We start from the raw sequence: 57,671 nt of genomic DNA on the forward strand, positions 1-57,671 counted from the left end.
GCGACCTCCGGCGGGACGTCACTGGTAACCTGCCTCGCCGCGCTTGATTTCACCGACCTCTACGCCACCTCGCGCGAATACGGCTCGGGTGGCGCCTACCAAACGGCCAGCGTGAATGTTCGCCGGCGACAGCCTGATACGCTCGGGGGGGGCCACGATAGCCACGGCCAATAACCCCACCGCCTCCAACAGGCCCGAACTCAATTGGCTGGGTGCAGCCTGGTCAGCCACGATTGCAGATCGCCATTTCGGCTAATGGCGCTCACTAATTCCGCCACAGTGGAAAATTAGGTGCCGTATCCGATCCCGGTGCTGCCGCTTGCCTATCTGGTTCCCGCAAAGCTATCCGCTTTGCGAAATGGCCCGGCTAGGGATTTCCCAGGGGAGCGAGTGCGCCCCGGCACACCGGCGCCCTCCCCTGCGTCTTGCGATTGTGGAGCCTGTGCGTTAGCCGTCCCGTCGAGATCTTCCTCATCCCATCCTCGGCGCCGGCCGGTCGGCACGATCTCGTCACTGGCACGATATCAATCAGGGTTAATACCCGATTATGTTCCGTGGCTGGAACAGCATTGCCAAATCCGCAGCCTTGTTCGCTAAAACACCGAAAGTTACACTCCGATTACTCCCCAAAGGATGGTTCGCGTTGAGTCAGACCAAAAACAAATCGCGAAATAAGGTGACCCGTGTGCTTCTTTAGATAGTTTTCGACCGAAGCCCGTGCCAGGTGTACAGGATAAAAATAGACGTGGAAACGCTAATATGAAAATGATACGCGCCGCCCGAGTCCGGTTATTGCTGGTACCGATCCTGGCGGTCTGGGCCATGAACTCAAATGCCGAGTTCGATCTCCACCTCTTTGGACTGGTCGACGCCGGCGTCGACGTCGGCCGTTCCGGAAAGGGAACAACCGCCCGGCAGATCTCCGGCGGCGATGCCGGGAGCCGGTGGGGCATGGACGGTACCGAGGACCTCGGGCAGGGCCTCAGTGCCACGTTCCGGCTCGTCGGCGGTTTCGGCGCCGATGACGGCACCCTCGGCCAGGGGGGCGCTTGTTCGGACGCGAAGCGGCGGTCGGTCTGGCCAAAAAAGAGGTGGGCACCCTTCTTCTAGGTCGTCAGCCAACACCGGTTTCCCTGACCAACGCGAACGTCGATGCCTTCTACTGGATGGGCGGAGGAGGCTTCATCGCGCTGACGCGCAGTGGCGCGACCACTCAACAGGTCCTTCCGCAAGTCGTAACGGCTCGCGTCGATAACGCCATCAAGTACTACTCGCCCGAGGAATGGAAAACCGTAGCTTTTACCGCACTGTTCGCCCCCGGAGAGAGGTCCGCCGAGTTGGGTGATGTGTACGGACTATCAGCCAGGTACCTTGACGGACCTTTCGACCTGAACGCCGCATGGGGCAAGCAGAACAGCGGAACGGGGGCAAGCGGCGCCATCAACTCGTTCACTATCGGCGGCAGCTACAACGCCGGCTTCGCGAAATTCTACGCGGGCTTTACCGATGAAAAGAACGCATGCTCAACATGTACCGGCACCTTGGCGCGCGCTGGGGGAGTAACGGGAACGTCCGCGAGCGACTTCCGGCTGGCCAATCTCGGGGTTCGGATTCCAATCGGAAAGTTCAGCGCAATTGCCCAGATCGTCAGAGTCAATGATCACTCCAGCTACAAGGTGGACCCCGGCAACCGGAACGCGACCTGGATTGCCATCGGCGGGGAGTACAGCTTTTCCCGCCGAACACTGATGTATGGCTCCCTCGGCACGATCGACAACCGAAATGGATCGCAATACGCACTGGGAAGCGGAGGCGTTCAGCGGCCGGCAAATTCGGTTGGCCCTGGTAATCCCAGGTCCACGACCGCCACGCTCGGAATCAAGCACGTTTTCTGAGAGCTTTTTTCAGCTTCTTCTCTGTTGTCATTCTTTCGAAACGCAATGCCGACAACCAATTGACTAATTCATCCATACCCTTTGCAAAGGTGACAAATGCCCCCGTATTGCATACTGATTCTGCGCAATGGTGCGCGTTCGAAGCGGATACCCTCCGAGGCTACGAGCTAATGCCCAGCATCATCGGCGCGGAGTACACCGATGCGTACAGCGTCGACCTGGTGCGCGTCGCGCCTGGCGGCTACTCTGCCTCGCATATCGACAAGGCGCGCCATGCGTTCTTCATCCTTGAGGGCGAAGCATGCATCACGATCGGAGACGAAGTACATCATGTGAGACCTGGTTCGGTCGTCAAGATCTTGCCGGGTGTGCCTCACGAGGTCAGGAACGAGAGCGCATCGACACTTGTACTCCTGGCAATCTATGACCCTCCGCGCAGCCGCAAATAGGGATACGAAGCCGGGAAAAGACGCGCTGGCCCGGCCAATGAACCTATACCGGGAGCGCGCTTTACCGATGCCTCCCAACAACGGAAGGTAAACAGGAGCCATGAAATGTGGATGGAATCGAATGCTCTTTTGCGAAGGCGGCTGCAGGCCGCCTTTATTGCCATTTGGTGTATTGGCGCACTGCCGGTGCGGGCAGCGGATTGGCCTGAACATCCAATCAAACTGATCGCACCCTCGACTCCCGGTGCTACACCGGACATCTTTGCCCGAATACTTGCCGAAGGCCTTCGGACACGTCTAGGTCAGGCTGTCGTTGTGGATAACAAGCCCGGTGCGGGCGGCTCAATCGCGGTGAATGCCGTCGCCAAGGCAGACCCTGGTGGCTACATCATCGGCATCTCGCCTCCTGGCCCCCTGGTCCTGAATCGTCTCCTGAACGCCAAACTATCCTATGATCCCGCCAAGGATCTGTCTCTTATTTCCGTTGCGGTCAAACAGCCAAACGTGCTGGTCGTGAGGAGTTCCTTGGCCGCGGAAAACGTAGGCGAGCTGATCCACCTACTGCGTGGCGAGCCCGGAAAATACAACTACGCCATGGTTGGAGTTGGCTCGATCAATCACCTGTGCATGGAGTCGGTCGCTTCACAAAGCGGGACGGAAATAGCGCCGATCAGCTATAGCGGGACACCCCAGGCCGTGATGGCCCTTGTTGCCGGAGAGGTTGACATGGCGTGTTTGCCAGCGCAAGCACTGTTGCCACAGCTGAAATCAGGGAAGATCAGGGCGCTTGCAGTGGCGACCGGCGAAAGATCCGGGTTTCTTCCAACTGTCCCATCTCTGAAGGAGGCTGGCATTCCTGGCATCGATGCAAGCTCGTGGATGGGAATCATTGCGCCAGCAAACATGCCCGCCGCGATCGTTACCCGCCTGCGCGAAGAGATCTCGCGTGTGCTTCAGGAGCCGGGGGTCAGGTCGAAACTGGCCACGCAGTATATGGAAGTGGTAGCGTCCACGCCGGGGCAGTTCGCATCCACTGTGCGTGACGACCTGGCACGGTGGAGACCGGTGGTCGAGAGTCGAAAAATCCAATTGAACTAGGTCGCCTTCCCGATCCGGTTCGCTCGCCCTGGCGAGGCGTCTTCCATCCTGACCGGCCGGCCGCTCCTTCCGGTGCGGCGTCAACGGTCCCCGTTCACGCCGCTCCAACTACGCAGTTATCATCTAGCTCGCCCGGGATTTCCTGAGCGTTTCCGATGGCGACTCGCCAAATCTTTCCTTGTAGGAAATGGAAAACCTGCCGAGATGCGTGAATCCGCAATCGAGAGCGACATCGGCAATACGGACGCCTGTCGGCGTGGAACGCAAAACCTGCTGGGCACGCTCGAGGCGGACCGCGTGAAGGTATTGCATCGGGCTGGTCCCCTTGAATTGCTGAAAGCCGTCACGCAGCGTTCTGGCGGCTACGCCCACTGCCCGGGATATATCCTCGAGTTGAAGCCTCTCCGCGCGATGTTCGGTAATGAACTCCTCCGCCCGCTTGACGAAGCCGGGTGAAGGTGCCCCGTGCCTGACCAAGCTCACCGTCCCCTCATGCCCGACCGCCAGCAACTCGAGCAGCAGCAGTTCGAGTTGCCTTGCAACGCCGGGATTCTCGCTGGCGCAGAACAGGAGCTCCGGCGAGCCTGTCACCAGTTGAAGCTGCTGCAACCACCCGCTCAATGGTGGGCTCGCAAGCGCTATGCCGTGGGGAAGCGATGGCGACGTCCATCCTGTCTGAGCGGCCAGGGCGGCGGGGTCGATACGCAGGACAAACTGCTCGCAATCCGGCGACAGCGAAGCGCCGAACCCCTGCCCTGGCGGACAGAGAATGCCGTTCTCGCGATCCACCCGAATCGTTCGCCCCAGCGTGTCGACCTGCGCTTCTCCGGATACACAGAACATCAGCAGGTAATAGCCATCGATTGCCTCGACCTCGACCCGCATGGCGTCGCCAAACGCGATCGACCCGAGTCCCAGCCCACCGATCTTGATGAAATCCATACGGGAGCACCCAGCGGTACGGCCGTTAGGTATGAGCGCGTGTGGCTGCATGACTGCTGAAATACGTTCACGGGTTTCGTCTAGGTCGAACGATTCGAAAAGACGGTAAGCGCGCAAAGCACCCGGCCGGAAAAATGGTGTCATGATTCACCCCGCGATTCCATAACATTTAAGCCTAAAGCATCTTTCGAATATACACGATATTGCCATAGGACACACGCTCGACAATATCCCGATGAGAGCCAAAATATCGGCCGGAAATGCACTATAACGGCGCAAATATTTTCGATCATGCACTGCAATGGTTAATCGATTTCATTGCATGAGACCCGGCGCGACGAATATGACTGCGAAGCCTCTCTTGCTGAACCCGCAGCACGGACATGAAGGGAAATACACGCCGCATCCGGATAGGGAAGCCGCCGCCCGGCACTTAACGGATAGACCCTGCACTTCGCTTCTCAAATAATTCACGGATGCGCCGGAAATGAAGACGCATGGGCCGCGGAGGTGCCACTGCGCCGCAAGGCTTGCGACGCTCGCCAGCCCCCAGCGAAATCAGAGGCTGACAAGCTGGCTGACCGTTACTCCCGGCCGATGGCGACGTGACTGACGGCTCGCCTTACCCAACAAATTGATGACAAAGGAGATCCAAATGAACAAAGAGTCGATTGATGCACTGTTGAAAAAGATCAACGACACGTCGACAGGCGCAGGCAACCCGCGCGCAAAGCAAGTGGTCAATCGTATTGTGCGCGCCCTTTTTTACACGATCGAAGACCTGGACGTGACCCCAGACGAATTCTGGAGCGCGCTCAACTATTTGACGCAGGCTGGCCAGAGCGGCGAGTATGGCCTGATCGCCGCGGGCCTTGGATTCGAACACTTCCTCGACCTGCGCATGGATGAAGCAGAGGCCAAAGCCGGACTGACGGGCGGCACACCCCGCACGGTCGAAGGTCCGCTGTATGTTGCCGGCGCACCGCGCAGCGAAGGTCACGCGAAGCTGGACGATGGCACTACGCCGGGTGAGCCGTTGATCATGGGCGGGCGCGTGTACGATGACGGCGGCCAGCCGATCGTCGGCGCCGTTGTCGAGGTCTGGCACGCCAACCATCTCGGCAACTACTCCTACTTCGACAAGTCGCAGGCTCCGTTCAACCTGCGCCGCACCATCGTCACCGATAGCGAAGGTAAGTACAGCTTCCAGAGCGTGGTTCCCGTTGGCTACAGCGTGCCTCCGGAAGGCCAGACCAAGCAACTGCTCGACCTGCTCGGGCGCCACGGGAATCGTCCGGCCCATATCCATTTCTTCATCTCGGCACCCGGCCATCGCAAGCTGACCACGCAGATCAATATCGCCGGCGATCCCTACCTGTGGGATGACTTCGCGTTTGCCACCCGCGATGGCCTAGTGCCTTCGATGCGCAAGGCCGAAGCGGATAAGGCTGGCCAGTTCGGACTGGATGGCCCTTTCCAGAAGATCGATTTTGATTTCACGCTGCTGCGCGACAGTACCAGCTTGAGGACGTCGGAGGTCGATCGGATTCGCGCCGAAGGCTGATTGGCTTCCGACAAGGCGCGGATTCTGACAGGACATTATGCTCAGGCTCCGCGCTTGCGGCCGCACCAGCTTCTCGGGTTGGTGCGGCCGGGCTGTTCGGCCGGCCTCCACTGTGCGCAGCAGCCGCGAGTATCCCGCGGAATCCGCACTGCGTTTGAGACATTCGGGAGAGATGACGCAGCAGGGTCGGATGCACTGCGTGGCAATGGCGCCGTGCAGGGCATGCCTGCCGGCGCCATGCAGGCGATGACAATCAGCGCCGAATCAGCGAGCGCAGCGATACTGAAGGATCCGCGATCCGCTGTGGATCCAGGCCATCCGTATTCAGCAACCTGGTCAGCGCGGCCATGTCGCGGCCATTGTTGATGGTTGCCGCGGCGCGGATGCGTCCCGACGTATCGAGCCCCAAGACGGTGAATGCATCGTCCAGCGGGCGACCCCGCTCCACGAGCGTGAGGGACGGATCGAAGAAGCCCAGCGTCTGGATGTTGCAATCGTACTGATCCGACCAGAGCCACGGCACTTCGCCATACCGCTCGCTGCCGCCAAGCATGTTCGCGGCCGCGACCGCCGGCTGCTTCTCGGCCACCTGCCACGATTCGACGCGGGCCACCCGGTCGAGTGCCGTAATGTAGTGGCGCGTGACCTCGCCCGCGGCAAAGATGTCCGGATCCGACGTCCGGCAAAGCTCGTCCACCACGATGCCGTCGTTGACCTCTAGCCCGGCGGCCTCTGCCAGTTCGGTGTTGGGGATCACCCCGATTCCCGCGATCACAAGGTCCGCAACGAGCGCCTCGCCATTGGTATCGATCCGAACCCCGTCCTCATGGCTGGCAACGCCCTTCACTTCCGTGCCCAGACGCAGTGCTACGCCGCGCCGCACGTGCATGTCGCCCACATAGGCACTGATTGACGCAGGCATCGTGCGCTTGAGCACCCGTTCGGCCGGCTCCAGCATGGTGACCTTGCAGCCAAGCGTAATGGCCGTCGCCGCTACCTCAAGCCCGATGAATCCGGCCCCGACCATGGCAACGCGCGTACCGGGTAGCAGGCGTTGCCGCAGTGCCCGGGCGTCGTCCAGCGTCCGCAGGTAGTAGACGCCGGTGCCGGCCAGCGTGCGCACGCGCGAGCCGGTGGCAAGCAGCAGGCGATCATATGGCACCTTGCTGCCGTCCGATAGATCCACCGCCTTTTCCGCGCGATGGATGCTGATCGCGCGGACACCAAGACGCAACGCGATCCGTTCGCCAGCATAAAACGCCTCGTCGCGGATGAAAGCATGAACCTCGCGCTCGCCATCCAGCAGCGCAGCCTTTGAGAGCGATGGCCGGTCGTAGGGTAAATGCAGCTCTTCGCCCACGACGCAGATGCTCGCGTCCGGCGCCGCTGCACGCAAGCATTCGGCGGCGCGCCGGCCGGCCTGGCCGGCTCCGACAACCACAAACCGTGTCATATCCAGTCTCCCATTCGCACCGTGCCGGCTATTGGCCGTCGGCCGCGGCAATTTGCACGCGGCCGCCGACCAGCCGGATCGGGTAGGTGCGTACTGGGTCAGTGATGGGCGCCGAGCATGGCTGCCCCGAACTCAAGTCGACGAGGCCCTGGTGCAACGGGCATTCCACCCGGCAATTCTCGACAAAGCCTTCTGACAGGCGCGCATGACCGTGCGAGCAGAGGTCGTGCAGCGCGAACCAGCCCTCGTCCACGCGGAAGACCGCCACCGGCTGCGCCTTGACCACCACCTGCGAGGGTTCGTCGAGGGAGAAATCGTCCTCGGCACCGACGTCGTGCCATTCCAGTTCACTCATATTCAGATGGCCTCCGGTTCAGATCGGGGTGGCGAGCAGGGTCTGCACGCGCGAAGTGTCATAGATGACGCGTTTGCTGGCGTAGCGCCACTGCCCGTCCCGCCGCACGACCCGGTCCAGGTAGCGTCCCGCCTGGTAGACGAAAGACTCCCCGTCGGTGCGGGTCTGCACGACGATATAGCTGCTCTGCGTCTCCACCACGTCCGCTGACTGGTTCAGGATCACCAGGCCCGACACCATATGGCGGTAGCTATGCTCTTCAAAGATGTTCGCGTTGCGCAGGGAAACCACGCGATCCCGCAGCATCCGTTGGTTGCTGCAGTAGATGATGCCGACCGGCAGGCCGGCATCCGCGTTCTCGCGCGGCACGATCTCGTACAGGCAGTCTTCCGTGAAGAAGGCGGGCCAGTCCTCGAGCCGGTTGTTGTCCAGCGCATTGATGTATTGGTTCTGCAACATGTACAGGTCGAACCACAGTTTCATTTCCATCACTTCACCGCCTTTCAATAGCCCATCAACTTCTGGTAGCCGACCCAGAACTTGCGGATCAGGCTTTCGGTAATCACGGTGTCCTGCTGGTCGGGGTTGCCGCGCGACATCTCGATCACCGAGGTCGCATCCGAGTCGCGCACCGTCCCGCGCTGCACCAGCTCCGTGGCCTCGGTGTCTTCCATCGAGATATACCCGGCCGGGCCGACCAGGTTGGCCTGCTTGACGCGCAGCTCGCGCATCTCCGGGGTGTCGTCGGCATAGCCGAAGAAATGGAAGATCAGCTCGAAGCTGTCCGGGCCCTTGGGCAGCAGCTGGCGCGCTACCAGCGTGTTGTGGATCTGCTGGATCACCAACTGCGGGAAGATCGGCTGGATATGGTTGGTCGTGTCTTCCTCGTACTCCGGCACCAGCGCCAGGATCGAATCGTCCTCCAGGCTGAAGCCCTCGTCGAACGAACGGATATTCTGCTGCTTGTATGCCGCCGACGTGTCCTCGCCGTTCTTGGTCACCGTGATGATGCTGTGCAACCCGTGGGAGGCGTCCGGGATCGAGCGCGCCTTCATGCCTACGCGAAAGATATTGAACGTGGTATGGAAGAGGTGGAGCATGCTCGCGTGGTAGGGGTCCTTCACGTTCTCCATGTAGAGCTTCCAGTTCGACCGGGAGTACTGGCGCGTGCAGCCAAGGTATTCGATGGGCTTGTGGAATATGCGGTCGATCCAGGGCCGCATTTCGGCGCCGATGTACTCGGGCAACGGTGTCACGCTGTCGCTGAAGGTTGCGAATACAACGCCGCGGTAGCTATCGACGCGCAGCTGCTTCAGGCTATGTGCCTTGGGATCGAAATCCGCCGGCATGCCCGTCATGCCCTTCTGGCCACGGCGGAAGGGGGCACCCAGCAGATTACCCGAGGCATCGAAGCTCCACTGGTGGTACACACAAGTGTGCGATGCCGCGTTGCCACGCGCCTTGCGGCAAACGCTCGCGCCACGGTGAGCGCAACGGTTCACCCACGCAGCCAGCGTACCCTCCGGGGTGCGCGTAACCACGACCGGCGTATCGCCGACAAAGGTACTCTTGAAGTCGCCTGGGTTCGGGATCTCGGCTTCGAGAGCCACGAAGTTCCAGGTGGGACCGCGGTAGATGCGCTCCTGCTCCCGCTCGTAGACCGCTTGCGAGCTGAAGACCTTGTATGGGATTCGCGAACCGTCATCGTGGGGGAACACGACCGTGTCGTTGTCCATCCTATTGATCGGACGCAGTATCTCCTCGGTGGCATGCATGGCGCCTATCTCCTTTCAGTAGCGACAGTGGGCATTGATTGCGGTCCCATTCTGGCGGCGCCCGCATACCGGGTCTATCCAATGTCAGTGCGAATTGCCTGCGCGCTGTCCAGTTTCGGCGCCTTTGACAGGATGGATGAAGCTACCAAGTATTAGAGAAGCCAGGTCGAAGAATCAGAGGGCACGGACGAGCCGGTGACTCACAAACTCAAGCGGTACTTGCAGTGCCTGCATCTAGGAGGCGGCGCGCCGACGTGCCGGATGCCCGTCTGGCGAGCACAGGATGGCGACGTTCTTCGGCCACGTTGCTCGCCTTGGAGCCCTCTTCGAGCGGGCCGAAGTGTCCGTCGTAGTGCTTGTTTTACGGTGTTTCGGCAGCGAGGGAGCGCGGCTACGCAGCGCTCGAACAGGCAGCGCCGGCCGGTGCGGCGGCGCTGCCTTTGCGGGATGTCATGCGGAATCCCGCCGGCTGCGCCGGCCACCCTGGCGCATTCGGCCGAACACCGGATAGGGTCAATCGGGATCCGCCTGATCAACGGGTATGACGACCCCGTCCTTCTTCGCGCGTACGCGTGGCGGGTCGTAGATGGTCAGCAACACCAGCTCCGACTCGCCCCTGTTGCGGATCGCATGCACCACGCCCCGCGGAATACGCACCACCGCCCCCGGAAGCACATGGTGACAGGAGTCGGCGATGTCGATATTTCCCTCGCCACTGACGATGTAGAACGCGTGGTTATCGGGATCGATGTGCAGCGGCGAATAGCCACCGACCGCGACCCGCACGATATCCAGGTTGTAGGCGTCTGTGTACTCGTTGCCGAGAATGTTGAAAATAAACTCGAATCCCTTCGATCCCTCGATCTGATGTGGGGTCCACGGCGTATCGAAGGTCTGCGTGACATGCTTCATTGTTGAACTCCTTGCCTGAAAGTCTATGCGCGGCGGCGCGATCCAAGGTTCGCCTTGCGGCTTATTCTTTACTGCGGCGCTCGTCGGTGCCCTGGCGCTCCTTGACGAATGCCATGCAGATTGCGCCGCACAATGGTCCTGCTGCGAGTACCGCGAACGCGGAGAAGAACGAACTCGTCGCCTGGAACACGAAGCCGACGAATGCAGGGGCCAGCGCGGCCCCCAATTGCCACGCTGCATTGGCAACGCCGGCGGCTGAGCCGGCCTTGGCAAGTCCTGCCTGCTCCGCGACCATCGTCACTAGCAACGGGCTATAGATAAAGGCGCCCACACCGATGAAGGGAGCGGCGATTCGAAATGCCGTCAAGTCATGGAGTTGCCCGAATACAAGCAGCATTGCGCTGAAGAATAGCAAGGAGACAACGGTCAGCGCCTTGCGCCTTGCGCCAAGCCGGTCCGATAGCCAGCCGACCGTCGGCTTGGCAAACAGCCCGGCGACGCCCGCCATCGCCACGATGAAGCCCGCCTGCACCGCGGGGATGGCGTAGCCTTTGACCATCAGCGGGATCGCCCATGACGAGAACCCGAGAGGGCCCCAGAATGCGCCGCAACCGGCCAGCGCCAGCAGCAGGAAATTGCGTGTCATCAGCGCACCAATGCGCGTACGCAAACCGCCGGCCTCGCCGGCCCGGCCAATCGTTTCGCCGAGCGCCGCGACGCCGCCAGCACTTGGCCTGTCGCGCACGGCGATGGCACAGATCAGCGCGAACACCAACGCGAGCACGCCCAGCCCGCGGTAGCCGTTGCGCCAGCCGTATGCCTCGACAAATGCCGGCAGGACCGCATTGGTCACGATAACCGCCACCGACGACGCACTCATGAAGAATCCGAAGGCACGACCTCGCTCGCGCTTCTCGAACCACACGGTGATGAGTTTCACGCCGGCTGCGTAGTCGGCGCCGGCAGTCAGGCCCATGAGCGCCTGCAGTACGAGGCCGACAGCCAGTGATGGCGTGTAGGAGAAGCCAAACGTCGCGACCGAGAGCCCGAGAAGCGACGTCGACAACGCGATGCGGCCGCCGACGCGATCCGTCGCAAAGCCGCAGACCATGTTGGACAGCACGTAGCCGAAATAGAACGCCGTGACAAACATGCCGAGAGCCACGAGCGGCAGCGACAAGGACTGGCCCAGCGGAATGGCGAGAGAGCCCCAGGCGAGACGGCAGGCGGTGGACAGGACGAGCGCCGCCCAGGCGATCAGCAGGACCAGCCAGCGGAGCCTTCCCGAAGGGGTGCCTCAGCGAGTGGATGATAGGGGGTGAGCAAATTGGTAGTCATCGCATGTCTCCGTGCGCGAGATGTCTTGTGTACTGGGCGCGTCGCACGTCGGCGTGATCGCGCACTGATCGTCATCATGATGCAACGAAATTGCCATGCTCGAAGGATGGTTTTGCGAAATCGGTGTTCCCAGGCTGGAACAGAGTTCGCCCGCCCGCAAGGATTGGAGAGCGGGCGCCCTCTTCCCGCTTCATGGATGAGTACAAGCCTCCTCCGACTCGCCCTTCTGTTCCGGAACTAGTGGTGCAATCTCGCTCCGTTTCAGGAACATGGTTTTTCCGCCGGCTCTGTTCTGCCTGCCGGTATTCCACGCGATGATGCAGCAGGCTGACGTACGGCACAAACGGGCCACCCCTACAAGATCAAGATTCGGAGGCAGAAATGCAAACCACGGTTCCTACGCTGGCGGAAGCACCGGGCAGTGTCGCCGCCCCCTTCCGCTGGGTCATCCTCTTCTTTTCCTGGGCGGCCCTGCTGACCGGGACCATCTGCAGGCTTTCGTTCGGCACGCTCGCGCTATCGGTCGGCCAATCACTGGCACTGCCGATCGCCGCGCTGGGTGTGTTTGTCACCGCCTTCTATGTTGGCTATGTCCTCTCGAATGCGATTGGCGGCATCATCACGGACCGCGTCGGCGGAAGAACAACGATGTCGATTTCCCTTTTCGCCCTGGCCATCGCCACCTTCTGCTTCGGCTTCACGTCATCGCTGCGCGTCGGACTGATTCTGCAGGTCATCATGGGCCTGACCGCCGGCGCAGACTACGCCGCGGGCATCAAGCTGGTGTCTTCGTGGTTCGACAGGCGCGAGAGGGGCCGCGCCGTAGGGCTGCTGATGACGTCGGGTTCAATTGCGGTCATCGCTACCAGCGCGCTACTGCCGACCATGGTGGCGGGATATGGATGGCGCTATACGTATCACGGCCTCGGCATCTGCGTCGTGGCTGTAGCCCTGCTCTGCGCGCTCGTGGTACGCGAGGGCCCGCGCGGCGGCAAATCGGCATTGTCCTCGCATCAGCCTGCGAGGCCCCGCATGTCCGCGCTCTTTACCCGGAATTTCGTGCTGCTCGCGCTGGCTGGCTGCTGCGGATTCTGGGGCACGCTCGGCCTCATGTCATGGGCCATTTCCCTGATGGTCAAAGGCCATGGCATCCCCTCGGTGCAGGCCGGCTTTGTCCTCTCGATCGTCGGCGCCGCAGGACTTCTCAGCAATCCTGCCATCGGCTGGCTTTCGGACCGTCTGGGGGGACGACGCAAGGCACTTACTGTCGTATCGCTTGGCGCCTTTTTCCTCATGTTGCTGGCCTTTGGCCAGTTGTCGAGCCTCAATGCCTTCATGATCGGCGCGCCGCTGCTAGGCGTCAGCGCGTTCATCTTCGCCCCGCTCCTGGTCACGCAGATCACCGAACAAAGCGGGCCGGAGATGGCCGGGTCCGCCGCCGGCATTGCAAACGCGTTCTGGCAGTCGGGCTCCGCGCTGGCTCCCGTCGCCGTCGGCGCGGCGTTCCAGCAGAGCAACTCCTTCGCGGCAGCTTTTTGCACGCTGGCCATCGGACCGCTGCTTGGGCTGATCTGCATGCTGTTCGTCAAGGAAGATGCCCACCGTTGAGGGGAAAATGTGGAAGACACCGCACGTCCGACAGGCACAAGGGTCGCGAGGAGGTAAACGATATGAGCACGGAGAAACTGGATGGGCCGCGGGTCGGGTCATTCGATGCGCTGGAGGCGCAGGCCATGCGCGGGTCGATCGACCGTGAACAGTTCGTGGCTGTAGCCACGAAGCTTGGGGAGATCACCGCCGCCGCAGCCGCGGGGATGGCCGACAAGGCGATCGCGGTGGGCGAGAATCAGCGCTGGCAACAGGAGTCACTGCGTGATCGCTACGACTACATCGTCTGTGGCTCGGGTTCATCGGGATCGGTGGTCGCCCGCCGGCTGGCCGAAGATCCGGATGTGACGGTGCTGCTTCTGGAAGCGGGCGGAAGCGATGATCTGTCGAGCATCATATTCGCGAGTTCGTACCCGGTCGTGCGCTTCAATGAACTCTTCTGGCAATACGATGTAAAGCCGGCGGCGGACATCAACGGCCGCAGCCTGGTCCAGTTGATGGGCAAGGTGCTTGGCGGTGGCAGCAGCGTCAATACCATGGTCTGGGCCCGCGGCCATCAAGCGGATTTCGATGCGTGGGCGCAGGCCTCCGGCGATCAGGCATGGAACTATGCCAACGCACTCAGGCTCTACCGCAAGGCGGAGGACTGGCAAGGCATGCCGGATGCCGGGCGACGCGGCAGCGGAGGGCCCGTGTGGGTCCAGACGGCGCAGAATCCGTGTCCCCTCGCCACGGCGATGCTAGAGGGAGCGGCGTTGGCCGGCATCCCGACGTTCGATGATCACAATGGCTCGATGATGGAAGGCAGCGGCGGTGCTGCGCTCGCCAACCTGATTGTCAAGGACGGGCGGCGTCGAAACATGCCGACGAGCTATCTCTATCCGGTGATGGACCAGGCCAATCTGACCGTTCTCACGGCAGCCACGGTCCAGCGCGTGAAGATCGTGGCAAAGCAAGCGGTCGGCGTCGAGTTCGAATGGCGGGGGAGCACGATCAGCGTGAACGCATCCCGCGAAATCGTGCTTTCGATGGGCGCATTCAATACGCCGCGCACGCTCATGCTATCCGGCATCGGCGACGAAGCGGAGCTGAAGCGGCTCGGCATCGAGGTGGAGGTCCATTTGCCTGGGGTCGGGCAGAACTTCCAGGATCACACCCTGGTCGGTACTTGCCTGTGGGAAGCGCCCCAGGCGTTCAAGCCTAACAACAACAAGGCCGAAGCCACCTTCTTCTGGAAAAGCGACAGCAGGGCAACCGCGCCCGATATCCAGCCTTTCCTGATTGAAGTGCCGCACCTGACCGAGAAGCACGCTTCCTATGCCGTGCCGAACGCGTGGTCCCTTTCTCCATCGATTATCCGGCCGAAAAGCCGGGGCCGCCTGAAGCTGCGTTCCGCAAGCCCGAGCGGAACGATCGACCTCGACTGGAATCCGCTCGGCGATCCGGACGAAATGCGGATCCTCAGGTTCGCAACCGAACTCTGCCGCGAGATCGGCAATTCATCGGCAATGCGCCCGTTCGCGAAGCGGGAGATCCTGCCCGGCTCGATCTACCGGACCGATCTTGCGGATTTCATCCGCAATGGCGTGACTTCATACGGCCATGCATCCTGCACAGCGAAGATGGGCCGCGATGCCATGTCCGTCGTCGACGGCGACCTGAGGGTCTATGGCATCTCGAACCTGCGCATTGCGGATGGTTCCGTGATGCCGGACATCACAACCGGCAACACCATGGCGCCGTGTGTACTCATCGGCGAACTGGCGGCGGAGAAAATCAGATCCGCCTGACATGGCCGACGGCACTTCCGAATCGAAACCCCTGATGGCAACTACTGGAGAATCCCGATGCTGCAATTGAAGAACCCGCGCGCCCTCTTTATCGACGGAGAGTGGCGCGCAACGGCCGACTCCGAAGGCGTGATGAATCCGGCCACGGAAGAGCTCATCGCGCGCGCGCCTGTCGGCACGCCCGCCGATGCGTCGGCAGCGATCGCCGCGGCGCGCCGGGCCTTCGACCACGGCCCATGGCCGAAGATGAGCGTGCACGAGCGCAAGATCAAGCTGCAGCAGTTCCTGAATGCCGTGCACGGACGCCGCGAGGAAATTTGCAGCCTGATCGTTGCCGAAGCCGGCGCGACCGTCGTCCTCGCGCAAAACCTGCAATTCGGCATCCCGATGAAGCACGCGCAGTTCATCGTCGATCACTGCGACAGCGATGCCGTCACGGCCGTCGCGCCGGAAATCAGCGCGACGCCGAGCGGCGCAAGGCATCTTGGCACCGCTGCCGTGGTGCGCGAGCCAATAGGCGTTGTGGTTGCGATCACGCCATATAACGTGCCGTTCTTCCTCAACATCGGCAAGATCATCCCTGCATTGGCCGTAGGCTGCACGGTGGTGTTGAAGCCCTCCCCTATACGCCGATCGAGGCGTTGGTGCTCGGCGAGATTGCCGCCGAGGTTGGCCTGCCGAAGGGCGTTCTCAATATCGTCACGGGCGGGAAGGACGTCGGAGAGGTGCTGACCACCGATGCGCGCGTTGACATGGTGAGCTTTACCGGTTCGGATCTCGTTGGCGAAGCGATCCAGCGGCAAACGGCCGGCACGCTCAAGCGCATAGTGCTCGAACTCGGCGGAAAGTCGGCAATGATCGTGCGCGCCGATGCGGACCTGGATGCGGCCGCGCGCGAAGGACTGCGCGGCTTCACCGCGCATAGCGGGCAGGGCTGTCAGCTGCTTACCCGGCACCTTGTCCACAACTCGGTCAGGAAGGCATACGTGGAGAAGGTTGCGGCGATGGCACGAGCCCTGACCATTGGCAACCCGGCCGATCCCGCGGTGCATATGGGGCCTCTGATTCGGGCGGCTCAGCGCTCGCGCACCGAGGAATACGTCGCTATTGCGACGGCGGAAGGCGCGCGGCTCGTTACCGGCGGCAAGCGGCCCGAACATCTCGGAAAGGGCTTCTTTCACGAACCGACTCTGTTTGACGATGTCCGCTCCGACTTCCGCATCGCCCAGGAAGAGGTATTCGGTCCTGTCGGCTCGGTGCTCGGTTTCGATACCGACGAGGAGGCGATCCGCATCGCCAATGACAGCCGCTTCGGACTGAGCGGGAGCGTTTACTCCGCAGACACCGGCCGCGCCTACGAACTCGCGCTGCAAATCCGCACGGGCGGCGTATCAATCAACGGAGGCGCGGGGACAATGTTGAGCGCGGCACCGTTTGGCGGCATTCGCCGCTCAGGCTACGGTCGCGAATTCGGTGTGGAAGGCATGCGAGAGTTCACCTACACCAAGACCATCTCGTTCAAGGCGGCCTGACCGCCCCACATTGTCCGAGTGCGGCCGAGCGACGGCCGCTCACTGGCCTGGCAGCCACTAACGTGGCTCCCCTGCGCCCTGCAAGCGCGCTCAGCGAGAGCCTTCATATCGGAAACGTTCACTAAGGAAATCAATGAAGGAACGCACCTTCGGCGAGACCGTGCGATGGCGCGGAAACACGGCATGGATGTCGCGGTCGCCACGGCTCCACGGTGGCAGCACGTGCACTAGTCGGCCCGACGCGAGGTCTTCCTGGCAAAGGTAATCGGGTAACCAGCCGATACCGAGACCACCGAGCAGGACTGTGCGAATCGTGCTCGTATCGTTTGCCGAGAAGCGCGTGTGCACGTGAATGGTTTCGACGTCCCCGCCATTGTGCAGGCGCCATTCGAGGTTGCCCGAGTAGATGTCGAGCAACGAGTGCTGCGCGAGATCTGCCGGCGTCTTGGGCGTTCCGTGGGTGTCGAGATAGGCCGGCGTCGCAAGCAGCTTCAGCGATACCGTGCCGAGACGCTTGGCCACCAGTCCGCTATCCTCGAGGGCGCCCGTACGGATGACCACGTCGAATTCGTCGGCCATCGGATCGATCTTGTGGCTCGTCAGCGACAAGGCGACCTGCACTTCCGGATACAACCGCAGATAGTCGGCGACCAGCGGCGCAATCATCCACTGGCCTGGCGTAACCGGCGCGCTCACACGCAGCAATCCGCGCGGCGTATGACGAATCTGGCCGACCTTCTGCTCGGCCTCTTCCACGTCCATGAGGATCTTGCGCGCGTCCTCGGCGAACAGCAGACCCGTGTCGGTCAGTGCAAGCTTGCGATTCGAACGGTACAGCAAGGCCACGCCGAGGTGCATCTCAAGCCGCGTCAGACTGCGACTCGCGGTCGACTTCGGCATGCCCAGCACCTCGGCGGCCGCGCTGACGCTCATCAATTCGCAAATCTTCGCAAAAACGCGAATGTCTACCAACTCGATCATAGATAGGCTTGGAACATGCAGTTGGTCTCCTGGCGCATGCATAGGCGGAGACACGTCCAGGGACGGAAGGAAGCAAACCATTTGAGCAACGGCCTCACGGCGGCTGAACAGCGTACAAGTGTGCCGCAACAGTCGTCAATGAGGGTTTCCGAGCAGGGTCCGTTAGCGCGTGGATTGCCCCCGTTCCGGCACCGGAACACGCAGTTGCGCCGCCCCGGCTTGTCACGCCTTCTCCGGCTTGCGACGATTGGGTATTCCGCCCTGCCGCAGGCGAACAAGGAGACCATAAAGTGACTGATACCGTAGCCATCGATCCTGAAGAATTCCGCAAAGGCCTACGCGCCTTCACGACTGGCGTGACGGTCATATCAATGGCTGACGGCCATGGCGGCATGCACGCCATGACGGCAAGCTCGTTCGCCGCCGTCTCGGTCCAGCCCCAATTGGTCGCAGTGAGCGTCGCCAAGACGGCAAAGTCGCATACGCTGTTGTGCGACGACTGTCTTTACACGATCAACATCCTCAGCGAAGACCAGGCCTTTCATGGCCATTACTTCGCCAATCGCATGAGCGAGCGCTGGACGCCCCCTTACATGTGGCACCTCGGCGCGCCGGTACTCACCGGAACGATGGGCTGGTTTGTGTGCCGCCGCTGGGCGGCCTACGATGGCGGTGACCACACGATTCTCGTCGGCGAAGTGGTCAAGCTTCATCGCACCGACGACCGGCCGCTTGTGTGCAGTCGCGGTCAGTTCCATGCGCTTGGAGAGCCTGTTGACGCTGTCCATCCGGGCAGTCGACAGACGCCGCTCGATGCTTGAATCTTTCCTTTTACTCGACGATTCCCATGACCACCACAATTACCTTGACCGACGATGGCCCGCTGCAAGTCACGGGGGATTTCGACCTGGTAGACGACGCCGGCATGGCGTTTCGTCGCCGCAAATCGTGCTTGCTTTGCCGCTGTGGTCGCACGCTGCGACCACCATTTTGCGACTCGTCGCATACGGCCGCAGAATTCGTCAGTTGCCCGCGCGCGCCCTTGCCAACGCCGATCGAAGATGCTTGATATCACTTAAGAGATAAGTCATGTCCACTGCAAAAATCCGTGTGATGAATTCCGGCCCCCTCCACGTGACCGGAGAATTTGATCTCGTTGATGCCGATGGCAATCACTATCCTCATCAGGGCATCTTTTCGCTGTGCCGCTGCGGCAAGTCGGCCTGCAAGCCATACTGCGACGGCGCGCATCGCGCCGAGCGCTGGGAATGCACCGTAAAGTCCGATGCACCATTGCGGCCAGTGGCAAGCTGAGCCGGTTGCACAGCTTCCGTAGCCATCTCGACGAACGTTGCCTACGCGCCGCGCATCGTGGCGCGGCCTCCAGGTCGACCTGTATCTTCTGATCGATTTCGCCATCATTGCAATTGGTACTTTTCGCGTACCGGATGGTCAGTCCCCATGCGATCGAGAATGTCCAGCGGACACAGGAAGGTGACGCGGACGGTGCCGGGCAGCCGGCTGAGCCATTGATGCTGACGCGGTTGAGCACCTCATCGTAGGGCAGCCCAGTAACGGCTGCGGCGCGGTGCCGGCCGCGAGATCGTCGGCGCCCGCGGCAGGGTTGCATTGTCGAAGACCGTTGCGCTATTCCATTTCACGGTCACGCCCCTTCCCTTCCACGCGGGCGCCCAGTGTTGGCGTACCGCTCACCGTCGCGGTGGATAGCACCGTCACCCGCAGGCCCGACACCTCAAAGTCTCGTTGATGCTGGAGATCGGCCCCTACCCCAAGTGCAACATCACCCGCGCGAAGAACGAATTCGCCCCGATGGCCTCGTCATGCACCGCAGCGATCGCTGCCGCGAGTTCCTCCTTCGCCCGCGAGGATAGCAAGCCGCAGAGGCGGATACAGTGTATGTAGGCATGATGGTCTCCTTGCGGATCCATGGAAGAGACTTGCCCTGTGGTGCCACGCCGGGCCCAATCCCCCTGATGCGGTACGCCAGGCCGGCGTACAAACAGATCACAAACCAGAGCGCGCCGAAGACAATCAGGAAGTCATCCATGATCCCTCCGTTTTCTCTGCCATATCGGCCGCCTCGCGGGCCAGCCGTCGCGCTCGCGAGAAAGAGTTGTCAGACGATTTCAATTGAGCTCCTTCATCTCGGGTTGAGTTTGGACTGACCCCAGTAGCACTCGACGGCCCCATTTGGAATCGGTGGCCCCCCGCGCATTGACCTACTTCAGCGTGTTCGCTGCATCGCCTGCTTAAGGGCCGACGAATCTTCGGCGCTGATGCTGCTCGCTTCACCGCCTTGGGCGATGCTGGCCAACTGGGCTATGGCGCCATCGTAAAGCCGAAAATCAGTACATTCAAATAATTGTCATGGATACACTCTGCGATCTCGGATGCGGCGGCGCGAACCAATGATTTCAGCGTGCTGTCCGACCCAACAGTGCATCGCGAATGCCTGGATTGGGTGTGCGGAAGCGGTAGTACGCCAACGCGCGGACACTGTCCGCTCCCGGCAGCCACGCGCGGAATCTGGCAAATGTGCTCCGCAGAAGAATTGCCAGCAAACCCCGCCAGTCGGACTGCGCCCGTCGCGCCCGTCGGTCAGTAGGTCTGATCGGCAACAACTCGGGCCACTGTTTCCAGGGAACGTCTGAGCGTGGCCAAGCTGACGGAGCCGAGTGCCAACCGTATGGCGTGAGGCACATGTGTAGATGTCGAGAACGGATGGGCCGTCGACACTGAAATCCGTTCGCGCATCAACGCCATCGCGATCGCGTCCGCGCGAACCTCCTGTGCCAGAGGAAGCCAGACGAAGTACGACGCGGGATGGCTGATCCGTTTCAGCCCGCCCAAGACTTCAGTGGCAAGACCCTGGCGCAGCGTGGCATCCCGCCGTTTGTCGGCTTCAAGCCTGGCCACGGTGCCGTCCTCGATCCAGCCGCAGGCGATAGCCGTCATGGTCGCCGGGGTGTTCCAGGTCGTCGCCCGGATGGCCCTTTCGAGCTTGGGTATCCATTCGCGCGGTGCACAGACGAAGCCGAAGCGCAGACCCGTTGCGACACTCTTCGACAAGCTCGACACATAGACCGTCGTCTCCGGAGCAAGCGATGCCAACGGAGGTGGAGCGCCTTGCGCCAGGAATGCATAGGCGGCGTCTTCGATCAGTATCAGTCCATGTTGTCGAGCGATGGCGACAAGCTCCCGACGCCGCCTTGCACTCATCACCCAGCCGAGCGGGTTATGTAGCGTCGGCATGGTGTACACGGCCCGTACCCGCCGTCGCCTGCACAGGGCCGCCAATGCGTCCAGGTCAGGGCCGTGCCCGGCGGCGGGAATTGGCGCGAGTTCCAGCCGATTGGCCTCGGCAGCGAGCTTGAATCCCGGGTAAGTCAGGGTGTCCACTGCAACCACGTCGCCGGGCTCGAGCAAGGCCATGGCGGTTATCGTCAGCCCATGCTGTGCACCGCTCACGAGCAACGCGGTTTCGGCCGATCCGGCCAGACCCCGGCTGGCCAGGTGGCGCGCCACCGTCGCCCGCTCGTGCTCGCGCCCGCCGTGGGGCTGGTATCGAAGCAAGGCCTCCAGGTCACCTGCGGCCGCGAGCTGGCGCAGCGCTTCCCTGAGAAGGTCTGCCTGACCCGGCAAAGAGGGATAGTTGAAGCTCAGGTCCACCGTGTCAGCGCTCCAAGCCTCCAGATCAATGCCTTGACCGCGAGGGAGCGCCTCCTTGACGAACGTGCCGCGGCCGGTTTCGCCGCTCACCAATCCCATGACTTGCAGCTCCGCGTAGACACGCGTGGCCGTGACCAGCGCCAGTCCTTCGCGTGCCGCGAGATCGCGGTGCGTTGGCAGTCGCAGCCCGGGACGCAGGCGCCCCGCACGGATGTCGGCCGCGAGACGGTCGACCAGTTGTTTGTAGCGGGGTTGAGGCATGTCTGAACGTATCCATGACAATTATTTGAATGTATTGATTATCGGCTCTACGATGGTGCGATACAACGTCTCCACGCGCACGAGGACCCCATGCACATCGCTATCCTGACCTTCGAAGGCTTTAACGAACTCGACTCACTGATCGCGCTCAATATCCTCAACCGGGTCAAAAAGCCCGGCTGGCGGGTTTCGATCGCCAGTCCGGCGGCCAAAGTGCGTTCGATGAACGGCGTGGTGCTGGAGGCGCAAGCGTCCCTAAAGGATGCATGCGATGCCGACGCGGTGCTGGTGGGCAGTGGGATTCAGACCCGGGACGTCGTCGCCGATGTCGCGTTGATGTCGCAACTGAGGTTCGACCCGACGCGCCAGTTGCTGGGCGCGCAGTGCTCCGGCACGCTCATACTCGCCAAGTTGGGCCTGCTGGACGACGTGCCGGCCTGCACGGACCTGACCACCAAGCCGTGGGTCGAGGAGGCGGGAGTGGCTGTGCTCAATCAACCGCTCGTAGCCAAGGGAAACATCGCGACCGCCGGCGGGTGCCTGTCATCACAGTATCTGGCGGCCTGGTTCATCGCACGACTGGAAGGTATCGAATCTGCACGCAGCGCGATCCACTATGTCGCTCCGGTGGGGGAGAAGGAGACCTACGTGACGCGTGCGATGGCGAACATTTCGCCGTTCCTCCAGGGCGAATAGAGTCTCTACTTGGGACCGGAGCTACTCACTCATTGACATTGGACCGACGAGATATTGACGAGCTTCAGAGCCGCTCTTTTTTGCTTGGGACAGTTGAGACGGCTCTAGATCGAGTGGCCGCTCCTGCACCGGTCGACGGACCACAATAGGCCGGCAACGTAGGCCGGCAACGGCGCCCGCCATTCCATTTCCTACGCCGCTTGCCGGCCAGTGAATAGGGTAGGAAACGGCGAGCGCCGTCCCCTCCCTCCGCACCCGGTGTGCGGTTTTCCCGCGACGGGCTCTCCAGTCAGTTGTTTCCACATCGGGATGGGCGCGCCAATCGATGCGCCTCGGACATCGTGAACAGCCCATGATTAACGAAGAAGGCACTTCGAGGTTCGCCAGCTCGAAGACCGAAGCGGCCGCCATGTCGAGGATCTGGAAGCCGGGGAAGACAACAAGTCCGATTCCGTTCATGTTGTCCTGAAAAGAGGGAAGTTTGTCATTCAGGCCGTAGGCTAGGACCCTATCCTAGAGCTGTCAATCAACTCCCATGAAGGCTTTCCAGATGAACTCTATCGACTACGCAAGAGGTATCGAATGAACAACATTGCACTGGCCTGCACCGCTGTCCTGGGTCTGCTCCTGTTCGCGCTTGGATTCGCCACCTCGATCCTGCGGTCTCGGATCGGCGTGCTGAGCGGCTACACCCCTGAGCCCGATCAGCTGCTAACCAAGCTGGTTCGCGCTCACGGCAACACCGCCGAGTACGCGCCGTTCTTCGCGATGCTTTTTCTGTACCTTGGCGCTCAACATCCGCCTGACTGGCAGCTCTGGTGCATGGCAGGTGCAACGGCCTGCCGCCTGCTCCTGGTAGTTGCACTGCTTGCCTGGCCCACTATGTCGAAGCCCAATCCGGCCCGCGCCGTCGCAGCTTTGGGAACGTACGCCTTCGGCGCGGCCCTTTGTGTGGCCGTCCTCAAAGTCTGAGTTATCTTCGCGGCCTACTCGGGTGCACACAGTTGTTCACGCATCGCGGGTTGGGCGCTTCCATGTGCTAACCGAGGCACCGCCATCCATGCTGAAAATCATATGAAGACATTGAAGATGTTTATCAAGACTGCGGTCCTTGCTGCCGCGGTAAGCAGCGTTGCGTTCGCCGCGGGCACGGCACCTCCGCCTGCTTCGGACGCCAGCAAAACCACGGTCGTGCTCGTGCACGGCGCCTTTGCCGACGGGTCGGCCTGGGACAAGGTCGTTCCGCTGCTCCAGGCCAAGGGCCTCAACGTCGTCTCGGTCCAGAACCCGCTGACCTCGCTGGCCGACGATGTGGCAGCCACCCGCCGCGCGCTCGACATGCAGACCGGACCGGTTGTGCTCGTGGGGCACTCGTGGGGTGGTGTGGTGATCTCCGAGATCGGCCAGCATGAGCGCGTCAAGGCCCTGGTCTATGTCGCTGCGTTCGCACCTTCGGAAGGCCAGTCGGTGGCGGACCTGGTCAAGGACTACCCGACACCCGATGGGTCCAACTTTCTCGTCACCGACAAGGAGGGGTTCCTGACCCTAAGCGCCGAGGGAGTGGCGAAGCACTTCGCCCAGGACGTGCCGGCGGCCCAGACCAGAATCATGGCCGTGACCCAGGGTCCCATCAGGGGGAAGAGCTTCGAGGAGAAGGTCACTGTCGCCGCATGGAAGACCAGGCCGTCCTGGTACGTCCTCACGGAGCAGGATCACATGATCCAGCCTGCCCTGCAGAAAGCGATGGCGCAGAAGATTTCCGCCCACGTCGTGACACTGCCGACGAGCCACGTGCCGCAGTTGTCGAGGCCGAGGCAGGTTGCGGATGCCATCTTCGCGGCCGCGGAGCAGCAGTCGAAGTGACCTGCGCTCCCGCGCCGGTCATCTGGCTTGATTTCCGTCTTCTTTCTCCAAGGGATACCTCCATGAACCTCGACAAACCGATCGCCTCGCCATTGTCTCGCCGTCGCTTTATTGCCTCGGCAACCGCGCTCATCGTCAGCCCCTCCGCGTTCGCCCTGCCTGACTTCACCAGGATGATGTCGTCCTCCGGAACAGACGCAATTGTCGTCGCCGCGGCATCGGTGCCGCGCCAGGCCAGCGACGATGAGCGGGTTCGCCCGTTCACCGTCCGCGTGCCCGAAGCTCAGCTTGTGGACCTGCGCCGCCGGATCGCCGCGACAAAGTGGCCGTCGCGGGAACTGGTGACGGATGCATCGCAGGGCGTGCAGCTGGCCACGATGCGCGAGCTCGCGCGCACATGGCAGACGGACTACAGCTGGCGCAAGCTCGAGGCGAAGCTGAACGCCCTGCCCCAATTCATGACGACGATCGACGGGGTGGACATCCATTTCATCCACGTTCGTTCGAAGCATCGCAACGCGCTGCCGGTCATCGTCACGCACGGGTGGCCCGGCTCCATCGTCGAGCAGTTGAAGATCATCGAACCGCTGACCAACCCTACGGCGCATGGGGGAAGCGCGTCGGACGCCTTCGACGTCGTGATTCCGTCATTGCCGGGCCACGGGTTTTCAGGCAAGCCCACCTCGCTCGGCTGGGACCCCATTCGCGTCGCACGTGCCTGGGTCGTGCTGATGAAGCGCCTGGGATACACGCGATTCGTAGCGCAAGGCGGCGATTGGGGCAATGCGGTCACGGAACAGATGGCCCTCCTGGCGCCTCCGGAATTGGCCGGCATACATACCAACATGCCTGCCACCATCCCCGACGACATTGCGAAGGCGCTCCAGTCCGGCGGCCCGCCGCCGTCCGGCCTCTCGGCGGACGAGGGATATGCGTACGAGCAGCTCGACTTCTTCTATAAGCATGGCCTGGCCTACGCCCAGGAGATGAGTCACCGTCCGCAGACCCTGTACGGGATCGAGGATTCACCCATCGGCCTCGCTGCCTGGATGCTCGACCATGACGCGCGCAGTTACGCGCTCATCTCACGCGTCTTTGCCGGTCAGACCGAGGGGCTGACGCAAAACGACATACTCGACAACGTCACGCTCTACTGGCTGACGAACACGGCAGTCTCCTCGGCCCGCCTCTATTGGGAAAGCAAGCTGGCCTTCTTCGCCCCGAAAGGGGTCGCCATCCCCGTCGCCGTGAGCGCATTTCCCGACGAGATCTACACGGCCCCGCGAAGCTGGACAGAGCGGGCGTATCCCAAGCTCGTGCATTACGGCAGGCTCGAAAAGGGGGCCACTTCGCCGCCTGGGAACAGCCGGAGGTCTTCGCGACGGAGCTACGCGCGGGGTTCAAATCATTGCGGAGTTGAAGGAACGCGACATGCGTCCAACTTCCGTTGATTCGCCTTATGGGCGGCCCCATTCCAGTCGGCCTCGCGCCCTATACGAAGTACTCAAAGTGCTCTCGCCCTACCGGCGGGAGCACATCAATAGGCTCGGGGACTACCTGCTGGATCTGCGGCGGCGGGTTCCGATCGGGGTTTGCCATTCGACATCGATGCAACTCGGCGCTATGCCGATCTGGCCGTGACGGCAAAGACCCGCGGCCGAGGATTCCAGGCCGGGATGGATTGCTTGTCTGCCTGTCTGCCGCAAGTAAAGCTCGCATTGCACTGCACAAAAAATTTGCAGGATTTCAGAATACACGCCATAAAAAGGACATTCTTTGCCATAATAACGACCGTTTCTGACCAGTTCCGACAAGGGTCCGGTTAATCGTATGTCGGTCGTAAGGCACTTTTTGTGAATGGCTCATGGAAGAACAAATCACCGTCTACGCTTTCCCGGTATTCCTGCTATTGATGCTGGCGGAGCTGGGCTACGGCCTGTTCGTCGGTCGCAATACCTATCGCCTGAATGACGCCCTCAGCAGCCTGAGTCAGGGCTTGCTAAGCCAGCTGGTGGCCAGTGTCAGCCAGCTCTTCCAGATCGGCCTGTACATCTTGACGTGGCGCAGGGTGGCACTGTTTCCCCATGCCAGCCTGTGGGGCAGTGTCTGGGGCTGGCTGCTGGCGATCGTGATGTTCGATTTCTGCGACTACTGGCTACATCGGGTCGGGCATGAAAGTGCGGTGTTCTGGGCCGCCCATGCCGTGCATCACCAGAGCCAGGATTTCAATCTGTCCACCGCGCTGCGGCAGGAGAGTACCGTTGCCTTCCTGGGATGGCCGTTTTACTTGCCGATGGCGCTGGCTGGGGTTGCCCCGCAGCAGTTTGCGCTGGCCGGCCTCATTGTGCTGCTATACCAGTTCTGGATCCACACCGAGCACATCGGCAAGCTGGGCTGGTTTGACCGGGTGTTTTCCTCGCCGTCCAACCATCGTGTGCATCATGCGGTCAACGACCAGTACCTGGACAAGAACTACGGCGGGATGCTGATCATCTGGGACCGGCTGTTCGGCACTTTTGCCGAGGAGGAGGAGAAGCCGGTGTACGGTACCCGCAACCCGCTCAACAGCTGGAGTCCGCTATGGGCGGTGGCTTCCGGCTATGTGCCGCTGTGGCAGATGGCGCGCCGTGCGCCACGCTGGCAGGACAAGCTCAAGGTGTGGTTCAAGTCGCCGGGCTGGCTGCCGCCCGGCGTGAGCGATGATAGTGCGCCCTTTGACTTGCAGCGTGCACGCAAGCGCTTCGATCCACCGCTGGTGGCCGGTGCCGTGCCAGTGGCCCTGCTGCAGTTCGCTCTGCTGATGGTGGCAAGTGCCGGCTATCTGTGGCAGATCGATGAGCTGGGGAGCGGTCTGCGGTGGGGGCTGGCCCTGTTGCTGATCGCCGGTCTGACAGGTCTGGGCGGCCTGCTGCAGGGGAAGATGCGGCCACGCAGCCTGCTGGGGCTGGATGTGCTGCTGTTGCTGCTGGCCGGATTGCTGTTGCGCTGACTGGCACCCAGTCGCCAAGTGGCAAAACGGCTGGGCAGGCCATGGCTCTGCCTGTGTCATCGGACGGTTCGCTTTCGCTCAAACGATCCCTACTGGCTCGCCAACCCCGCCCGCCGTTTACTCAGCCCAATGCGTCGGGAGCGCGCGTTCCATTTTTGAAATAGCGCAGCGATGCAGAGACCACCCGCAGGGTTTCCCTAGTGCTATACGAACTGTTCGCCGGTGCGACAATTCGGCGGCAACACAGGTGCGCCGGGCTGCTGTTGCGTTACACAACACGCGCAGACAAAAAGACAAAACGAAAGGAGAAGAGATCATGCATCGCTATGCCTCTCTTGCAGCAATTCCGGCCGCATTTGCTTGCGGCCTTTTTGCATCCCACCTGACCACGCCGGCAGGGGCTCAGACGCCGCCACCGACGATATCGGCGCAGATCATAGACCTGGCGGCCATGACCGATGCCGATATCGGCGCACAGGTTCCGAACTTGGGGACTTTGCGTACAAAGGGCCTAGTCGCGACGCCGTCTGGAACCATCGCGGTGCAAGCCGGCAACGTGCCCAAGCATACGCATATGGGCTCCGATGAAATCCAGTATGTCATCTCGGGAAGTGGCACGTTTTGGTTGGGGAACGAGCAGCGCCAAGTCCACGCCGGCGACCTGATCGTTATCCCGAAAGGCACGGTTCATGCTGGATCCGTACCGACCAGCGGCGAATTCAAGGTCCTCGCGATCAAGCTGCCGCCACAGGCTCCGGGCGACATCCAGCTGGTACCGTGAGGCGCAAAAAGGGACCGAGACTGCATCGCGGCGACGATATGGAAGAATGGACCGTCCGACTTTCGGTCCAGCCCAGCGTCTCGGCCACGAGGCGCTTCAGTGCCTTGAGTTCCTGCGCATCGATATTGTCACGCTCATTCTTGGCGTAACCGTAAAGGAAGACCGCACGGCCGCCGAGCCGAAACGCCAGCAGAGTGCGCGCCCCGCCCTGCCCCATGCATGCTGGCACAAACTCCTGTACGAACGCCTGAGAGCGCTCGCGCAGCATTCGTGATCACAGCGCGGTTGGAACCTTTTTCAGGAGGGGCTACATCCCGATGCGAATTGAATTCGCCGGCGTCCGAACTGGCGGTCGAACTGTTCGAATCGCCCTGCAATCGTCGCGAAGCAGTCGGGACAGGTGCCTGCGTGAGTCAGGCGGTAATCTTCGATGTCATGCCAATCGCGCACGATGAGCGGCGTGTGACACGCTGGGCAGTAGGTAGTGGCGCCTTCAGCGTCATGGACGTTACCGGTGTAGACGTATTGCAGTCCTTCCGCAAGCGCGATCTCGCGCGCACGGGCAAGCGTGGGGACGGCGTCGGCGGCACATCGGTCATCTTGTAGTCGGGATGGAACGCCGTGAAATGCAGCGGTACGTCGCTGCCAAGTTCCTTCGCGATCCACTGCACCTCAGCGCGAATTTCGTCATTGCTGTCGTTCTTGCCGGGAATGAGCAGCGTTGTGACTTCGAGCCAAACATCGGTCTCATGCTTCAGATACTTGAGCGTCTCCAATACCGGCTGCAAGCGAGCCCCGGTGAGCTTGAAATAAAATTCGTCCGTGAAGGCCTTCAAGTCGACGTTCGCCGCATCCATCTTGGCGTAGAAGTCGCGCCGTGCTTGCGCACCCATGTAGCCGGCGGTCACCGCCACCGTCATGATGCCCAGCTTGTGGCAGGCGTCGGCCACGTCCATGGCGTATTCGGCGAAGATCACCGGGTCGTTATAGGTGAAGGCCACGCTTTTGCAGCCATAGGCCGCTGCCGCCTCGCCGATTGCTTCGGGCTTGGCCACGTCGGCGAGCATCTCCATCTCGCGCGATTTACTGATGTCCCAGTTCTGACAAAACTTGCACGCCAGGTTGCAGCCCGCCATGCCGAACGACAGGACGCTGGTGCCAGGGTAGAAGTGGTTGAGCGGCTTCTTCTCGATCGGATCGATGCAGAAACCCGATGAGCGGCCATAGGCGGTAAGGATCATCTGATCACCGACCCGCTGGCGCACAAAGCAGGCGCCGCGCTGGTCGGCATGCAGGTGACAGTTGCGCGGACACAGGTCGCACTGGATACGTCCATCATCCAGGAAGTGCCAGTAACGGCCGGGGTAAAGAGCTTCCTTCATGGCAGTGGCAGCGCTGACGGTTGGTCCAAAAAACTGGGCGCCGTGTCGGGTGGATCGCTACGGCAGCGACCGGGATCGCATTGGCCCCTACGCGCGCGTATTCCTCTTTCATCTCCCTGGCAGGAGTGTGCATCCGGCGGGGGGTCTCGCTAGCGCCTTAGCTTCTTGTAGGTGCCGACCAGTTCCGCGTGCGCCAGCACATGCCCGTGCATGGCCCGCTCCAGCGCCGTCTTGTTGGGCTTGCCCAGGTCCGGCAGCACCACATCGAGCGCATAGAGCTTGTGGAAGTAGCGATGACGGCCGATTGGCGGGCAGGGCCCGCCGTAGCCGGTGCGATGCCAGTCGTTGTGGCCCTCGCGGGTGCCCGCCGGCAGGCTGGCCGGCGCCACGCCTTCGGCCAGCGCCCCCGGCTCGGGCGGAAGGTTGTAAAGCACCCAGTGCACCCACGTCATGCTCGGCGCGGCCGGATCCGGCGCGTCGGGATCGTCGACGATTAGGGCCAGGCTGCGCGTGCCGGGCGGCACGCCTGTCCATGCCAGCGGCGGCGACATATCGGCGCCTTCGCAGGTCAGCTTACTGGGAATCTCGCCGCCATGGGCAAATGCCGTGGAGGTCAGGGTGATGGGCATGACTGTCCTCGTCTGAGCATGAAGTGCCGGTGCGAATACACCGGCCCACGTCAGCAGCAGCGAAAGAAAAACATGTGGCACAGCATCGTGCTCCGCCATCGATGCGCGCCACGTTCATGGCGCCGGTCTCGAATCCGCTTGTGATGCTGGCGAGGTACATGCGGCCGGGAGCCCGGCCGATCGTTCCAACTTACTGCGGATTCGGGGGCGATGCAAGCGCGAGCGGCGCGTGCGGCCAGTGAACTATGACGGGAATCCGGGCCGCTTTGTGCCTGGCGCAGGCGCCCCGCCCTCCAGCCGCGCTTTCAGCCGGTTGAGCGTCTCGGTGGATTCCGCCTCGATACGCCGGTGCAGCATCAGCTGGTTCAGCACGGCGAAGACCAGGGTGGGAGAGGTATAGCTGAAGTCGCGCTCAAAGCGCGTACCCTGCCCCTGCGCGGTGAGCGTGTAGGCAATGGTGCCTGCCTTGCGGCCCTCGATCTCGCCTTCGATTACCCATGCGGCCGGGCGGCGGCGGTCTGTCACGGTCCAGATCACTACGCCGCCACCGCCCGCCACCAGATAGGTCTCGGTGACGCGCTCGCCGGGGCCTAGCGGATGATCCGTGGCACCCCTGACGGCAAGCGACGAGGGATGCCATGCCGGCCAGTTGTCTGGGGTGGAGACGTAATCGAACACGACCGCTGGCGGGCGGGCGATCGTTATCTCGCTGTGGATGCGCGTGACGTCCTGCGAGGGCAGAGGCATAAACCAAGCCACCGCGACGGCGGCCATCACCACCAGCACCCAGGACAGTGTGTTGCGTAACGTCATGGCAGCGGGGCAAATGGCGCGCCCCGGCGCGCATAGCGCGATACATCCAGTGTAGTGGCCTGGATGCGCGGCTGGGCGGCGGCCTGGCGCCCTGCGGCGGGTGCCCTAGTCGGCCCCCGCTTTGGCGCGGTCTCCGTATTCGACACAAGACGTGAGCAGGATCATGACCATCTCGACAACGAATCCCTCGCGCGGCGATCTGCTGATCGCCGCATCGCCGGGCCATCGCCTGGGTAGGTGGCTCACTATCCTCTTGAGGGAAGACCTGATCTTAGCCCCCGCTTTGGCGCGCTCTCCCGCCACGGCGGCTGGGGTTTGAAGCGTGACTGCAGGAAGGAGAGGAACAGCTTGACCCGCGCCGACAAGCGCGCGCGGCTCGCGATCAGCGCCACGACGTCCGCATCCGGTAAGACCCAGTCGGGCAGCAGACGCACAAGGCGGCCGGAGGCCAGGCTTTCGGCCACGTCCCATTCCGACCGCAAGATCACGCCCTTGCCCTCGAGCGCCCATTGCCGGGCGACCTCGCCGTCGTTGGTGCTCAGGATCGCAGGCACGCGCACGGCGGCTTCAGTGCGCAGCTTGCGAAAGCGCCAAGGGTCACGTCCTCATGGTTCTCGCGCAGCACGATGCAGTCGTGTCGCGCCAGGTCCTTGGGTTCAAGCGGCGCGGGGCGGCGCGCGAGATAGCGCGGGGATGCGCAGAGCAGCCGCGAGTTCGGGGCGATCGGGTAAGCGACCATGCTCGAATCCGGCAGGCTGCCGATATGGACGATCAGGTCGAACCGATTGGCCTCTGCCGCGGACACGACGTCGCTGAGCGTCAACGACACCATCAGCTTGGGATGCTGTGTGTGGAAGTCAGCGATGGCCCCCGCCAGGTAGTGCCGGCCGAAGCCGAGCGGGCCGCAGACATGCAGCGTGCCAGCCACGTCACCCGAGCGCTCGCGCACCGTGTCAACCAGGGCATGCAGGTCCGCCAGCAGCGCGACGGCGCCGGCATGGAACAACTCGCCCTCCTCGGTCAGGCTGAAGCGCCGTGTGCTGCGGTGGGCCAGCTGGGGTGCCGAGGTTCAACTCCAACTGCTGTAGCCGCTGCGATACCGCCGAAGGTGTCACGTCCAGCCGGCGCGCCGCCTCCGCCAGGGAGCCGCTCTCGGTGATGGTGACAAAAAAGCGCAAGTCGTTGATGTCATGTGGCATGGCCCGAATGTTACGCCCGTCCCCCGCATCGTCGACTCCCGCGTTAGCACTCGGCCATGCTGCCACAGCCGCGCTCCTCATACGGCGCGTCACATCTAAGCACTTGCTCGTCTTGAAATGGGCGGAAGGAAACGCCCAACTGCCACACGCGGTAGCGCATGCGTTCGATGTTGAGATTCATCCGCGCCTCGTCGAGCAGCAGTGCGGGCGTCTCCAGTTGTTCCACCATTGGCGTGTCAGCTCTGCGCCTCCTGCGGCTCGCGCGCCAGCACGCGCCCTGGCCGCGCGCCCGTCGACCGCCCGCCTTGCCAGACGAGGGCGCCGTTGACGATGACCGCATCGATACCATGCGCCGGAGCCATCGGCGCCTCGTAGGTGGCGGCCGCATCGATGGTGTCGGCGTCGAACAGGGCCAGGTCGGCGAACGCGCCTTCCTTGAGCACGCCGCGGTCCTTCAGGCCGAAATTCTCCGCGGTGAGACCGGTCATCTTGCGCACGGCAGTCTCCAGGGGGAACAAGCCGAGGGTCCGGCCGTAGTGGCCCAGCACGCGGGGAAACTCCCCACAGACGCGGATGTGGAGATGCGTCGTGCGGCAGGCCGTCCGAGCCGATCATGACCTTGTCGTGCTTCAGGATGCGCTGCACGTCGGCTTCGTCCAGCCGAAAGTAAATCCCGCCCGCGGGGCTTAGGCGGCGGATCGCTTCGTCCTGGTCCACGCCCAGCTTTCGGGCGATGGCGTCTAGATCCTGCCCGGCAAATTCCGGGAGCGCCTTCGACCAGCTCACGATGACGCGAGTCGAACTGGCCGCGCGGTCAGCCGAGCAGGACCGTGGAGCCGGCGGTGTAGGGATAGCAGTCGATGCAGATCGGCTGAGTCGCCATGTTCCGCTCAATGAAGGACAGCGCTTCCTGCGACCGGCCCTTGTTCCTTTCGCCGACCACCTTGAGGTGCGAGATCACCACCGGCACGCCGACCTCGCGGCCAATGCGGAAGGTTTCCTCCAGCGAATCGATCACCCGGTCCGCTTCATCACGCATGTGGGTGCAGTACACGCCGCCGAATGCCTTGAGCGGGCCGCAGACGTCGATCACCTCCTCGGTCGGTGCCGCGATCGAGGGCTCGTAGAACAGGCCGGTCGAGACACCGATGGCGCCGGCTTCCAGCGCTTCGTACACCAGGCTGCGCATCTGCTCGATTTGCGCCCGCGATGCCGGCTGCTCCAGATCATCCACCGTCGCTACGCGCAGCGTGGTGTGACCCACCAGCAAGGCGCAGTTGGTGGCCGCGGGCTGGCCGCGCAGCGCCGCGATGTAGGAGGCAAATGTGGGGAAGGCGAACCAGTCGCCCTTCTCGTCGAGCAGGTTCAGTGGCGGCGTGACCGGCTGCGGGATCGGCCGTGGCATCGGCGCGAGCGAGATGCCGCAGTTGCCCGCGATTACCGTGGTGATGCCCTGGCTGACCTTGGGCGCCATGTCGGGGCTGGACAGCATCAGGCGGTCGTCGTGTGTGTGGGCGTCGATGAAGCCCGGGGCCGCGATGCGGCCTTTGAGGTCGATCTCCAACTCGCCGCGCGCGCTCCACAAATCGCCGATGCGGGCGATGCGGTCGCCGCGGATGCCGATGTCACCCGCGTAACGCGGCGCACCCGTGCCATCCACGATGCTCGCGTTGCGGATCAGCAGATCAAATTTTTCGTGCATGGGATTTCCTAAAGATACTTCCGTGGCGCACACCAGCGCTCACAACAGCGCGCCGCGCGCGGCAACCGGCCAAAGGGCCTCCACTCTGTCGCCGCGCACGCACACCAGTTCGTCGTAGAGATTGACGGTCGGGTCGCAGTGGCCCGGCACCAGCATCAGCGCTTCGCCCAGCGACACTGCGGCCGCATCGCCGGTGGCCAGGACGCCATGTTCGTCGGCGGCCTTCACATAGCGCAGGTCGGGCCGCTGCCAGACGGCGGGCATGCCCGAATCCACGCTCGACGCCTTCAGGCCGGCATCCACGATCGCGCGCTGCGGAGTCGCCCGGCTCATGACGGTCGTACGCACGAACAATGCGTGCTCGAAAGGCACATCGCCCTCGCCACGTTCGTTGTCGCCGTAGTCGCGGTCCAGGAATATATAGGAGCCTGCCTGGAGCTCGTTGAAGACGCCGCTGTCGCGTTCATGCAAGAAAGTGCCGGTGCCGGCGCCCGTGACACGCTCGACCGCGATACCGCAGGCCTCGATGGCGTCGCGCGTCATGCGCGCCGCCTCGATGGCCTCTTTGATAGACGCGGTGCGTTGCTGCGGCGACCGCAAATGCTGGGCGGGACCGTGGTAGCACTGCAGCCCGGCGAAGCGCAGTCCCGCGCTGCCTGTGATCTGCCGGGCCAGCTGCGCCGCCTCGTCGCCCGGCGCCACACCGCAGCGGTTGGCGCCGACGTTGACCTCGACGTAGACGTCGAGCGTGACGGCATGCGCCTGCGCGGCGGTGGCCAGCGCCTGCACCTGCTGCGGATGATCGGCCAGCACGCCGATACGCGCCTTGCGTGCGAGCAGAGCCAGGCGGCGCAGCTTGGCGTCGCCGATCACCTGGTTGGTGACCAGAATGTCGCCAATGCCCGCTTCCACGAACACGGCTGCCTCGCTGACCTTCTGGCAGCAGATGCCCACCGCGCCCAGCGCGACCTGCCGCAAGGCGATCTCCGGGCACTTATGGCTCTTGGCGTGGGCTCGCAGGCGCACGTTGCTGCCGCGCAATGCGTCAGCCATGCGCTTCAGATTGCGCTCGAACGCATCCAGGTCGAGCACGAGCGCGGGTGTGTCGATGGCAACGACGGGGTCGCCAGGTTGGGCAGCTTTCCAGGGACTCATGGGGATTTCCTTCAATCGATCTTGGCGCCGGAGAACTTCACGATCTTGGCCCACTTGAGCGTCTCGCGGCGGGAGAGATCCAGGAACTCCTCGGGCGTGCTAGGCGCGATTTCCGCCCCCAGCAACTTGAATCGCTCTCGCACGGCGGGGCTCTCCAGCGCGATGCGGATCTCGCGGTTGAGGCGGGTGACGATATCTTTGGGCATGTGGGCTGGGCCGATGATTCCGCCCCACGCCGACACCTCGAATCCGGGCACGCCGGATTCGGCAATCGTGGGAACGTCCGGATACGCAGCCGAGCGCTGCGCCGATGAGATGCCAAGCGCCCGCACCTTGCCCGTCTGGGCCATCGGCGCGGAAACCGGCGTGTTGATCATCATGAGCTGGATGCCACCGCCGATCAGGTCCGTGATGGCCGAGGTCGCCGCGCGGTAGGGCACATGCAGCATGTTGACGCCGGTCATCGCCTTGAAGAGTTCGACGCCCAGGTGCGCCGTGGTGCCGTTGCCATCCGATCCGAAGGCCAGCTTGCCCGGGTTCTTTTTCGCATAGGCGATCAGTTCGGGAACGGTCCTGACGGGCACGCTGTTGTTGACGATCATCATGTTGGACAGGCGCAGCGTGTTCGCGATCAGTGTCAGGTCCTTCTCGACGTCATATGGTACCGAGGGCAGCAGCGACTTGTTGGTCGCTAGCGAGACGATATTGCCGTAGGCCAGCGTGTAGCCGTCGGGTGCGGACTTCACCAGGTCCATGGTGCCGATCACGTAGGAGCCACCGGGCTTGTTGTCGATCACGATGGGCACGCCCAATTGCTGTGCCAGCTGTGGACCGAGGGCCCGCATCAACGCGTCCGGAGCACCGCCGGGAGCCGACGGCACGATCAGGCGGATCGGCTTGTTGGGATAGGCCGCGACGGCTGGCGCCGCGGCGACGGCCATTACGGCAAGGACGAAAATGGAGGGCAACAGGCGTCTAAACATGGCACTGGGTTCCTTTTGGCGGTAGAGCCGCCGGCTACCACACGTTTGCGACTTGCGTGTGAGCGAACGGTAAGCCTTCGCACTCAAAACAGAAACTAGCCCCAGCTACATTCAGTATTCAGCCGCGCTTACGAATAGCCGGTGTCGCAGCGTGCTAACTTCTGGATTCTTGGAGAAGCGGGACACCCCTGCCCTACGCTGCCGAAGGCGTCGCCCAAAACTGGAAACGATCTTCAATTGGTGAGTGCCGCGGACTTCGGGCCCAGGCCGCCGAACGGCTGGTGCGAGCGTGGCCATCGATGGCAGCACCCAGAGCATATGCACTTACTGACCGAGGTCGTTGGGGTAGCTTTGATTTCGGTGCAATGTGCGACGGTTCGCAAGCCCAGCAGCAGCGTGGACGGTGCCTCGTAAGCTGTTGATCAATAGAGGATTTCTGTTGGGTCATCATCAACCGCAAACGGCGTCATTGGGAGCTCGATTTCAGCCCACGGCGCTTGTCCTTATCGAGCCCCGCATTCTGCACTTCGGGACCCGCGATAGCGATGCAGAAGCGCAGTGATCTCATTACGGGCCAAGCCCGACCGGTCGGTTGATGGGGAAAGGAGGCGCCATGACCCCTGCTCAGCGCAGCGATCGGAAAGCGGAACGTATCCCAGCGCTGAACAGGCTGGGTTCTTCCCAGGCCGCGATTCGAACGATCGCCGGGCCCCAGGTCGCAGTGCAGCCGATGCTCCTTCGGATGCTCGAGCAGGCTGCCGCCGGCGCCGTGCACGATGCACTCCGGCTTGCCGGTAGTGATCAGCAAGGTGAAATTACACACTCAAAATGGTACTCACGATCTGGCGCGGTGAGCTGAGCGCGGGCATCATGCACCAGTGATCATGCGGCTCGTCGCCGATGCGCAACAAGCCGGTGTGTTGCCCCACATCGGCATCCACCTTTGGGTCCAGGTCGTAGAATCCCAGCTTGCGCCGGATGATTTCAGTGTCTTGCGGCTCGCCCCGCAAGAAGGTCCAGCCCGGCTTGACACCAAACTGCCTGGCATACGCCCTCAATACCAGCGGCGTGTCAAACTCCGGCCGCAGCGTGATCGAATACATGAAGATGTCGCGACCAACGCGCTTGCCCAAGGCCTCTTGCACGCGCACCAGGTTGGCCGTCATAGTGGGACAAAGTCCTTCGCCGCATTCAGTCAGCAGCATGTTGATCACGACCAGCTTGCCCTTGATCAGATCATCGTAAAACCGCACCTTGCGGCCGTCGTGCGTGTGGAAGATCGCGTTGGGAAAATAACCTGCGCGCTGGCCGTCAGCGCTTTGAGACTGAGGCGGGGCGGCGGCAAACACCGGGCTCAATGCGCCTGTGCTCAGGCCGCTGAGTACAAGACGTCTAGTCATCATGTTGGCATCTCCGCTTATCGACCTGGGCGCGCCCAGCCTAGACCCGGTTTAGGGAACAACGTCAAAGCGCAACATCATCGCGTGGTCTTCGTGGATCAAGTTATGGCAGTGCGCCGGGAATTTGCCGAGAAAGTCTCTAAACCGCATAAACACGCGAAGCTCTTCGCCGGGGCCCGCCACGAACATGTCCTTGCGCCCGCGCTCGTGTGGCGGCGGCGGCTTGCCGTTGCGCGACAGGATCCGCCCTTCCTCAAAATGAAGATGGACTGGATGCGACCAATCCCCATTGGTTTGGATCACCCAGATCTCAGCGGTGCCCTGTTTGGGAGACGCACTCGGCCGCTCGGGGTCGAAGATTTCACCGTTAATGGTCCATTGGCCGTTGGATCGGTCGAATCTGACCGTTCTGGTCTTGACCACCTCGGCAAGATTGACAGGCGGCAAATCGCGCAGCTTTTGCGGCACAACGCTAGTGTCCGGGCTCGCCGGCTCGCGCTCGACATCGAATCGCAGGATTTGCGTGCCCGGTGACAGGATCTTGCCGGTCGGCCCCCTGCCGTTGACTTGCTCCAGGCGGTTGACCAGGAACAATTGACTGCCCAGCGGATACTGGGAAAAATCGATCACGATGTCGGCGCGCTCGGCCACGCCCAGTCTGACTTTGTTCGTGCTCAACGGCGCCGGCAGCAAATCGCCGTCGTTCGCAATATACGTGAATGCCTGGTCGGCGCCGTTGTAGCTTAAATAGAATTCATAAAAGCGCGACGGCCCGCCATCAAGCAGGCGGAAGCGATACTTGCGGCGTTCCACCGTGAAGAATGGCTGCACTTTGCCGTTGACGCAAAATTTGTCCCCAAGGATACCATCGCTATTGAATTGGTCAAAAAACAAGAAGCCACCGGAGTCGAATTGCTTGTCCTGGAACACCAGCGGGATGTCATACACGCCCACACCGCTAGGCAAGCGTAGCGCGTTCGGGTTGGAGTCATGTTCATTGCCGGAATCGATGTCATCGAACAGCAGATAAAAGCCGGCCAAACCTTTGTACACATTTTGCGCGGTGAATTCGATCCGGTGATCGTGATACCACAGCGTGCCCAAGGCTTCGCGCGGATCACCGCCTGCGTATATATTCGGGTAATGGTGGTCTTTGTAGCGGCCTGGATGCGTCAGGAATCCTCTGGGGTCAACCTTTGCGACACTGTACCAGTCGCCGGGGAAACCATCGCTTTCGGACGCGGTATGCCCATTATGGAGATGGGTGGAGATTTCCGGCATGCCGAAGCCGACATGGTTCAGCGGCAAGTCGTTGTAGATGCGCACCAGCGCCGGCTCGCCATAGCGTGCCACGAACGTGGGGCCAGGGAGCTTGCCGTCATAGCCCCAGATCGCTTGCGTCGGCAACTCCGGGTGAAACGAATGCAACGCTTCTTGCACATGTAAGGCGTAGAATTTCTTTGGCAAGAACTCGTCCCATCGCTGATGCGCTACGCGTCCGACCTCGCCCACACCGGAATTAATGCTTGGAGCGGGATCAAGCGCCGCCACCGACTTGGGAGGAGACACCGGCAGCGGGACGACAAAAGGGGGCGTCGGCGGGCTGCGCGGGAGATCGGACGATCCGCCGTCTTTTGCAACTGATGAACCTGGTTGCGCGCAGAGCAGTCCCGCGCCTGTTGTGGCAACGCCCAATTTCACCAGTCGGCGACGACCAATGTCCGGGGGCAATCCGCCAGGGACCTTGGACATAGCGCGTTCCTCCCCGCCATCGTTGATGTTTCGCACCGCCGCTGCACCCCGGCAGCGTTGTTGCTTTAATGAAGGTCCGGCCGCTCCTGGATACACCGGGGCCATCGACTCCTCGGCTTATTTACCCTCGGCCTATTCACGCGACCATCGGCACCATTCATCAACCGAATAGGCCCTTATAGCTGTGCCCCGACACCCAATCATTTGTTGATTGTTTGCGCCTTGTCCATCCTTCTGATAGATGAAGAATGTATGCGAACATTGCCGGCACCTGCGGAAGGCTTTCGTCGGTGGTTGAACGCCTGTTGCCCAGGGGCGTGCTAGCACATGGCAATCCGTTGTCGTCGCTGACCACGACGATCTCCCCACGGATCTGTGCCTCCTCACGGACCCGCACAGCTTCGGATCGATGATTCAATGCAAACAGAAGTCATATGAACCCATTTCTCATACATCCGTCGGGAGGATGGCGCAGGCAAAGACAATCAATAAATGATTGGGTGTCGGCGAGAGCTACAGGGTACTTCTGCGGCTATTGATGAATAGTGCCGATTGCCTGAAGGCGGCACGCTGACGTCGGGGCGGCAGGACGTCTATTAAAACAACAACGCTATCTGCGAGTGCTGGCGGTGCCCGGCGCAAAGGATGGTGCGGGGAGAATTGCGATGCCTTGCGAAGCGGCAAGACGGCTTGCTTCAGGCCGCCTGTCACTACGGCTAGCCATTGTCTCGAAAAGGAGGAGTCCCATGTTCAGTTCCAGAGTCGTGTCACGGTCCAAATACGGCCGCGGGCAAATCCTCAAACTCGGGGTCGACCGCGTGGGCGCGGGTTTCGACGTCAGGCTGCTGGTCTGCTTGTTTCCGTGCTTGCCGGAAGCCGCGCACGCGCACATTAAGTGGTTCGCCAATGTCGATTTGCACAATACGCCCAGGTCGCCGTTTGCTGTAATGGACTCCTCGCCCTTTTGATTGGTACTCTGGTTATAGTAAACCTAACCTCTTGGATGACGTGAATTTACCAATGCATTTGGTTGATTCTCATTATTTGGAATCTATGGTAGCTACCTTCCGGCTGTCTTTCGAGGTGCGCCCTGCGCAATCATGCAAAGAATCCTCCACGCCAGCGTTTGCTGTTGCCGCTTGTAAAGCCTGTCCCGGATCTTCTTAGCCATTGCCTGCAATGTCTTGCAATGTTTTAGAACTTTCCGATGGTTTGATCCCGCTTTCATGCGATATCGGAATACCTAGGCCAAGGATTGTTTCCGGCTCGCATTCACCCCGTGCAGTCCGACTCCCCCGGTCGCGCGGGCTTTTTTCAAAGGCGCAAATGCGCGAAGTATGGGTATTGGCTCAGTACCATGCTGCCGCGGTGATTGCAGTGCTCCGGCGAGGGGTGCGGCGCTACGTACGCACCGCCGGATGGATCGAGGCGGCGGCGCCGGCCTCAAGCTCGGTCAATGCCGCAGCGACAAGGCTTCGCATGGCGCGCTCATGCACGATGAGCAGTCGATGCTGACACAACCACTGGTGCGCATATGACAGCAGTCGGTCCCGATCGGCGCAATGGAGCACTTCGTCGCACAGCGCCCGCACAAGGCCACGCAGGCCAGCAATCGTTTACGTGCTCATATCGAGGTGGGGCATCGAGCCATGCGGTGACCCTGACGCGGTCCCCTACGTCGACTGGTCCGGGAGCCGCGGCAAGAAGCGGTTGTGCTCGATCTCGCCGCCCCGGGCAACCAGGATGGTCGCCTCGGGGATCTCCTCCACACCCCCTGCACGTCGATCAGCGGCTCGGACAGCACCAGGAAGGCGTCGTCGCCGGCGGCGATGATGCGTGGTTCGTCCGGGTAAAGTGCGCGCAACTGCCTGAACGAGGTGCTGTGGAACAGCGAGCGCGAGTCCGCCTCGCTCGAATAACGCGCCGCCACGATCTGCTGGCCATCGGTCACGCAGACGGTCATGTTGAGCGGAAACTGCACGTCGTGGCGGTAGCCGACGTCCTCGATCAGCCCGGCCATCTGCTCCAGCGCGCCGCGCGGATCGCGCTCCAGGCCGAAAGTCAGGGCCAGGAAGAACATCACCTCGGAATCGGTCGATCCCTCGATCCAGCGGAACAGGTGCGGCGCCACGGCCATCATCAGGTCGCGCCGCACGAGGGGTACTCGCGGATCAGGCCGTTATGGACGAACAGCCAGCGGCCGAAGCGGAACGGATGGCAGTTGGTCTCCTGCGTCGCTGTGCCGGTGGCCGCGCGCACGTGGGCGACGAACAGCGGAGCCCGCACCGCCCGTGCCGTCTCGCGCAGGTTGGTGTCGCTCCAGGCCGGGTGCAGGCAGCGGTAGCGGAACGGCACCTCCGAGTGACGTCCGTACCAGCCGACGCCGAACCCGTCGCCATTGGTGGTGGTATGACCCAGCCGCGAATTCAAGCTCTGGTCGATCAGCGAGTGTTCCTGCTGGAACAGCACCGTTTCCAGCGGAACGGATTTGCCCGAGTAGGCTAGCCAGCGGCACGTGATGCTTCTCCTCGACAATTGCGGCCCGGTGCCTTCCGGCCACTGTTTAGTTGTAGGACGGCGACGCGCGAACGGCAACGCGCCCGGAGTGCGGTGATGCGTCGCGTGAGGAAAGTGTGGGGAAAAGCATCCAGTCAATGCTCGCTCAACGTTCCGACAGGCTAAACAGTGCCTTGAGGTCCTCCCCGCTGAGATTGCCGATCCACTGTTCGCCAGTACCAACCACCAAGTCGGCCAGTTCCCGCTTCGCACGAAGCATGTCGTTGATACGTTCTTCAAACGTCGCGCGCGTGATGAAGCGGTGGACCTGAACGTTGCGCTGCTGGCCAATGCGATAGGCTCGATCCGTGGCCTGGGCTTCGACGGCAGGATTCCACCACAGGTCGTAATGGATGACATTGGAGGCCGCCGTCAGGTTCAGTCCGGTCCCGCCGGCCTTGAGCGACAGGATGAACACCCGTTCAGTTCGGTCGCTCTGGAATCGCTCGACCATCGCATCCCGCCTGGCCCGCGGGACACCGCCATGGAGAAATAGCGGATCTCGACCGTATCGCTGTTGTAACCAACGGCATAGCAAGTCGCCCATCTTGCGGAACTGGGTGAATACCAGCACTTTTTCATGACTCGCGTGGATATCGTCAATGAGTTCAAGAAATCGATCAGCCTTGCCAGACGCCGCTGCATCGACCTGCCCCTGTTTCAGATATAGCGCGGGATGATTGCAGATCTGCTTCAATGCCAGCATCATCTGCAGCACCAAGCCTTGGCGCTTGAACGTGTCGGATTCCCCCGCGATGGTTCGCAACCCTTCCTGTACCACCGATTGATACAGAGCCGTCTGCACCTTGGTCAGCGTGCAGAATTGATCCTGCTCGATCTTGTCTGGCAAGTCGCTGATGATGGACTTGTCAGATTTCAGGCGTCGCAACAGGAAGGGAGCCGTCACCCGCTTGAAGCGCTGCACGACATGCTGATCGCGCTGGATTTGAATAGGCGTCGCATAGTCCCGCACGAATTGACTCAGGCTTCCCAGATAACCCCGGTTAGCGAAATCCAGGATGCTCCAGTACTCGGACAGGCGGTTCTCCACCGGCGTGCCGCTCATGGCAATCAGGCTGGCGGCGGGGACCGCTTTCACGGCCTTGGTCTGGGCGGCCGCTGGGTTCTTGATATTCTGAGCCTCATCCACCACCACAACGCGCCACGCTAAGGCACGCAAGGCTGTCGCGGCCGTTCGGGCGATGCCGTAGGTCGTCAGCAGGACGTCGGGCCGGACTGCGCCGAGTTCACGCTTGCTGCCATGGAAGATGCCGACGCTCAGGCTGGGCGCGAAACGGCCAATTTCTTTCTGCCAATTGGTCAGCAAACTGGTCGGCATGATGACCAGGGCCTTGGCGTCGTCGAGTGCGCCATCCTCCTTGAGCTTTTGCAGGGTCGCAATGACCTGTAGTGTCTTGCCCAGACCCATGTCGTCCGCAATCACGCTGCCAAGGCCAACTCGCGCATTCCGATAAAGCCAGGCATAGCCCCGCTGCTGGTATGGGCGCAAGGTGGCGTCGATACCACGCGGCAAAGGCACCGTGCCCGCTTGCAGCAAGTCTTGGATGATTTTCCTGGCCTTGCCATCCAGGCCGACAGTCGTCCCGGTGAACTCCCCCGCCAGCGCGACATGCAGCAACTCAGCGCCGGCGGGCGTCGATGGATTGGCCATCTGCGCGCGCAGGCGCTCGACCTCGTTCGGATCCAAATAGACATAGGTCCCCTTGAATCGAACGACGCCCGTGGCATCCTTGACTAATCGTTCGAATTCGGCGCGTGTCAGCAGATGGTCACCGACGGCCACGTTCCACTCAAACGCAAATATATCGTCGGCGCTAAAGAAGCCCCTGCCGTCAGTGGTCTTGCCCTTGATCTGCATGGACAAGCGGGGCGCAGCAACCGCTCGAGCGCTTTCGGCAACAGGGCGCGAATACCCAGTAGACGGACCACTGGCAACGTGTCGAACAGCAAGCCCGGCAGCGCATCCGCGGCAATCTTGATAGGTGCCTTGGCGCTAGCACTGATATAGGCATTGATCGGCGGGAAGCACTCGGCCAAGAGCGCGATCGTTTGCAGAATGCCAAATCGTGCCTTCGACCAGGCCTGCTCGGTGAGGATCGCGGCCAGGGATACTGGCGTCTTCAGTACTGCCGAGCGATGCTCGACCATAAGTGACAATCCGAAATGCCCGGCCCTCCCTCCTCGATGCACAACACCGGTGCATATTCGCGGTGCGCCAGATGGAATCGGGACAGCCAGGTGTGAATGCCGGCAGCGATCTCGCCCTCACCCGGACCGGAGTAGCTTGCTCGCCCTGTGCAGAAGAACAGAGCCAGCGTCTTATTACCGAGAGGTCTTTCGCCGGCGCCACCTGACCATGCATGGACGAAGTGATTCAGAAACAGGGAACACAGGCATGTTGCCTGAGCCTCGCGCGTAAGCACCGCCCGCTTCCGTCCCTTCCCCGTCTTGAGCATGCCCGATGGCAATGCAGCGGCGAGGCGCTGCATGAGGTCGAGCACGGCCCCGTCGAGCGTGGCCGGAAGCCAGCGCAGCACCACTGTGCCAGGATCCCCGGCCAAGATCTGGGGGACCACCGCGCCACGTGCGAGCAACTGCAGCGCTATCAGCCGCACGTGGAAAAGAGCCGCCACGCGAGGCTGCAGGTCTGGCAAGTTGCTGGCCTCTATGTGGGCCAATGCAGTTTCCAAGGCATCAATGGTGGCGATGTTCTTGGTACCGGACACGGTCGCGAGCAATTCCGAGTCCAGCGTAATCATCGGCAGGTCATCCGCGGCAAGCGTGATCCCCCAGCGTTGACGGCGCCGATATCCATGGCCTGTCGCGCCGCCCTGCCCACCCGTACCAGGACACGCTGCAACGTTTGGCGAAAATCTCCGTTAGTGAAAAATGTGGGGTGTGCAGGCAGCACGTGCAGGAGCGGAGCGATCACGTCCGGAATCGCGGACAGATCGAGCTGATCAAGCGCAGCAAGATCTCCTGCATCAGCCGGCATGTCCGCTGCTGTCGGCAGCAGTTCGGCCAATGCGGGCAGGACAGCCCCGGCTCCCGGTTCAAGATGGATGTCGCGTGATTTTAAGGCTTGCGCCAGGTCGACGCCCCGCAATGCAAACACCAGGAACGGATTGCCATCGATCTCCCGGCTCAACAGGTAAATGGCTGCAGCCAGGTGTTTGCAAGGCACGGCCCAATCCGGGCAGGAACATTGCATATCCAGGTCCTTCCAATGCCCGGGAAAAACGGAAATGCCAAGTTTGCGAGCCCGATCCAGAACTGTCGGATCCAGTTCCCGATTGAGCATCTTGGCGATCAAGGCAGGATCGGTCGCGATGTCATCCAGAAGCCGTGTCGAATCCTTCCTTGAGAGTGGCGGCACGGCGATCGTCACCTGGTAGGGGCGTGGCCGGGAGCCTTGCACCAGGGCGTGAATGGTTCCATCCCTGACGACAAGATCCTTGACTGCCCCTTTGTTCGCGTAGGTTCGTCCGCGCGGCAGGCGGTTGTCATAGTCGATGTGGGTCAGGGCATTGAGCCACTGCTCACCCCACCACGTTTTACCAAAAGCTTGTCGTGTCACTGTGTCAAAGTCGCATCATCATTGGGGGCATTTTCTCAGGGAAATGCCAGTTAGGTTGCCGATCGACGAGTTTCTCCTCCATTTTTCTGATCCTCTCCATTTCACCCTAAAGAATGCGAGGCGCCGGCCGATATTCGGAGGGATAGCGCTTGCCTTCTCCATCGCCGACGTCTGCCCAGAAAGTGTGAAAGCGATGAATCGTGGGATCTCTCTACGAACCGGTGGCGTCTCCCCAGTCGTCCGAGCCGTTCAGGAACCACCTGGCCTCAAAGCTGGCTGTGTGGCGTAATAGTAACTTATGGTTACGGCCTGGATGCGCTAACGAATAGATTTCGGGGAGGCGGATCCAACGCCGGGCTTGTAGAAGGGCGGCATTTATATGGGCTTGCAAGTGAGGCAGAAGGCTCAGGAGCGGGCTGGACGTCGGAACGGACAGAGTCCCTCTGCTCCACATCGGGTGCGGCCAGGTGCGTGGGCAGGGCCGCCTTCGCCCATTCGGAAACAGTTTCTATGGCGATCATGCGTGTGTTTCTCGGCTATTTTGTCTGGGGGCTGATCTTGGCAGTGCCGTTGGCGTGGCTCGTGTGGCGCATCGGCCTGCTGCGCCGGCCCGGCCGCATCGCGCGGCTGCCTGAACAGCTCGAGGGCATCGTGATTCATGGCAAGCGGTGGCGCGGCCAGGGAGAGACGCGCCGGTGAAGATCCTCGCCATCGTCTCGACGGTTGGCGGCGCGGGCCGGACCACGCTAACCGCCGAGCTCGCGTCACTGCTGGTCGCGCGTGGCAATCCGGTACTTGCCATCGAGTGCGACCCGCGCAATGTGCTCGGTATGTACTTCGGCATGGAAGCGCCCCCAAAGGCAGGCTTGTCATCGCCCATCCTGGCGACGGCATCCGAGGCCTGGGCCGACGCTGGCTTTGTCAGCGACGACGGGGTCCTGTTCGTCCCGTGGGGCAGCGGCGGCGTCGACGGCGAAGCACTGGCACGCATGGATCGCGACCCCAACTGGCTTCGCAAGAGGCTGGCCCTTGTCGCTCTGCCTGCTCACGGTGTCGCGCTCGTCGACACGGCGACGTGGCCCTCCGTGCAGGCCAGCCAGGCCATCGCGGCGGCGGATCTGGTGCTTGTGCTCACGCCGCCCGCGCCCGCGGTGTGCGCCACACTGGAGGGCTTTCGCCAAGCAATGGTGGCCAGCGGAACGCCCTGCGCCTATGTGGCCAACCTGGTAAATCCGGCACGTCAGTTGCATGCGGACATCATGGCGCTGCTGCGCACCACATTGGGGCCGGCCATGCTCCCGTATCCCGTGCACCAGGACGAGGGTGTGCCGGAGGCGTTTACGCGCAACGAAGCCTTCCATTTGACTTCGCCGCATTCGCAGGCTGCGCATGACCTGCACGGCCTGGCGTCATGGGTCTCAGGATGGATCAACGGCGGCGCACAGGGAGCGCCAGCGTGATCGCGCAGATGCTCCGGCGAGGGGGTGTCGCCATAGGGCGCGTTCTGGCGCGCGAACTGGGCATTGCCGGGCCGGGCGAGCCAGGAGGCAACCAGCAATGGCTGCTTCGCTTGTTCTTCCAGCCACCGCGACCAGGCCGCCCGGACCTGCCTGCATTGTGGATCCATGCACTGAGCCGACGTGTGGCGGAACGTCTGGGGCTCGGCAGGAATTCGCTTCCGCGCGCATGGCTGCTGCGCTTGGTCTTGCGTGCGCCGAAGCCTCGGCGCCGCATCGCCGCAACAACGCGGCAGCGCAATCCGCTGCGGCCAGAGGTCAAGTCTTCTCCGGTGCGGCGCACGGAAATCCGCTGGCTGGCATCGGGCTACCAGTGGGTGGCGCAAAGGCGTGATTGCATCGCGGCGCGCCTGCCGCGCATTGGCTGGGTCGTCGGTGGGCAACATCTCGAACGGCTTGCCGTGGCGCTAGCCAAGATCCCGTTCGCTCTGCCGGCGCTGCTGCTGCTCGCCGCCATCGCCAACATCGTCATTTGCACCACGCCGCTGCCGCTGACCGGGCAGTTCATTTTGTTCCTTCTGGTATGGGCAGGCGTGATGCTGTTGCGCCGCATCCCCGGCAGGCTGCCAACGCTAGTCATGATCTCGCTGGCGCTACTGATGGCGGGGCGGTACATCTGGTGGCGCTCGACCCAGACCCTTGACCTTCATACCGCGACCGAAGCGGTGATCGGCTACCTGCTCTTTGCCGCGGAAGCTTACACCTGGCTGGTGATGTTCCTCGGCTATATCCAGACGGCATGGCCGCTGAACCGCAAGCCGCGCGCGCTGCCGGCCGACCCCGCGCTGTGGCCGACGGTCGATATCTACATCCCCAGCTACAACGAGCCGCTCTCCGTGGTGCGCCCGACCGTGTTCGCCGCGCGCAGCATCGACTGGCCCGCTCACGAGCTCAATGTGTACATCCTCGACGACGGTCGGCGCGACGAGTTTCAGGCCTTCGCCAGGGAAGCCGGCGTCGGCTACATCACACGAGACAACAACCGCCACGCAAAGGCTGGCAACATCAACCAGGCGATACCGAAAACGCAGGGCGAATATATCGCCATCTTCGACTGCGATCACATCCCGACGCGCTCATTCCTGCAGATGACAATGGGCGAGTTCGTCGCGGACCCCAAATGCGCGATGGTGCAAACGCCGCACCATTTCTTTTCTCCAGACCCGTTCGAACGCAACTTCGACACCTTCCGTCGTGTCCCCAATGAAGGCAGCCTGTTCTATGGCCTCATTCAAGATGGCAATGACCTCTGGAACTCGACCTTCTTCTGCGGTTCCTGCGCCGTCATCAAGCGCGCGCCATTACTGGAAGTCGGTGGCATCGCGGTAGAAACCGTTACCGAGGACGCGCACACTGCCCTCAAGCTGCACCGGCTCGGCTACAACACGGCATATCTGCGCACGGTGCAGGCTGCTGGTCTCGCAACCGAAAGCTTGTCCGGCCACATCGGCCAGCGCATCCGCTGGGCGCGTGGCATGGCGCAGATCTTCCGGATCGACAACCCATTGCTCGGCAAGGGGCTGAGCGTGTTCCAGAGGATCTGCTACAGCAACGCCATGCTGCATTTCTTCTATGGCATTCCACGGCTGATCTTCCTGACCATGCCGATCGCGTACCTCTATTTCGAGTTGCATGTGATCAACACGTCCGCCGTGCAGATTGCGGCCTATGTGCTGCCGTATATCTGCATCGCAAATATCTCCAACTCGCGGATACAAGGGAGGTTCCGGCATTCGTTCTGGGCCGAGGTTTATGAATCGGTACTGGCCTGGTACATCGTGCTGCCGACCACAGTGGCCTTCATCAACCCCAAGCTGGGCAAGTTCAACGTGACCGCCAAGGGCGGGCAGATCGAGGAGGAGTTTCTCGACTGGACAATTTCGAAGCCGTATCTTGTTCTGCTGGGAATCAACGTGCTGGGCCTTGCCCTCGGGCTCGGCCGCTTGCTGCTCTGGCGCACGGAGGAACCCGCGACGGTGGTGATGAATATGGCATGGGCGCTGGTGAACCTGATCATGCTGGGGGCCGCAGTCGGCGTGGCGAAGGAGGCAAGGCAGGTGCGCGTGTCGCACCGCATCCCGATGCGCGTTCCGGCCACGCTGCTGCTCCCGGATGGCAAGACGCTCGCTTGCCATACCGAGAACTACTCGATGGGCGGGCTCGGACTGGTGCTGCCGGTCGAAGCTCGCCTCGAGGGCGGTATGCGCGTCGGCGTCTGCCTGTCGCGCGGCAGCCAGCAATACCACTTCCCCGCTACCGTGACCCGCTACCACGACTACCGCCTGGGCGTGAAGCTCGACGAACTGACGACCGAAATGGAGATCCAGCTTATCCAATGCACATTCGGGCGGGCCGACGCCTGGCTCGAGTGGCACGAGGGCCAGCAGACCGACGTGCCGCTGCGTGGCCTGAAGGACGTGGTCGGGATGGGCTATCAGGGTCTCCTGCGGCTCTACGACGCTTTCATGGATGCGGTTGACGCATTCTTTGCGCGGCCGCGGCCGCGCCAGCCCTGATCTCGCTCGACACGATGGGACTCTGGAACCTCTACTTCGCAGCCAAGCTCTACCTGTACGCGACCGGACAGGTCGCACCGAAATGGCTGTTCAATATTCTGTTCGCGTCCGTGCTGCTGTTCCCGCTGCGTCGCCGCTGGCTGCGCCTGTTGCGGCAGTGCCTGGCCTTGCCTGCGGGTGCCGCCTTGCTGTACTGGGAATCAAACCTGCCGCCCTTCGCTCGCGTGGCCTCCCAGTTTTCAAATCTGCAGAGCTTCACGCTTGCCTACATGCTGGAGTTGTCCCAGCGAGTCATCAGCCATCAGATGATCGTCACGGCAATGGCGGCGCTAATCGCATACGCCATTGTCAACCGCTGGGTGCGCGTCTCGACGTTTGTTCTGCTTGCGCTGCTGGTGGTGCCGATGTGGCAGCAGGTTGACGGCATCGCTGCTGGCACGGCCGCTACGCGGATAGCGGGCGGTACGGCGGGCACGCCCGGCCCCGCCGGCGTGGACAGCGCGGCAGTTGCCGGCGACAAGGATGCCCAGCTGGCAGGATTCCGCGAGCAGGAATCGAAGCGGCAGGTGAGTTTCGGCAAGCTCGCGGCAGCCCCTGACGCCCAGTTCGACATCATCGTGCTGCATATCTGCTCGCTCGCCTGGGACGATCTCGATGTCGCGAAGGCACGCAATCATCCGCTGCTGTCGCGCTTCGACTTTCTGTTCAAGGACTTCAGTTCCGCGGCAAGCTATAGCGGGCCAGCAGCCATCCGGCTGCTGCGCGCGTCGTGCGGCCAGCAATCGCACCAGGCGCTCTACAGTCAGGCGCCGGCACAGTGCCACCTCTTCGAGGATCTGGCCCTGGCCGGCTTTGATGTAAAGATGTTGATGAATCACGACGGACACTTCGACAACTTCCTCGACGTCGTACAGAAGGAAATCGGCGTGCCGGATGTGAAGCCCGAGCCGACCGCGGGGCTGCCGGTGGCAATGCGTGCCTTCGATAACTCGCCTATCCTCGACGACTATGCCGTGCTGGAGAACTGGTACAAGGGCCGTCTCGCGCAAAAAGGCGGCCCGATGGCCCTGTACTACAACACCGTGTCCCTGCACGACGGCAATCGCCTGCCTGGCCAGAAGCTGACCAGCCTCGAGTCCTATCCGCTTCGGGTCAACAAGTTGCTGGGCGATGTGGACAAGCTGATCGAACTGATTGGCCGCTCGGGGCGAAAGGCGGTAGTCGTCTTCGTGCCCGAGCACGGGGCAGCGCTGCGCGGTGACGAAAACCAGATCGCCGGCATGCGCGAGATCCCGTCGCCGCGCATTGTGCATGTCCCGGTGGGCGTCAAGCTGGTAGGCCTGCCGGCGCCGGCGGCGGGCCAGCCGCTGACAATCGAGGCGCCGAGCAGTTTCCTTGCATTGGTGCAGTTGCTTTCGAATATTGTGGCCGACAGTCCGTTCCGGCCCAGTGCGCCCGCGCTGCCTCAGTATGCGAACGAACTGCCCCAGACGCAGATGATTGGCGAAGGGGACGACACTGTCATGCTCAGGCGCCGCAATGACTATGTTGTCCGCGGGGCGGACGGCATATGGCTAGAAGGTAAGCTATGAAGTCTGCGCATTCGCCCCCGGCACGCGCCGTCAGCAGCGATATCGAGGCACTGGGCCAGAAGGTAGAGGGCTTCGCACCGGGGCGGTACTACGACCAGCAGGCTGAGCAGGTCTTCCATGCCGCCGCTCGGCGCTGGCCGCGGCTGGCCCGCATGCTGGAGCGCAGCGACGCCGAGGTACGTCCCGCGCTGCCCGCACCGCTGCGTCCCTCGGGAGACGTCGTTACGCAAACACAGAATGACCCGGTTTATCTGGTTGAGCAGAATGGCTGAGGCGATTTCGTCTGCAAGGACTTCGAGCTAATAAACTCCATGACATCGTTTACGTATGACGCAGTGCTCGCAGACGAGCCTGCCGACTGGTCATCATCGGTCCGCAGCCCACATCTCTTGCGCGATATGTCGGAGCGGGACGCCCTGGCCTTGCTTGAGGTCTCTGGGGCGCTCGCCCTGCTGGTCGATTCCCAGGGAAGTATCCTGAAAGCGACAGAGACATCGGCACAATTGCTGGACTACCCGCGTGAGTACCTGCTCAGGTCCTCGATACTGGACATAGTTTCGTCCGAACACCGGGAACGACTTGCCGAACTGCTCCAGGGCTGCGAGCGGGACGGTTGCCACAAGTGGTACAGGGTGCGCTTCGCAGGTGGCATCAGTGGAAGCCGATGGCTGGATATCCGTCTGAGTCTCCACGCAAGCGAAGACGGAAGTCCGTGCCTGCTGATGTATGGCAGCGACGTGACGCGGTGGGTCGACAACGAACAGCGGCTCGTTGACGAGTCCTTTCGCGACCCCTGACCGGTGTCGGCAACAGGGCTCTGATGCGCAAGCGCATCGCCGAGTATTTTGCCGATGACGGCAAGGGAAAGGGGCGGTTTGCTATCGCCCTGATGGACCTCGATGGATTCAAGAAGGTCAATGATTCCCTAGGCCACGAGTTCGGAGATGCGTTGCTCAAGCAGGTGAGCATGCGATTGAAAGACGCCGTGCGCCCGCAGGATACGGTGGCTCGGCTTGGCGGCGACGAGTTTGTACTGCTCCTGGATGGGATGACATCGGAGGCTGCCGCCATTGGTATGCTTGAAAGAATCACACACGCCTGCAGACAGCCCTTTCAGCTATCCGGTTGCCAGGTTCGTGTCACCACGAGCATCGGGCTTACCTTCTGGGATGATTCGCATCGGTCCACCTCTCAGCTCCTCAGGTGCGCCGACCTTGCCATGTACGACGCCAAGGCGCAGGGCAAAAATCGCTACTGCGTCTATTCGTCGGAGCTGGAGCATCGCCTGGACGAACAGTTCCGCATTGAGCAGGGCATGTTCGAGGCGGTGCAGAACGGAGAATTCCTGCTGTGCTACCAGCCAATCGTGTGGCCCGGTTCGGGCAAGGTCTGCGCTGTCGAGGCACTGATGCGATGGGAACGCGAGAGCGAGATCGTTTCGCCGGATGTGTTTATCCCGATTGCCGAGAACAACGGCCTCATCAATCACCTGGGAGCGTGGGCGCTGCGCCTGCGTGCAGCTTGCGGGGTGGGATGCATTGGGCATCCATGTCGACTACATGTCGGTGAATGTCTCGCCCGTCCAGTTCCGGCACCCCGGCTTCGCCGACAGCGTCAGACGGGCGATCGCGGAATCCGGCATCGGCGCAAACCGATTGTTTCTGGAGATTACGGAAGGGGCGTTGATGACCGACCCCAAGGCCGCCGAAGACCTGCTGATCGAGCTTCGTGCATTGGGCGTGCGCTTCGCCGTCGACGACTTCGGCACCGGCTATTCCAGCCTGTCCTACCTTCGCCGCTTCCCGCTCTCGGTGCTAAAGATCGACAGGAGCTTTGTCGCCGACATGATGAACTCGCCGCACGCCAGAACCATCGTGTCCGCGGTGCTGTCACTAGCGCGTGAACTGGGCCTGGTGGCGATCGCGGAGGGCGTCGAATCGGATGCGCAGAGCCATCTGCTGGCCGAGCAGGGTTGCGATCTGGTCCAGGGCTGGCGCTACGCCAAGGCAATGAGCCCAACCCAGTTTGAGCATGCTATCCAGACCGGCCAGCTGCAACTCGACAGTGCGCAAGTACTCCTGGACTAGACGCCGTGACGCAAAAGAAACAGTTATTCGAAGAACTCTGGACCAGAATGGCCAGGCAGGGAGACTTCCCCACGCTGCAATTCTGCTTCGACAACGTCTTCAAGACGCTGAACAGCGACATCAGCGTCGGCGAGATGGCCGCTGGCGTGCTCTCGGACTTCAGCCTGTCGCAGAAGGTCATCCGCCTGGCCAATTCGGCCATGTACCACTCGTTCGGCGGCGAGGTCACGACGGTATCTCGCGCCATCCTGATCCTGGGCGTCGATGCGATCAGCCACTTGACGCTCGGCGTCCAGTTACTGGACTACTTCAGTGGCGCAGCACCCAAGCGCCCGCAAGCCGCGCGGGCACTGCAGCAAGCGCTTGTCGCCGGCGAGTTCACGCGTGCGCTAAGCAGTGTGCAGGGCATCAACCAGGCGGAGGAAGCGGTGGTCTGCACCTTGATGCACGACATAAGCCGGTTGCTGCTGGTGTTCTACCTGCCTGACGAATGGGCGCGGATCGAGGCTCTGTGCGCCGCGGACGACATCGCGCAAAGCGAGGCCTGCGAGCGTATCCTCGGCGTGACCCTGGAGGAAATCGCGGAAGCGGCCGCGGTGAAATGGCGGCTGCCTGCCCTGATCGCGAGGTCGATGACGCGCAAGCACCTCGACACGGAAATGGTGTTGGACTCCCATGGAGACTGGCTGGGCGCGATCGCCGAGATTTCCTCCCGGGCCGCGGCACTGCTTTCCAGAGGGGAGCCCGAGGAGGTCATCCATGACTTGCTGCAAAGCCATGCGCAGGCCTTGGGGCTGCAATCATCCGTCGTCGATGCCGCGGTATGGCAAGCCCGGGAACTCAATGCTTCCATCGCCGGATCCGAGTCGCATGATGTTTCCGAAGCGCCCCTTCCCCATCCTTCCGGCAAACCGCACAACGTCCTCCAGCGACTTCAGGAAAGTCTCCTTGAAATCAAACGCACGGGCGGCAATCTTCCGGTTTCCGAACTGGCCCCACTGGTGCTCGAGTCAGCGATGAGGGCACTGAATTTCTCGCGTTGTTTTCTCATGCTGCTGAACCCGGCGGCCAAGCGTTTCGGAGCACGTGTCGCCTTTGGCGAGGGCATGCGGGAAAAGCTGGAAGCCTTGTCGTTCGAGGAAGGGTTCGTTCCGGACATCTTTCATTTCGCCGCCATCGCGCACAAGCCGCTGCTGTTTGCGGACACCTTCGACAAGGAAGTGGCGCACCGGGTGCCGCGCTGGTATCGCGAGCAACTGCCAGACGCGAAGTCCATCCTGCTCGCGCCCGTGGACGTGCACAATCGCTGCGTGGCCATCATCTGCGGCGACTGGGGGTCAACCACCTGCGCGGGCGGCATGTCGGAGAGTGAGTTGGAAGCCCTTGACCTTCTGGCCCGGGAGATTTCTTCAGCCTTCCTCAGGTCCTCCGAGCGCCGGTGAGCGGTAGTTGCCGCGTGTTGCCGCATATTGGCACCGGCATGGGCGGTCAAACGCCAGCACTACGGCAGATAAAGACCAGCACTTGCCATATGCGGCCTCATTGCTTGACGCATCGTCATAGGCCCCGGGGCTTCAGCGGTACCGCGCGTGGCCGTGGCAACTGGCGCGGCGACGCGCATCGGCCTGGTGACGGGGGTGCGCGTCGCTGCGTGGGAGCGCGTTCATGGCTTGTACCTCGCCGGACAGGGCCAGCGTCGTCGCGGCTGCCGCAGGGGCGTCCAGATGAAGCGCCAGCCAGCCGCGATAATCCGGCAGCGAGCGACCGGCCACATCGGTTTCCAACGTCTCGAGCAAAGCGGTGATGGAGTCCTGGTCGCCGCAGCGCAGTTCTCCCGCGAACAGATCGACCAACGGGCGCTGGAAGACCCGCTTGCATACCGCGTCCATATCATTCATCCGGCAGGCAAAGAAGAACGCGTACAAGCTGTCCGAACCCACAGTGCAGATATCGCCAACACGGCTCATGCGGCAGGCGCGCAGCGCATCCACATGCGCCACCTCAGGCAGCAATGGCAAGCGTAGCAGCACGTGCGGCAAACGAATGGTGCGACTGCGCGCAAGCGCAGTACGCACAAGCTCGACGAACTCTCCCGCCGGCACATAGCCGGTCGCGGCGCCGGAGACTACGGCGGACAGCGCGGTCTGGCAGTCGGCAGGGACCGGACGCGAGAATAGCTGACCCTGGATGCCTTCGAGGATTGCCTCGCCACGTGCGAACGTCGTGCGGCGCCCAATGACCAGGTTCGCGCCGAGGTTCAGGACCAGCAGTTCATAGTGCTGCCGCATGGCTTCCCCGTCTTCTCGTACCACAATCTTCAAGGCCTCGCCGCAGCGGCGGCGCAACTGATGGATCTGTCGTGCCAGCCCTTCGAGTTGTTGGTGGCCGCCGTAATGGAATATCACCGTCGCGGCGACGGCATTCTGCGCGGTGGCGGCCACGGCTTCATTACTGTCGACCACCTCCCAGTGCTCGGGTATCCAGCGTTCACGTATCACCGCATCGCGGGCAACGATCACACGCTGCTCGTCGGGTGCCAGCAGACCGGCCTCCTCCGTGGCACCGGTGACCGCATCGCTTGCCACCATCAGGCGATGGTCGCGCGGCGAAAAGCGCAGCGCAAGCGTCTCGCTTGCTACGACGGCGTCGCGATCGCGCCAGAACGCGACTTCCCACGCGCGCTGACCGTGGCGCAGAGTGAGTCGCACGACGCCAGCAAAGCGGCCGTGGAAAGCATGCAGATCGGGAGCAGCGCAATTGTCCTCTGTCGCCGGCGGCGCCAATATCAGCAGCACGCCGTGGTGTCGCCGCGCGCACCAGGCGGAAAGACGGGCGCCTTCCTGCCGCAGCGCATTGCCATCGTGCCACGAGAAGAAGGCTTCCGCGCCGTCGACGAGGATCTGGCTGCCGTGCGCGGCGCATCGATCGGACAGCGACTGGAGCGCTTCGAGCAGGACGTCGATGCCCGGCCGCCCAGGCAAGGTGCGCAGCGAGCAGAGATTGGCCTTGCGGTGCAGCGATCCCGGGGCGTCAATGTCCAGGCCATGCTGGCGCAGCCCCGCCGCGATGGCCGGTGCATCGTGCGTGGACAGGACGGTCGCGGGGCCGCGCAGCGCGGGGACCGCGGTCTGCCAGAGCAGCGCATCGCGCGCCGGCGATGGCTCGGCGTAGATCGCGTGCACGCAATCTGGGGCGAGCGCCGCGAGCGCCGGCGGCAGGCCGTCGATGGCCAGTGTCACGCGATGCCGCGAGCGCGCGAAGCGGGGGCGGCGTGTTTCTGGTGCGCGCATGCCTTCGGTATCGTTCATTGCAGCCCTCAGTAGGCGGAGTAAGGCCGCACCGGGGTGGGCGGAAAAGCCCGGCCTTCCTGTCTGCTGAAGTAATAGCGCAGATACGCCATCGCGCGGTTCGGCGCATAGTTGCGCGAACGGTCGATCTGGAAACGCAGGCCAGCCACCAGGTATGGCGAAAAGTCGTACTCGACCGCGCCACCAAAAGCGTAGCTGAGGCCCCCGCCCGATCCGCCCGCATACACGGGAGGCGCGAGCTGATTGCTTGCCAGACGGGCTACGGCCGATGCCTGGAGGTCCGGCCGGGTCGGGTAGTACGGCATATCCTTCTCGTAGGTATTCGACCAGCCGAGCAATCCCTGCAACTGCCATGACCACGGCCCGCGCCGTCCGGCCCAGTCGAGCGGGACGCCAAGCGATAGATAGCGCTGCGGGCTGTAATAGCCGCCGTGGCCAAAACTGTAGAAGCGTAGATTTTCGGCATAGTGCCAGTAATTGGCCACCAGGCCGCTCTTCACGCGCTGGCCGCTTTGCTCGAACAGCGGCCAGTCGATGCCCGTTCGCAGCGTCAACTCGCGATTGGTCATCACGTTGTGCCCGGTCAGCAGGCCTGCGCCCAGATCTGCGAACACGCTGCCGCGACCCACGCCCTGGGCGTAGTGCAGATTGATGCCGTTGCGCAGCACACCGCCCCACGTCTGGCCGGTTGCCGGATCGGTCGCGCCGGCGTAGGAAATCAGGCTGCTGGTAACGGCGCGCCGCGACACGTCGACGGATGCCGAGGCATTGCCGAGTTCCGCGCGATAGCGCAAGCCGGCGGCGACGCTTTGCCTGACGAAGCCGAGCGGCGTGGTACCAATATCAGCGCGCCAGCTGTCGTAGGCGCGGTCCGACTCATAACCGGCTGCCAGCGCCATGCCGCGCTCATGCTGGGCCGCCGGCAAGAGGTTCGCATTGCCGCGCGCGGCAATCTGGCCGAAGGTGGTGACGTCGGCAAAGCGGTCGGCCGGCAGCGTGCCGGCATCGAGCAGGACGGTATCGGCCTGGAGGAAGGCGTGGCCGCTGTAGCCGTGCGGCATGCGCAAGTACAGCGGAATCTCGATGGCGTCCAGTTTCGATATGCCGGGGTCACCGGCCTTTTGCGACGCCAGGGTGGCGGTGGCGAACTGTCCTTGCCGGCGCGCCTCGAGCGCGCGCAGGGCGTGCTCGGCCGGCGTGCCGTCCGGCCCGGGCAGAACGCTCGCGCGCTGCTCCTGGGCCTGTGATTCGCGATACAGCGCCGCCGCCTCGTCGTAGGCGTCGCGCGCCTGGGCGATGCGTCCCTGCTGGACGGTGATATCGGAACGCTCCGGATACCTGCGCCGTAGCAAGTCGGCCACGGCCGCGGCTTCATCCTCTCGCCTCAGCGCGGTGAGACGCCGGGCGACGGAGAGCCGCGTATCGATATCCTCTTCCGGTGCGTCGGCCAGCACCGCGCGCACCAGGTCGGTGGCGGCATCAAGCTTGCCTTCGCGTTCAAGCATGCGGG

General features: G+C 62.4%; 50 protein-coding genes and 7 pseudogenes (1 of these 57 running past the window's edge). 27 read left to right on the plus strand and 30 right to left on the minus strand.

Features of this window, described 5'->3' with window-relative positions:
- Positions 1–759 precede the first annotated feature (759 nt).
- The 4 genes from OMK73_RS14190 (at position 760) to OMK73_RS14205 (ending at position 3,442) form a co-directional block, all read left to right on the plus strand.
- Positions 760–1,110, plus strand: coding sequence for a porin (locus OMK73_RS14190; protein WP_267602617.1), 351 nt, complete (start codon positions 760–762; stop codon positions 1,108–1,110).
- Positions 1,050–1,895 (plus strand): porin, encoded by an 846-nt coding sequence (locus OMK73_RS14195; protein WP_267602618.1) that lies wholly within the window; start codon positions 1,050–1,052, stop codon positions 1,893–1,895. Before OMK73_RS14190 ends, OMK73_RS14195 begins: the two co-directional genes overlap by 61 nt.
- A gap of 170 nt (positions 1,896–2,065) precedes the next feature.
- Positions 2,066–2,344: a cupin domain-containing protein gene (locus tag OMK73_RS14200; RefSeq protein WP_267602619.1), complete on the plus strand. Its 279-nt coding sequence runs from the start codon at positions 2,066–2,068 to the stop codon at positions 2,342–2,344.
- Between the two features lie 111 nt (positions 2,345–2,455).
- Complete coding sequence (locus OMK73_RS14205) at positions 2,456–3,442, plus strand: Bug family tripartite tricarboxylate transporter substrate binding protein (protein WP_267602620.1); 987 nt, start codon at positions 2,456–2,458, stop codon at positions 3,440–3,442.
- Between the two features lie 123 nt (positions 3,443–3,565).
- On the opposite strand, the gene andR is transcribed toward OMK73_RS14205, so the two are convergent.
- Complete coding sequence (gene andR, locus OMK73_RS14210) at positions 3,566–4,528, minus strand: anthranilate 1,2-dioxygenase regulatory protein AndR (RefSeq protein ID WP_267602621.1); 963 nt, start codon at positions 4,526–4,528, stop codon at positions 3,566–3,568.
- Between the two features lie 511 nt (positions 4,529–5,039).
- On the opposite strand from andR, the gene catA reads away from it, so the two are divergent.
- The gene (gene catA / locus OMK73_RS14215) at positions 5,040–5,948 is read left to right on the plus strand and encodes a catechol 1,2-dioxygenase (RefSeq protein ID WP_267602622.1); all 909 of its coding nucleotides are present in this window, start codon (positions 5,040–5,042) and stop codon (positions 5,946–5,948) included.
- 253 nt (positions 5,949–6,201) lie between these two features.
- Here catA and OMK73_RS14220 read toward each other — a convergent pair whose 3' ends face one another.
- The 6 genes from OMK73_RS14220 to OMK73_RS14245 all read right to left on the minus strand — a co-directional run bounded on the left by OMK73_RS14220 (position 6,202) and on the right by OMK73_RS14245 (position 11,713).
- Positions 6,202–7,401, minus strand: a complete 1,200-nt coding sequence (locus OMK73_RS14220; protein WP_267602623.1) for an NAD(P)/FAD-dependent oxidoreductase — start codon at positions 7,399–7,401, stop codon at positions 6,202–6,204.
- 28 nt (positions 7,402–7,429) lie between these two features.
- On the minus strand, positions 7,430–7,756 hold the full coding sequence (gene andAb / locus OMK73_RS14225) for an anthranilate 1,2-dioxygenase ferredoxin subunit AndAb (protein ID WP_267602624.1): 327 nt from the start codon (positions 7,754–7,756) through the stop codon (positions 7,430–7,432).
- 18 nt (positions 7,757–7,774) lie between these two features.
- Positions 7,775–8,245: an anthranilate 1,2-dioxygenase small subunit AndAd gene (gene andAd / locus OMK73_RS14230; protein ID WP_267602625.1), complete on the minus strand. Its 471-nt coding sequence runs from the start codon at positions 8,243–8,245 to the stop codon at positions 7,775–7,777.
- 14 nt (positions 8,246–8,259) lie between these two features.
- On the minus strand, positions 8,260–9,531 hold the full coding sequence (andAc, locus tag OMK73_RS14235) for an anthranilate 1,2-dioxygenase large subunit AndAc (protein ID WP_267602626.1): 1,272 nt from the start codon (positions 9,529–9,531) through the stop codon (positions 8,260–8,262).
- Positions 9,532–10,044: 513 nt separating this feature from the next.
- Positions 10,045–10,443, minus strand: a complete 399-nt coding sequence (locus OMK73_RS14240) for a cupin domain-containing protein (RefSeq protein WP_267602627.1) — start codon at positions 10,441–10,443, stop codon at positions 10,045–10,047.
- 61 nt (positions 10,444–10,504) lie between these two features.
- Complete coding sequence (locus OMK73_RS14245) at positions 10,505–11,713, minus strand: MFS transporter (protein ID WP_324291811.1); 1,209 nt, start codon at positions 11,711–11,713, stop codon at positions 10,505–10,507.
- Positions 11,714–12,162: 449 nt separating this feature from the next.
- Here OMK73_RS14245 and OMK73_RS14250 point away from each other — a divergent pair, with 449 nt between their 5' ends.
- From OMK73_RS14250 to OMK73_RS14260, 3 genes and pseudogenes are all read left to right on the plus strand, one after another.
- Complete coding sequence (locus OMK73_RS14250; protein ID WP_267602628.1) at positions 12,163–13,389, plus strand: MFS transporter; 1,227 nt, start codon at positions 12,163–12,165, stop codon at positions 13,387–13,389.
- Positions 13,390–13,451: 62 nt separating this feature from the next.
- Positions 13,452–15,179, plus strand: a complete 1,728-nt coding sequence (locus tag OMK73_RS14255) for a GMC family oxidoreductase (protein ID WP_267602629.1) — start codon at positions 13,452–13,454, stop codon at positions 15,177–15,179.
- A 132-nt stretch (positions 15,180–15,311) separates the two neighbouring features.
- Positions 15,312–16,711 (plus strand): annotated as a pseudogene (locus OMK73_RS14260) (aldehyde dehydrogenase family protein).
- A gap of 90 nt (positions 16,712–16,801) precedes the next feature.
- Here OMK73_RS14260 and OMK73_RS14265 read toward each other — a convergent pair.
- Positions 16,802–17,734, minus strand: a complete 933-nt coding sequence (locus OMK73_RS14265; protein WP_267602630.1) for a LysR family transcriptional regulator — start codon at positions 17,732–17,734, stop codon at positions 16,802–16,804.
- Between the two features lie 248 nt (positions 17,735–17,982).
- Between OMK73_RS14265 and OMK73_RS14270 the strand changes: the two genes are divergently transcribed.
- From OMK73_RS14270 to OMK73_RS14280, 3 genes are read left to right on the plus strand one after another with little or no spacing between them, the layout of a single operon-like run.
- Positions 17,983–18,513 (plus strand): flavin reductase family protein, encoded by a 531-nt coding sequence (locus tag OMK73_RS14270; RefSeq protein WP_267602631.1) that lies wholly within the window; start codon positions 17,983–17,985, stop codon positions 18,511–18,513.
- A 44-nt stretch (positions 18,514–18,557) separates the two neighbouring features.
- Positions 18,558–18,761 (plus strand): CDGSH iron-sulfur domain-containing protein, encoded by a 204-nt coding sequence (locus OMK73_RS14275; protein ID WP_267602632.1) that lies wholly within the window; start codon positions 18,558–18,560, stop codon positions 18,759–18,761.
- 20 nt (positions 18,762–18,781) lie between these two features.
- Positions 18,782–19,006, plus strand: a complete 225-nt coding sequence (locus OMK73_RS14280; RefSeq protein WP_267602633.1) for a CDGSH iron-sulfur domain-containing protein — start codon at positions 18,782–18,784, stop codon at positions 19,004–19,006.
- Positions 19,007–20,311: 1,305 nt separating this feature from the next.
- On the opposite strand, the gene OMK73_RS14285 is transcribed toward OMK73_RS14280, so the two are convergent.
- Positions 20,312–21,643 carry a PLP-dependent aminotransferase family protein gene (locus OMK73_RS14285; protein WP_267602634.1) on the minus strand — a complete coding sequence of 444 codons (1,332 nt, stop codon included), beginning with the start codon at positions 21,641–21,643 and terminating at the stop codon, positions 20,312–20,314.
- A 90-nt stretch (positions 21,644–21,733) separates the two neighbouring features.
- Here OMK73_RS14285 and OMK73_RS14290 point away from each other — a divergent pair, with 90 nt between their 5' ends.
- Positions 21,734–22,339: a DJ-1/PfpI family protein gene (locus tag OMK73_RS14290; RefSeq protein ID WP_267602635.1), complete on the plus strand. Its 606-nt coding sequence runs from the start codon at positions 21,734–21,736 to the stop codon at positions 22,337–22,339.
- A 21-nt stretch (positions 22,340–22,360) separates the two neighbouring features.
- Here OMK73_RS14290 and OMK73_RS14295 read toward each other — a convergent pair whose 3' ends face one another.
- Positions 22,361–22,798 carry a hypothetical protein gene (locus OMK73_RS14295; RefSeq protein WP_267602636.1) on the minus strand — a complete coding sequence of 146 codons (438 nt, stop codon included), beginning with the start codon at positions 22,796–22,798 and terminating at the stop codon, positions 22,361–22,363.
- Between the two features lie 123 nt (positions 22,799–22,921).
- Between OMK73_RS14295 and OMK73_RS14300 the strand changes: the two genes are divergently transcribed.
- The 5 genes and pseudogenes from OMK73_RS14300 to OMK73_RS14320 all read left to right on the plus strand — a co-directional run bounded on the left by OMK73_RS14300 (position 22,922) and on the right by OMK73_RS14320 (position 27,972).
- Positions 22,922–23,311: an MAPEG family protein gene (locus OMK73_RS14300; protein ID WP_267602637.1), complete on the plus strand. Its 390-nt coding sequence runs from the start codon at positions 22,922–22,924 to the stop codon at positions 23,309–23,311.
- 102 nt (positions 23,312–23,413) lie between these two features.
- On the plus strand, positions 23,414–24,202 hold the full coding sequence (locus tag OMK73_RS14305; protein ID WP_267602638.1) for an alpha/beta fold hydrolase: 789 nt from the start codon (positions 23,414–23,416) through the stop codon (positions 24,200–24,202).
- A 173-nt stretch (positions 24,203–24,375) separates the two neighbouring features.
- Positions 24,376–25,622, plus strand: a pseudogene (locus tag OMK73_RS14310) (epoxide hydrolase family protein).
- A gap of 444 nt (positions 25,623–26,066) precedes the next feature.
- On the plus strand, positions 26,067–27,191 hold the full coding sequence (locus tag OMK73_RS14315; protein ID WP_267602639.1) for a sterol desaturase family protein: 1,125 nt from the start codon (positions 26,067–26,069) through the stop codon (positions 27,189–27,191).
- Between the two features lie 316 nt (positions 27,192–27,507).
- A complete protein-coding gene (locus OMK73_RS14320; protein ID WP_267602640.1) occupies positions 27,508–27,972 on the plus strand; it encodes a cupin domain-containing protein in 465 nt (154 codons plus the stop codon).
- On the opposite strand, the gene OMK73_RS14325 is transcribed toward OMK73_RS14320, so the two are convergent.
- From OMK73_RS14325 to OMK73_RS14380, 12 genes and pseudogenes are all read right to left on the minus strand, one after another.
- Positions 27,926–28,240: a type II toxin-antitoxin system RelE/ParE family toxin gene (locus tag OMK73_RS14325; RefSeq protein WP_324291730.1), complete on the minus strand. Its 315-nt coding sequence runs from the start codon at positions 28,238–28,240 to the stop codon at positions 27,926–27,928. The two genes, OMK73_RS14320 and OMK73_RS14325, sit on opposite strands and share 47 nt — an antisense overlap.
- A gap of 145 nt (positions 28,241–28,385) precedes the next feature.
- Entirely contained in the window at positions 28,386–29,354 is a 969-nt protein-coding gene (amrS, locus tag OMK73_RS14330; protein ID WP_267602641.1) for an AmmeMemoRadiSam system radical SAM enzyme, read from the minus strand.
- A gap of 149 nt (positions 29,355–29,503) precedes the next feature.
- Positions 29,504–29,983 (minus strand): YbhB/YbcL family Raf kinase inhibitor-like protein, encoded by a 480-nt coding sequence (locus OMK73_RS14335; protein ID WP_267602642.1) that lies wholly within the window; start codon positions 29,981–29,983, stop codon positions 29,504–29,506.
- Between the two features lie 243 nt (positions 29,984–30,226).
- On the minus strand, positions 30,227–30,796 hold the full coding sequence (locus OMK73_RS14340; protein WP_267602643.1) for an SRPBCC family protein: 570 nt from the start codon (positions 30,794–30,796) through the stop codon (positions 30,227–30,229).
- Between the two features lie 245 nt (positions 30,797–31,041).
- Positions 31,042–31,995, minus strand: a pseudogene (locus tag OMK73_RS14345) (LysR family transcriptional regulator).
- A 43-nt stretch (positions 31,996–32,038) separates the two neighbouring features.
- On the minus strand, positions 32,039–32,224 hold the full coding sequence (locus OMK73_RS14350; RefSeq protein WP_267602644.1) for a hypothetical protein: 186 nt from the start codon (positions 32,222–32,224) through the stop codon (positions 32,039–32,041).
- 7 nt (positions 32,225–32,231) lie between these two features.
- A pseudogene (locus tag OMK73_RS14355) lies at positions 32,232–33,697 on the minus strand (N-acyl-D-amino-acid deacylase family protein).
- A 39-nt stretch (positions 33,698–33,736) separates the two neighbouring features.
- Positions 33,737–34,852: a DSD1 family PLP-dependent enzyme gene (locus OMK73_RS14360; RefSeq protein WP_267602645.1), complete on the minus strand. Its 1,116-nt coding sequence runs from the start codon at positions 34,850–34,852 to the stop codon at positions 33,737–33,739.
- Positions 34,853–34,863: 11 nt separating this feature from the next.
- Positions 34,864–35,835, minus strand: a complete 972-nt coding sequence (locus tag OMK73_RS14365) for a Bug family tripartite tricarboxylate transporter substrate binding protein (protein WP_267602646.1) — start codon at positions 35,833–35,835, stop codon at positions 34,864–34,866.
- A gap of 466 nt (positions 35,836–36,301) precedes the next feature.
- Positions 36,302–36,643: a hypothetical protein gene (locus OMK73_RS14370; protein ID WP_267602647.1), complete on the minus strand. Its 342-nt coding sequence runs from the start codon at positions 36,641–36,643 to the stop codon at positions 36,302–36,304.
- 7 nt (positions 36,644–36,650) lie between these two features.
- Entirely contained in the window at positions 36,651–37,184 is a 534-nt protein-coding gene (locus OMK73_RS14375; RefSeq protein WP_267606375.1) for an SCO family protein, read from the minus strand.
- A gap of 102 nt (positions 37,185–37,286) precedes the next feature.
- Entirely contained in the window at positions 37,287–38,987 is a 1,701-nt protein-coding gene (locus OMK73_RS14380; RefSeq protein WP_267602648.1) for a multicopper oxidase family protein, read from the minus strand.
- Positions 38,988–39,733: 746 nt separating this feature from the next.
- Between OMK73_RS14380 and OMK73_RS14385 the strand changes: the two genes are divergently transcribed.
- A complete protein-coding gene (locus OMK73_RS14385; RefSeq protein WP_267602649.1) occupies positions 39,734–39,955 on the plus strand; it encodes a hypothetical protein in 222 nt (73 codons plus the stop codon).
- 444 nt (positions 39,956–40,399) lie between these two features.
- On the opposite strand, the pseudogene OMK73_RS39155 reads toward OMK73_RS14385, so the two are convergent.
- From OMK73_RS39155 to OMK73_RS14410, 6 genes and pseudogenes are all read right to left on the minus strand, one after another.
- Positions 40,400–40,588 (minus strand): annotated as a pseudogene (locus OMK73_RS39155) (hypothetical protein); the annotation flags it as partial.
- 72 nt (positions 40,589–40,660) lie between these two features.
- Positions 40,661–41,507, minus strand: a pseudogene (locus tag OMK73_RS14390) (class II glutamine amidotransferase).
- A gap of 142 nt (positions 41,508–41,649) precedes the next feature.
- Entirely contained in the window at positions 41,650–43,422 is a 1,773-nt protein-coding gene (locus OMK73_RS14395) for a DEAD/DEAH box helicase (RefSeq protein WP_267602650.1), read from the minus strand.
- The gene (locus OMK73_RS14400) at positions 43,323–43,712 is read right to left on the minus strand and encodes a hypothetical protein (protein ID WP_267602651.1); all 390 of its coding nucleotides are present in this window, start codon (positions 43,710–43,712) and stop codon (positions 43,323–43,325) included. The genes OMK73_RS14395 and OMK73_RS14400 overlap by 100 nt, the downstream gene beginning before the upstream one ends.
- Positions 43,685–44,323 carry a hypothetical protein gene (locus OMK73_RS14405; RefSeq protein WP_267602652.1) on the minus strand — a complete coding sequence of 213 codons (639 nt, stop codon included), beginning with the start codon at positions 44,321–44,323 and terminating at the stop codon, positions 43,685–43,687. Before OMK73_RS14405 ends, OMK73_RS14400 begins: the two co-directional genes overlap by 28 nt.
- Positions 44,320–45,141, minus strand: coding sequence for an SWIM zinc finger family protein (locus OMK73_RS14410; RefSeq protein WP_267602653.1), 822 nt, complete (start codon positions 45,139–45,141; stop codon positions 44,320–44,322). Before OMK73_RS14410 ends, OMK73_RS14405 begins: the two co-directional genes overlap by 4 nt.
- A 510-nt stretch (positions 45,142–45,651) precedes the next feature.
- Here OMK73_RS14410 and OMK73_RS14415 point away from each other — a divergent pair.
- From OMK73_RS14415 to OMK73_RS14450, 9 genes and pseudogenes are all read left to right on the plus strand, one after another.
- Positions 45,652–45,840 (plus strand): hypothetical protein, encoded by a 189-nt coding sequence (locus OMK73_RS14415; RefSeq protein WP_318232908.1) that lies wholly within the window; start codon positions 45,652–45,654, stop codon positions 45,838–45,840.
- Positions 45,837–46,601, plus strand: a complete 765-nt coding sequence (gene bcsQ / locus OMK73_RS14420) for a cellulose biosynthesis protein BcsQ (RefSeq protein WP_267602654.1) — start codon at positions 45,837–45,839, stop codon at positions 46,599–46,601. The genes OMK73_RS14415 and bcsQ overlap by 4 nt, the downstream gene beginning before the upstream one ends.
- A gap of 8 nt (positions 46,602–46,609) precedes the next feature.
- The gene (gene bcsA, locus OMK73_RS14425) at positions 46,610–49,174 is read left to right on the plus strand and encodes a UDP-forming cellulose synthase catalytic subunit (protein ID WP_267606377.1); all 2,565 of its coding nucleotides are present in this window, start codon (positions 46,610–46,612) and stop codon (positions 49,172–49,174) included.
- Positions 49,175–49,188: 14 nt separating this feature from the next.
- Complete coding sequence (bcsG, locus tag OMK73_RS14430) at positions 49,189–50,766, plus strand: cellulose biosynthesis protein BcsG (RefSeq protein ID WP_267602655.1); 1,578 nt, start codon at positions 49,189–49,191, stop codon at positions 50,764–50,766.
- The gene (locus OMK73_RS14435; protein WP_267602656.1) at positions 50,763–51,038 is read left to right on the plus strand and encodes a hypothetical protein; all 276 of its coding nucleotides are present in this window, start codon (positions 50,763–50,765) and stop codon (positions 51,036–51,038) included. Before bcsG ends, OMK73_RS14435 begins: the two co-directional genes overlap by 4 nt.
- Positions 51,039–51,077: 39 nt before the next feature.
- Positions 51,078–51,563 (plus strand): PAS domain-containing protein, encoded by a 486-nt coding sequence (locus tag OMK73_RS14440; RefSeq protein ID WP_267602657.1) that lies wholly within the window; start codon positions 51,078–51,080, stop codon positions 51,561–51,563.
- Positions 51,564–51,586: 23 nt separating this feature from the next.
- Positions 51,587–52,216: pseudogene (locus tag OMK73_RS39160) on the plus strand (diguanylate cyclase domain-containing protein); the annotation flags it as partial.
- A gap of 88 nt (positions 52,217–52,304) precedes the next feature.
- Complete coding sequence (locus OMK73_RS39165) at positions 52,305–52,853, plus strand: EAL domain-containing protein (protein ID WP_420715533.1); 549 nt, start codon at positions 52,305–52,307, stop codon at positions 52,851–52,853.
- A 5-nt stretch (positions 52,854–52,858) separates the two neighbouring features.
- Positions 52,859–54,295 (plus strand): HDOD domain-containing protein, encoded by a 1,437-nt coding sequence (locus tag OMK73_RS14450; RefSeq protein ID WP_267602658.1) that lies wholly within the window; start codon positions 52,859–52,861, stop codon positions 54,293–54,295.
- Positions 54,296–54,427: 132 nt separating this feature from the next.
- Here OMK73_RS14450 and bcsE read toward each other — a convergent pair whose 3' ends face one another.
- Together bcsE and OMK73_RS14460 are read right to left on the minus strand one after the other, a co-directional pair.
- On the minus strand, positions 54,428–56,092 hold the full coding sequence (gene bcsE, locus OMK73_RS14455) for a cellulose biosynthesis protein BcsE (protein ID WP_267602659.1): 1,665 nt from the start codon (positions 56,090–56,092) through the stop codon (positions 54,428–54,430).
- Between the two features lie 77 nt (positions 56,093–56,169).
- Positions 56,170–57,671, minus strand: partial view of a cellulose biosynthesis protein BcsC gene (locus OMK73_RS14460; RefSeq protein WP_267606378.1) — the 3' portion only. The gene runs 1,168 nt beyond the window's last position; only the last 1,502 of its 2,670 coding nucleotides appear in the window; its start codon lies off the right edge, out of view — the gene reads right to left on this strand; it ends in the stop codon at positions 56,170–56,172.

It is taken from the genome of Cupriavidus sp. D39, from assembly GCF_026627925.1.
GTDB lineage: Bacteria > Pseudomonadota > Gammaproteobacteria > Burkholderiales > Burkholderiaceae > Cupriavidus > Cupriavidus ulmosensis.

Excerpts from the sequence above, each read along its gene's own strand:
- OMK73_RS14190 (WP_267602617.1), top strand. The coding sequence starts at position 760 with ATGAAAATGATACGCGCCGCCCGAGTCCGGTTATTGCTGGTACCGATC.
- OMK73_RS14200 (WP_267602619.1), top strand. The coding sequence starts at position 2,066 with ATGCCCAGCATCATCGGCGCGGAGTACACCGATGCGTACAGCGTCGAC.
- OMK73_RS14205 (WP_267602620.1), top strand. The coding sequence starts at position 2,456 with ATGGAATCGAATGCTCTTTTGCGAAGGCGGCTGCAGGCCGCCTTTATT.
- andR (WP_267602621.1), bottom strand. The coding sequence starts at position 4,528 with ATGACACCATTTTTCCGGCCGGGTGCTTTGCGCGCTTACCGTCTTTTC.
- catA (WP_267602622.1), top strand. The coding sequence starts at position 5,040 with ATGAACAAAGAGTCGATTGATGCACTGTTGAAAAAGATCAACGACACG.
- OMK73_RS14220 (WP_267602623.1), bottom strand. The coding sequence starts at position 7,401 with ATGACACGGTTTGTGGTTGTCGGAGCCGGCCAGGCCGGCCGGCGCGCC.
- andAb (WP_267602624.1), bottom strand. The coding sequence starts at position 7,756 with ATGAGTGAACTGGAATGGCACGACGTCGGTGCCGAGGACGATTTCTCC.
- andAd (WP_267602625.1), bottom strand. The coding sequence starts at position 8,245 with ATGGAAATGAAACTGTGGTTCGACCTGTACATGTTGCAGAACCAATAC.
- andAc (WP_267602626.1), bottom strand. The coding sequence starts at position 9,531 with ATGCATGCCACCGAGGAGATACTGCGTCCGATCAATAGGATGGACAAC.
- OMK73_RS14240 (WP_267602627.1), bottom strand. The coding sequence starts at position 10,443 with ATGAAGCATGTCACGCAGACCTTCGATACGCCGTGGACCCCACATCAG.
- OMK73_RS14250 (WP_267602628.1), top strand. The coding sequence starts at position 12,163 with ATGCAAACCACGGTTCCTACGCTGGCGGAAGCACCGGGCAGTGTCGCC.
- OMK73_RS14255 (WP_267602629.1), top strand. The coding sequence starts at position 13,452 with ATGAGCACGGAGAAACTGGATGGGCCGCGGGTCGGGTCATTCGATGCG.
- OMK73_RS14265 (WP_267602630.1), bottom strand. The coding sequence starts at position 17,734 with ATGCATGCGCCAGGAGACCAACTGCATGTTCCAAGCCTATCTATGATC.
- OMK73_RS14280 (WP_267602633.1), top strand. The coding sequence starts at position 18,782 with ATGTCCACTGCAAAAATCCGTGTGATGAATTCCGGCCCCCTCCACGTG.
- OMK73_RS14285 (WP_267602634.1), bottom strand. The coding sequence starts at position 21,643 with ATGCCTCAACCCCGCTACAAACAACTGGTCGACCGTCTCGCGGCCGAC.
- OMK73_RS14290 (WP_267602635.1), top strand. The coding sequence starts at position 21,734 with ATGCACATCGCTATCCTGACCTTCGAAGGCTTTAACGAACTCGACTCA.
- OMK73_RS14295 (WP_267602636.1), bottom strand. The coding sequence starts at position 22,798 with ATGAACGGAATCGGACTTGTTGTCTTCCCCGGCTTCCAGATCCTCGAC.
- OMK73_RS14300 (WP_267602637.1), top strand. The coding sequence starts at position 22,922 with ATGAACAACATTGCACTGGCCTGCACCGCTGTCCTGGGTCTGCTCCTG.
- OMK73_RS14305 (WP_267602638.1), top strand. The coding sequence starts at position 23,414 with ATGAAGACATTGAAGATGTTTATCAAGACTGCGGTCCTTGCTGCCGCG.
- OMK73_RS14315 (WP_267602639.1), top strand. The coding sequence starts at position 26,067 with ATGGAAGAACAAATCACCGTCTACGCTTTCCCGGTATTCCTGCTATTG.
- OMK73_RS14320 (WP_267602640.1), top strand. The coding sequence starts at position 27,508 with ATGCATCGCTATGCCTCTCTTGCAGCAATTCCGGCCGCATTTGCTTGC.
- OMK73_RS14325 (WP_324291730.1), bottom strand. The coding sequence starts at position 28,240 with ATGCTGCGCGAGCGCTCTCAGGCGTTCGTACAGGAGTTTGTGCCAGCA.
- amrS (WP_267602641.1), bottom strand. The coding sequence starts at position 29,354 with ATGAAGGAAGCTCTTTACCCCGGCCGTTACTGGCACTTCCTGGATGAT.
- OMK73_RS14335 (WP_267602642.1), bottom strand. The coding sequence starts at position 29,983 with ATGCCCATCACCCTGACCTCCACGGCATTTGCCCATGGCGGCGAGATT.
- OMK73_RS14340 (WP_267602643.1), bottom strand. The coding sequence starts at position 30,796 with ATGACGTTACGCAACACACTGTCCTGGGTGCTGGTGGTGATGGCCGCC.
- OMK73_RS14350 (WP_267602644.1), bottom strand. The coding sequence starts at position 32,224 with ATGGTGGAACAACTGGAGACGCCCGCACTGCTGCTCGACGAGGCGCGG.
- OMK73_RS14360 (WP_267602645.1), bottom strand. The coding sequence starts at position 34,852 with ATGAGTCCCTGGAAAGCTGCCCAACCTGGCGACCCCGTCGTTGCCATC.
- OMK73_RS14365 (WP_267602646.1), bottom strand. The coding sequence starts at position 35,835 with ATGTTTAGACGCCTGTTGCCCTCCATTTTCGTCCTTGCCGTAATGGCC.
- OMK73_RS14380 (WP_267602648.1), bottom strand. The coding sequence starts at position 38,987 with ATGTCCAAGGTCCCTGGCGGATTGCCCCCGGACATTGGTCGTCGCCGA.
- OMK73_RS14385 (WP_267602649.1), top strand. The coding sequence starts at position 39,734 with ATGTTCAGTTCCAGAGTCGTGTCACGGTCCAAATACGGCCGCGGGCAA.
- OMK73_RS14395 (WP_267602650.1), bottom strand. The coding sequence starts at position 43,422 with ATGCAGATCAAGGGCAAGACCACTGACGGCAGGGGCTTCTTTAGCGCC.
- OMK73_RS14400 (WP_267602651.1), bottom strand. The coding sequence starts at position 43,712 with ATGGTCGAGCATCGCTCGGCAGTACTGAAGACGCCAGTATCCCTGGCC.
- OMK73_RS14405 (WP_267602652.1), bottom strand. The coding sequence starts at position 44,323 with ATGATTACGCTGGACTCGGAATTGCTCGCGACCGTGTCCGGTACCAAG.
- OMK73_RS14415 (WP_318232908.1), top strand. The coding sequence starts at position 45,652 with ATGGCGATCATGCGTGTGTTTCTCGGCTATTTTGTCTGGGGGCTGATC.
- bcsA (WP_267606377.1), top strand. The coding sequence starts at position 46,610 with ATGCTCCGGCGAGGGGGTGTCGCCATAGGGCGCGTTCTGGCGCGCGAA.
- bcsG (WP_267602655.1), top strand. The coding sequence starts at position 49,189 with ATGGGACTCTGGAACCTCTACTTCGCAGCCAAGCTCTACCTGTACGCG.
- OMK73_RS14435 (WP_267602656.1), top strand. The coding sequence starts at position 50,763 with ATGAAGTCTGCGCATTCGCCCCCGGCACGCGCCGTCAGCAGCGATATC.
- OMK73_RS14440 (WP_267602657.1), top strand. The coding sequence starts at position 51,078 with ATGACATCGTTTACGTATGACGCAGTGCTCGCAGACGAGCCTGCCGAC.